Consider the following 49120-nt stretch of genomic DNA (forward strand, 5'->3'; position numbering starts at 1 on the left):
CGCCCGTGGCGAGCTCGGCCGTCCGGGGCTCAGCCTCACCCGTCCGCTGCTCGAGCAGGTGGTTCGGCAGCGGGTCGCCGCCCTGCCCGGTGTCAGCATCGAGGCGGGCGCCACCGTCGAGCGGGTCGAGGTGACAGGACGCCGTGTGACCGGCGTCGTCGTGGACGGCCACGTCCGCGCGACCGAGCTGGTGGTCGACGCTTCCGGGCGCAGCTCGGGGCTCGCCCACGAGCTCGCCCGCGACGGAGTGCTGGACCCGCCGGTCACGCACGTGGGCATCGACATCGGCTACGTCTCCTTCTTCCTGCGCCGGTCCCCAGGGGACTTCGAGGGAGACGTGGCCATCGTCATCGGCAACCCGGGCACCTTCCGCAGCGGGGCTGCGCTACCGGTGGAGGGCGACCGGTGGAACGTGATGCTCTCCGGCGTCCATGGCGACGCCCCGCCGTCGACCGCAGAAGGCGTCGCCGCCTTCGCCCGCAGCCTGTCCAGCCCGACCATCGCCCAGCTGATCGAGCACTGCACGCGCGTGTCGGACATCGAGAGCTACCGCTTCCCCTCGAGCCGGCGGCGGCACTACGAGCGCGTCACCGAGCTCCCCGGCGGGCTCGTGACCGTCGGGGACGCCGCCTGCAGCTTCGACCCGGTCTACGGGCAGGGCATGACCTCGGCCGCTCTGCAGGCAGCCGCTCTCGGGCGAGCCGTTGCCCGGGTGGGGCTCAGCGCACCCGACCTGCCCAAGCGCTTCCATCGCCACGCGGCCCGCATCATCGACGCCCCGTGGCGTATCGCCGTCGGCGGCGACTTCGGCCACCCGGAGACGGTGGGTCCCAGACCGCTGGGGACGACGCGGCTCAACGGCTACACGGCCCGCGTGATCCAGGCTGCGCATGCGTCGCTGCCCGTGGCCCGGGTGTTCAACCGGGTGCTCCAGCTCGAGGACCCACCCCTGGCGCTCTTTCGCCCCGACGTGGTCGCGCGCGTCCTGACGGCCTCACGACATTCACCCGCGGTGACCGGTGCGGCGGTGCAGCATCCTCGGGTCGGGCCGCTGCCCCCATGCCCGGATCTCCCGCACTGAGGCGCTGTGGGGCTGCAGGCGCAGCGGCTGCTGGACGGCGGCTGTCGCCCGGCCGATCCCGGTGACCGCGGGCAGGCGGCGGTCGCGTGGACCGAGCACGACGAGTGCTGTGGTCCACGCGACCGCTTGTCAGGCGTATCGGGGCTCGACCGGGCCCGACGGGGCTACGGCGTCACGCTGTAGATCCGGGTCGCCCAGTTGATGAGCGGAGCGCGGGTCCCGCCGCAGGTCATGTCCGTGCGGAACTGGGAGAACGTGCACCGGGACTGGATGTACTCCGTGGCCATGAAGACGTCGGAGCCGTTCGTGACGGCCGCGCTGTAGTCACCCCAGCGCGGGCGCAGCGTCTGTCCCGGGTCGAGGAAGGCCGTGTACTCGCTGAAGCCGTCCTGCGGTGCCCGCCCGAGTCCGCCGATCTGCACGTCGCCGGGCCCGTCGCTCCCGAACAGCGTGTAGGCGGCAGTGGGGTAGTAGTCGTGACCCACGAGCGTGAACGCCATCGCGCCCGTGCCGTCCGGCAGCACGGCGATGGCCGGGTAGTTCACGTTGTTCTCGGCGACGCCGACGTAGCCCTGCCGGGCGACATTGGAGGACCCTGCCGTCGTGCCCGGCTTCACGGCGAACCAGGCGATGCCCGCCTGGAGCGACCCGTCGACCCGCATGACGGTGTCGAGGGCGCCGTACAACCGGCCACCTGAGTAGTAGACCTGCTGCATGCGGCTGTCGTTGCTGTCCAGCTGCCCCTCCGACTCGTGCCGCGGGGGAGTGACGCCGACTCCGAGGACGTCGTTGCAGTTGACGAGGACGCAGTCCCGCAGGGGGACCGGGCCGGGCTTCTGCTCGGACAGCGGCGGGACGCCGTACACCTCGGAGTGCACCAGCCCGCGCTGCAGCTGCAGGTCGGGTCGACGGTCGGTGATGGTCTCGGTGTTCGTCACCGACCACACGCCGATCCGGTCGGCCATGCCGGTGAACCGGCGCGGCTGCGCCTCCTCGCCGGCGACCGAGCTCAGGAAGTACTCCGTGCCGCCCTGTGCCGTGGCGTAGTGCGAGTCGGGGACCTGCGCCGGCCACACGGTGAAGCCGGGCACCTTCGAGTCACCGGAGGGCAGGAACGTGTTCTGGAAGTGGACGACGTTGATGCGTGACGTCCCCGACACCAGCGCTGCCTTGTCGAGTGCGTAGATCTGGGCACCGTTGAAGTTGTTGCCGTAGAGGCCCGGGGCGTCGGTGAACGGGTACTCGTTGGTCGTCAGGAAGACGGCGTGGGCGTCGGACCCGATGTGCGGGTAGTCGCCGATGCACGGGCAGTCCGTGTGCTTCGGCGTGCCCCGCGTGCCGTCGTCCTGGACGGGAAGGCGGTAGATGTCCCACCGGCCGGTGGGATCGCTCGTGCGGCTGACGGCCAGGTCGAGGTGGTTGGGTCCCAGGAACGCGCCCGTCTCCGGGTCGACTTCGAGGGTCAGCACGACGAGGAAGAACCGGCCGCTTCCGTGGTCGTATACGCACGTCGGGTCGGTCAAAAAGGGACCGGTTAGGCCCGTGGTGCGGTCGATCTGCGCCGGGTAGCCGTAGAAGCTGTTGAGGTCACTGACCGCGGTCGCTGCCGACCCGTTGGTGCGATACACCCGCACGACGTCGTTGACTGCTTCGACGACGTAGCTGTTGCCGACGCAGAGGCCCTGGTCGGGCGGCTCGACCGAGAACTGGTTGCCGCCGTTGGCGTAGCGCTGGTCGAAGCCGTCGAGCCCCAGCCAGCTGCGGTTAAGACCTTCCGACCCGTCGACGGTGGTGGGAGCCACGACCGGTGGGCGGAGCATGTCCACCGAGCGGTTCTTGCCGCGTGGGCCCTTCGAGTGGCTTCGCATCGCGCTCGAGTCGCCCTCCGGGCCCTCGCCGGGGGGCAGCTCGTGAGCCTGCACCCCGCTCGGCTGGCCGGCGGCCCGTGACGCCGGGAACGAGACGCTGGCGTTCTTGGTGATGGTGCGCAGCAGACCCTGCGGCGCCGTCTGCGCGGCGTTCGCCGTCGTCGCAGCCGTGGCTGCCCGAGCCGCGTCCGAGGCCACGCTCGCGGCCGACTGACCACCGAGGACCATCGCCGCGACGGCGACACCCAGTGCCACCAACCGGCCCCGAGCTCGGGGCCGAGCCTTTCCGTGCATGATTCCCCCTCTGCAGAAAACAGGTTCGTGACGGCCGCTCCGGACCGACGACGCCGCCCTGCGCGGCTTTCTCAGTGTGCTCCTCGAATTCCCTCAGGAAGCCCAAAGCGCTTGTGCCGTTTGCGAATACGCGAGGACGTGGACGCCTGCTCGCAGGTCCGGACCTCTTGGTGCGCTGCGCCGTTTCACGGACCTTGGCGTGAAATGTCAGACAGCGCCTAGGCGAAATTCCCGACGTTCCGGACGGCGGATACCAGGACAGTCCGGTTCAAGCTCCGGCGTGTCTCGGTCGCACGAGCGGAGACCGCAAACCGCCTACGGAGACGTGCGGCTCCTGTTTCACTTCGTGCATGCTCGTGATGCTTGCTTGTGGGGCGCTGCTGCTCATCGCGGCCGCTGCTGCGTGGCGCTGGCGCGGCTACTCGCTGACGGTCCCGGCGTGGGCACGGGACGAGCAGGCCGGCCCCGCGGGTCGGGCGCAGGCACTGGTGTGGTTCGTGGCGGTGGCGCTGCTCTGCGGCCTGGCGGTCGGGGTGTTCGTCATCGGCCCCGCCGGTCGCCTGGCCATGCGACTGCTGGCAGCCACGTCGGCCGATGCGCAGGGCCGGATCACCGAGGCGGAGCAGGTGGTCGGTCAGATCTCACTGACCGGCACCATCGGGTTCATGCTCTTCGTGGGTGTGCCGTTCGGCCTGGCTGCGGGCCTCGCGTATGCGCTCGCCTCGTTCGTCGTGCCCCGCGGTCTGGTCGGGGGAGCGGTCTTCGGGGCAGCTGCCCTCGTGCTCGTCGGTGCCACCGTGGACCCCTTGCGCGGCGACAACCCAGACTTCGCGATCGTGGGGCCGGGCTGGCTGAGCGTCGTCATCTTCTTCCTGATGGCCGTCCTGACGGGAGCGATCACTGCTCCCGTGGCCGGGCGGATCGCGGCCGCGGTCGGCAGGCCGACCCGGTGGTGGTGGCTGTGGCTGCTACCGCTCACCCTGTTCGCGACCGCAGCGCTGACGGTGGTCTCGGTCGCTGCCGGGGTCGTCGTCGTCGGCTGTCTCGTGCTGCTCGCGGCTCTGGTGCTGCCGCGCTGGTCGGGAGCCGTGCGGCGCCGCGCCGCCCGCGCCGTACAGGGGATCGTCGCGGTCGCGGTGCTCGTGAGCGTCCCGGGGTTCGTCTCAGCCCTGGCGGCCATCGTCGACTGAGTCAACCCCGCGGCGGGACCGGCGAGCTCGCCGGAGCGATCACGCGACCGGGCTGGCCCCGAGGGTGACGGAGGCGTTGTGCTGGCTGCCGTCCTGGCTCGTCCAATCGATGGCGACACTGTCACCGGGGTTCGCTCCGACGAGCGCCGAGGACACGTCGTCCGGTGAGGTGACGGCTCGACCGTCGAGCCTGGTGATGACGTCGCCCGCCTGCAGGCCCGCCTCGGCTGCGGCCGCGCCGCTCAGGACACCACTGACCTGCGCGCCGGGCGTCGTGACGGGGCCGCCGTAGCCGTCGCCGCCGTATCCGACGGCGCTGCCGACCTCGACACCGAGGAACGCGGCCGGGCCGATGCGCACGGTGGTGGTCTCATGGCCGGACTGGATCTGGCGCGCGATGGTCAGAGCGCGCGCGATCGGGATGGCGTAGGCGTCGGGCCTCCCCCCGGAGGAACCAGCAGTGTCGATGCCGACCACTTCGCCCTGTGCGTCGAACAGCGGCCCGCCCGAGTCGCCGGCTTGCACGTCGGCGTTGGTCTCGAGCATGCCGTCCAGCGTCTCGGGTGAGGTGCCGTCCTCGGAGGTCGCGGTGACCGAGGCGTCGAGCCCGGTGATCTCCCCGTCCGCCGCGGTCAGCGTGCCGGTGCCGCCGGCGTTGCCGACCGCCGTGACCTCCGCACCCACGCCCACGCCGTCGGTGTCGGGCGTGATCGTCGTCAGCCCGGACGCGCCGGTGAGCTGGATGAGCGCGACGTCGTGCGCCTCGTCGGTTCCCACGACGGTCGCCTGGTAGGTCGTGCCGGTCGCTGCGACCGTGACCCGGATCGAGCCGGCGCCATGCACCACGTGGTAGTTCGTCAGCACCTGGCCGCTGGGGGTCAGCACCATGCCGGTGCCGGCGGCGCGGCCGTTCTGGTACGGCAGCACCGTGTCGATGAGGACGACGCCCTGGGACTCGGCGGAAGTCGCCTGCTGTGATGCCGCGCCCGCCCCCGGAGCGCCGAGGCCTCCGGAGCCGTATGCGGATCCCGACCCCCAGGACTGGCCGCCGGAGTCGGCCTGTGACGAGGACCACCCCTGCCAGTCCTGCACCATGGTGCTGTGCGCAGCACGGGAGGCGGCCAGAGCCGGTGAGGCCGCCAGCCCGAGGGACAGCGCGGCGATCGCGGCCAGCGTGCCACGTCGGAACCGCTTGCTGTGTGTGGAGGATCCGGGGGTGTTGTCAGGCGATTCCGTGGCCGAGCCCGTGTTGACCGAGGTGTCCATCTGCGCTTCCTTACGCTTCGTAGCTGTATGCCTGGGATCAGTGGACCGCCCGCGGTGATGAGCGTTCTCTGTGCCGGCCATGAGCCGGTTGTGAGTCCTGGGAGTGAATCTGGCGACACGCCAGCGCCACCCCCGCCTGGCCCGAAGCGCTGCGCCCGGGTGAGTGCCGCGAGTAGCGTCGATCGGCGGGGAGGTTGCGGACCAAGGAGGGTCTGATGGCCAGTCGAGAGGACGGCATGCTGCTCGTCCAGGTGGCCCAGTGGGGGTCCACGATGGGACTGGAGGAGGCTCAGCTGGCGGTGTGGGCGGATGACTTCGACCCAGAGGCGGCCTCACCCGACGACGTCTTCGTCTCCCGGATCCTCAGCTGGGGCGAGACGATCGGGACGCTGACCAAGAACGGCCTGCTGGACACCGACCTCGTCCTGGACTGGCTCTGGGTCGCCGGGATGTGGTCCCGGGTCGGGCCGGCCGCGGTGAAGCTTCGCGAGAAGTTCGGCGCGCCCGCTCTCTATGAGAACTTCGAGGCGCTGGCCGGCCGGCAGGAGTGACCAGACGCCCAGGTGAACATCGAGCGTCTGGTGGGCCATCTCCTCGGTTCGGCTGCGGCGTCGCCGGAGGAGGTGTAGAGCGGAGGAAGGGCCGTCGTCGACCGCGGCCCCCGGCCACCCCGTCGGGTGGCGTCACGACACGAGGCGGCGACCGGCCCGAAACCGAACAACGCTCGCGTTCAAGGCTTCTCGGGCTCACCGGCTGGCCGATCAGTCCGCATGTCGGGTGGTGTCGAGCACGGGCACCGCCGACCACGCGCAACCCCACGCATACACCAGCTCTTCAGGAGGACCCCGATGCTCACGAGTGCATCCGTCACCGCCAACATCCCCGCCACCGACCTCACCCGGGCCCGCTCGTTCTACGCCGACACCCTCGGGTTGAAGCCCGCCGCGGAGGTCCCCGAGGCCGGCCTGCTCATCTACCGCACGGACAGCGGTACGGCCTTCTCGATCTACCACACGGAGTTCGCCGGCCAGGCCGGTCACACCGTCGCCCAGATCCACGTCGACAACGTCGATGCCGAGGCGCGCGCCCTGCAGGCGAAGGGCGTCACGCTCGAGACCTACGACATGCCCGGCGTGGAGTGGGACGACGGCATCGCCAACATGGCCGAGATGGGCAAGGCGGCGTGGTTCAAGGACAGCGAGGGCAACATCCTGTGCATCGACTCGGGGTTCCCGGAGGGCTGACCCGACACATCGGCCCCGCTCAGGACCCGCGGGCGGCCCGGGGGAGGCGCCGGCTCAGTCGTCCATCGCCTCGATGCCGAGCTCGGCGAGCTCGACCATGCGCTCGCGCATGTGCCGGATCATCTCCGGGTCCGGCCGCTGCCAGCCGGTGATCTCCTCGACCACGCGCAGCGGCTCGGTCGTCCGGTAGGACCGGGTCGGGTTGCCGGGAAAGCGCTTGTCGGTCACGTTCGGGTCGTCCTCGATCGGACCGAGCGGCTCGACCCGGTAGACGCGCCCCGGTCCGTCGCCGTGGGCCAGCTCGGCCGCCAGCGGCGCCCCTTCGCGTGTGGCGGTCAGGTAGATGTGCCTGGCCTGGCGGCGGGAGCCGTAGTTCGAGCGCCACCCGGGTGTCAGCAGGTCGCCGGGGCGCACGTCGGCCCTGGTGCCGTGGAAGAACGGCCCCGGGTCGTCGACGACGCGCGGCGGGGGAGGGGGATCACGGAGCAGGCTGTCCAGTCGCTGCATGAGGACGGCGACCCGGGTGCGTCCCTCGGGAGCGCGCGGGTAGCGGCCCAGGACGTCGAGGACGACCGGGGTCGCGCGCTTGGCGGCGGCGGTCACGACGTACTCCGCGACCACCCGGTCGTCGCCCCGCGCCAGCTCGGCCGCCCGGGCGGCGTGGGCGGCCGACCCCAGGATGTGACCCAGCTGCGTCGCGTTCGCCAGAGGATGGAGGTATGCCGCCGCGGCCGCATCGCCTGCTGCCGTCGCCGCGTGCCGGGCGGGCTCGGTCGTCGCCTCCTTGGCCGCTCGGTGGGCGTCCGCAGCCGTGGCGCGTTGGAGACGTGAGCGCGGTGCCCCGGACGCGAAGTCGCGTCCGGCCTGCAGCGCGGCCGCGGGACGCGGGTCGTCGGGACGCTCCCGGTCGAAGAGGACGAGGGCAGGTTCGGCGCAGGCCACGGCATACCCCGTGACCGCCCGCAGCTCGTCGATCGTCAGCGCGAAGTCCCCGGCACCCGTCTGCATCCTTCGCAGTTTGCCCGATCTGCAGGTGGTGCACCCGCTGATAATGCGAACCATGGCCTACGACGAGCACGTTGCCGCGCGCATCCGTGAGCTGGTCGCCGGTGAGGAGGACATCATCGAGCAGCGGATGTTCGGCGGACTGGCGTTCCTCGTCAACGGCAACATGGCTGTCGCCGCGAGCGGCGGCGGAGGTCTGCTGGTCCGCGCCGACCCCGCGGGCGCCGAGGCGTGGATCGACGGGGAGGCGGTGACGCCGATGGTGATGCGCGGCCGCGAGATGCGCGGGTGGTTGCGCGTCGTCGGCGAGCTCCAGGGGAGTGACGTCGAGCTGTGGGTGTCCCGAGGGCTTGCGTATGCGCGGTCGCTCCCGCCCAAGGGAACGTGACGTCAGCGGGGCTGTCCCGTCACGTCGCCGCGTCGAGCGTCGCCCGCCCGCGCGACGAGCGCTCAGCCGTAGCCGCTCGACCCCGGCCAGCCGTTGGCGCCGATGTACCAGACGGCCGAGGTCAGCACCACGGCCACGATGAGCGTGAAGAGCAGGCCGCCGGCCAGGGGAAGGAACCACCCCGGCGCGCGCCGCGACCGCACGGCCACCACCTTGACCACCGCGGCACCGATGACCAGGCACCCGAGCAGTCCGTGCACGACCGTCCGCGTCGGCACGGGCGCTCCGGAGGCGAACGTCCCGACCTCGAGGCCCAGCCCCCAGAGGCAGTTGTAGGCGACGACCAGGATGAGCACGACGGTGACCATGCCCGAGACGCGATGGGCGGTGCCGGCCCACGACGGCGCCCTGACCCCGAGCCTGCCGTAGATCCAGAGGGCTCCGACGAGCTGCAGCACCGCGAGCACCCCGATCACCACGGAGAGCACGACCTTGAGGTCGATGACGGTGCGGAAGCCGAACGTCGTCGTGCCGGTGAGCGTCGGGTCGTGCACCCTGCCGAACACGCCGACGAGAAGGGCGACGACCGCTCCGGCGGCGAACCCGGCCAGGGGGACCGCCATGCTCCTCGGCGACGTGCTGTCTGCCACCTTGTCAGGATGCTCCTGCCGCGCCCCGGCCCACAGGGGAACGCCTCAACACCGTCCCGCAGGTGCCTCGTCGATCTCGGGGTGGGGGTGATCAGCGCGGTTGCCGCCCGCTGCGGGAGGGAGTGCTTCGACCTGTCGGGGACGTCGCTGTCGGTCCCGCTGGCCGTCACGTGGGCGGTCGAGACCCGAGAGCGTGAGTCGCTATGTCCTCGGGTCACGCCGACCATGAGCCAGGGGCACCTGCTCCTCGCGGCCGCGGCCGCGGCATGCATCGTCGTCGGGGCCCACCGCGACGGGGGCTGCGGGCGGCGTGCACGTCACGGCATACGGCAGGGCTGGGATGTCCGGGACCGGGAAGCGGGTACGGCACAGTCCTCAACGGACCACGCGCCGGTACACCGGCGCCACAGCACCAGGGACTCCGCATGACGGCATACAGCACCATCGTCCGCGCTACGCACCTGCTCACGAACGCGGCCTGGTTCGGCGGTTCCCTCGCGGGTGCCGCGGCGCTCAACCCGGCGTCGCGGCAGGGTGACGACGCGCGGGACCGGGCCGAGATCGCCGACGAGGGGTGGCGTCGGTGGGGTCCGGTGCAGGGCGCCTCGATCGGCCTGCACCTGCTCAGCGGTATCGCCATCCTCGCGGACAACCGCCGTCGCGTCGTCGAGCACCGTCCGACCGCGGCTGCCGTCATCCTCAAGACGGCTCTCACCGGCGCTGCCGTCATGGTGAGCGCCGAGGCGTACCGCTCCGGCGCCGAGCTCGGCGACGCGCTCGAAGAGGCGGAGACCGACCCGGAGGCCCAGAGGAAAGCGCGCACGCTGACCCAGCGGATGAGCCGGCTGCAGTGGGCCACCCCTGCCGCCACCGCCGGACTCCTGGTGCTCGACGCCTACCTGGGGGAGCAGCAGCGGGGCGTCGCAGGACTGCTCGACCCGCCGTCGAGGCTGCTGCCCTGGCGGAGGCGCCGGTCGTGACGCAGGAGTTCGAGTTCGCCTTCGAGGGGCGCTACCGGCTGCCCGCTCTCGCGTTCGGCGTCACGCCGGGCACCGCACGGGTGCTCGTGACGGACGACGAGCTCCTCGTCCGCTTCGGCCCCTGGCGGCTGCGCACGCCGGTCGCCAACGTCGCGGGCACCCAGGTGACGTCGGCGTATGCGTTCTACCGGACCGCGGGTCCCGCCCACCTCTCGCTCGCCGACCGTGGCGTCACGTTCGCGACGAACTCGCGGCAGGGGTTGTGCGTCTCGTTCGTCGAGTCGGTCCACGCGATCGAGCCGACGGGCGTGCTCCGTCACCCCGCGGCGACGGTGACGGTCGCCGAGGTGGAGGCGCTTGCTGCGGCCCTGCGTCGCTGACCACGCCACCGCCGGACGGCGGTGAGGATGCTACGGAGTCGTCCAGCTGAACCCGACTCCGTAGCACCGCCACGTCAGGTCACGGCATCACGTGCAGCAGGCCGAGAAGGCCGTGCGACTCGTGCTGCGGCCCCGCCGTGAAGAGCAGGTCACGGGTAGAGCCCTCGGTGCCGTAGCCCGGCAGCAGGGCCCAGAGTCCGTCGATCGCCACGGCCCCGCCGCCCGGGACCCGCAGGGCACCCGCAAAGTTCAGCGTGCGCGGGTCGAACGCGTTGATGCGCCCGTCACCGAAGTTCCCCACGAGCAGGTCCCCGGAGAAGGTGCCGAAGCCCGAAGGGGCGATGGTGAGACCCCACGGCGCGTTGAGGACACCGTGGCTCGACAGGCGACGGAGGAGGACACCGTCCGGGGTGAAGACATCCACCCGGCCGAGTCCGGCACCGGCGACCTCGTCGTGGCGCGCGCTGTCCTGCTTCGCGTACGAGACATATACCCTCCCGCCGGCGACCATGACGTTGAAGGGCGCATAACCTTGTGGCAGAAGCGCATCCATGAAGTTGCCGCCGGTGATGACGCGCTGGAAGCGACCGTTGTAGACGTCGACCACGCCTGCGGAGAAGTCGGCCACATACAGCCGCGGACCCGTCGGGGTCTGGGCCATGGCGATCCCCTTGTCGACCGCGCCGGGGGTGACCACGGCGTCGACGGCGTGGGTCGACGGGGGTGCCCCGGTGCCGCCAACGGCCGGGTTCCAGCCGCTCAGGTGGCCGGTCTCCCCGACGAACAGGAAGCGCGCCGCTGCCGAGTGCCCCGCGGCGTCACGCACCACGAAGGACGTCGTGGGGTTGGACACCTGGCCGGTGGGCGCGCCCCCGGGGATGCGCACGACGAGCGGCACGATGGTCTGCGGGGTGCCGCGGACCGCTCCGGAGTACAGCGTGGTGACGTCCGCGCCGTTGTCCGAGACCCAGAGGGGGCTGGAGCCCAGATGCGACGCACCCCAGGCGTTGACCAGGTGCGGGTCGGTGACCTGAGCCCTCCCGGGCACGTCCGAGACGAGGTTGACCTGTTTGTACGCAGAGATGGCGCTCTGGCGTGCAGCGAGGGCGTTGGCGCCGGCTGGGGCGCCGAGGGCCAGCGGCGCGACGGCCGCGCCGAGGCCGGCGCCGAGCGCCAGCAGCCATGACGAACGACGGATGATGTGTGTCATGGGTACCTCCCGTTCAGGAGCGCGAGCCCAACTGGACTGGCGCTCTACGGAAGACGACGTCGTCCGTGACGCGGTTCAGCAGTCCGCCGTATGGTCGGATGAGGTGCCTGCTCGTCGCTGGATACCGCCGTGCTTGCTCGTCGTGCCCTCGTTGCCCTCCTTGCGGCGACGGTGGGCTACGCCGTCCTCCACCGCGTGGGCTCGGAGCGGCTCGACCCTGCCCTGATGCGGCAGCTCGTGCCCGGCGACACCATCCCGGACGGTCCTCCCGGCACCGCCGAGTTCGTCGTCGAGCACGTCGCGGCCCCGAGTGTGCTCGTTCTGTGCTCCCAGACGCACCTACCCCCCGGATGGGCGGCACGGGCTGGACGCCCGCCTCGACTGGGTCTGGACCTTCGCGCGGTGAGCCTCGGATCGGCATCGAGTCGGAAGCGCGCAGGCCTGGGTGACCGACGAGTTCGAACGCGACGGGATCGGCGGCGGGCGGGTGCTGACGCACCTGCGCGGGCTGGTCCGCGACTGAGGAGGAGAACGACGGCGAGGGGCACCACCGCTCGTGCCACGCTGCTGAAGCCGGAGCGGTGGGCTGTGCATGGCGTACCCCGCGCGCCGGGCGTTACCCCGTAAGGGAGGCCGGAGCGGGCGTGAAGGCTCCGTCGGCCGCGGTCCCCACCGGCACGTCGGCAAGCCTCCCTCCAGACGGAGCCCGAGGCCTACGCCGAGAAGGGTCGGCCCACGGCGTCGGGACGAGCCGGCTCGTTTCGGTTGACGCCTCCGGGAGCGGGCGCGACATTGAGACGGTGACCCGGGCGCTGACGCTGCTGGCCGTGGCAGCGCTGCTGGTGATGCTGCTCGAAGCCTCTCCCAGCGGCCGGGTCGTGCCCGCGGGTGCCGCGGGCGTGGCGTTCGTGACGTGGTCGGTGGTCGGCTACCGATGGGCGCTGGCCCGCGCAGCCCCAGCCAGAGCGGCCTACCTGGCGGTCGCGATCGTCCTCGGGTTCCTCGTCTTCGACCTGGCCGGTGCCGGGGTCGGCAGCACGCTGCTGCTCGTCGTGGTCGTGGTCCAGGCGGTCATGCTCCTGCCACTCGGCTGGGCCGTGGTCGTCGCGCTCCTCGTCCCGTTCGTCCACGTCGGGATGCCGATGCCGGACGCCGTGCAGCAGGTCGTCAGCACGGCCCTCGCATGTGCGTTCGCATTCGTCCTCGCGGCCCTGCACCTTCGCGAGCAGCAGGCGCGGGCCGAGCTCGCGGAGGCCAACGCGCAGCTGCGCGAGCTCGGCGCCCAGGCGGAGGAGCTGGCGACCATGCGAGAACGTACGCGGGTGGCTCGCGACATCCACGACGGGCTCGGGCACCACCTCACCGTCGTCGGCATGCAGGTCCAGGCCGCCCGGGCCGTGCTCGCGAGCGACCCCGGCAGGGCGGACGCGCTGCTCGGTCAGGCCGAGGACCAGGCTCGTCAGGCCCTGACGTCGGTCCGCGAGTCGGTGGCGGCGCTGCGCGAGCCGCGGCCGGCCCGTTCGCTGGCGGAGCAGCTGGAGGACCTGGCCGGCGAGAGCTCCTCGACGGGGTTGCCCACCGCCGTCGAGGTGCACGGAAGTGAACGCCGGATCGACAGCGAGGTGCAGGTGGCCCTCTACCGGGCCGCCCAGGAGGGGCTGACCAACATCCACAAGCACGCCGGCGCCCACGCCGCGAGGCTGCAGCTGGCATACCTGCCCGGCTCCGTCGCCCTGGAGGTGCGCGACGACGGGTGCGGTCTGCGCCGGGACGGCGCAGGGTTCGGGCTCGTCGGGATCCGCGAACGGGCAGAGCGCCTGGGCGGCTCGCTCTCGGTCGAGTCGGCACCCGGGAGGGGCGTCACCCTGCGAGTCGAGCTGCCGGGATGAGCGCGAACCGGCCGGTCCGGGTGCTGGTCGTGGACGACCAGACCCTCTTCCGGGAGGCGTTGACGACGCTCCTGGAGGCCCGCCCGGAGGTCGAGGTCGTCGGCGCAGCCGCGGACGGCGCCGAGGCGCTCGAGCTCGTGGCCGCCCTCGCGCCCGAGGTCGTCCTCATGGACCTGCGGATGCCCGTCCTCGACGGGGTCGGCACGACGCGTCGGCTGCGTGCCGAGAGGCCCGAGGTACGCGTACTCGTCCTGACGACCTTCGACGGCGACGACGAGGTCTTCCCCGCGCTGCACGCCGGCGCCGTCGGCTACCTGCTCAAGGACGCCTCCGCCACCCACCTCGTCGAGGGCGTCCTGGCCGCGGCACGCGGCGAGTCCGTCCTGCAGCCCTCGGTCGCCGCCAAGGTGCTGGCGCGGGTGACCCAGCTGCCCGAGCAGCCGGACGGCCCACGCCCACAGCCGCTGGTCGACCCCCTCACGCCCCGCGAGCTCGAGGTCCTTCAGGCAGTAGCCGACGGCCTCAGCAACCGTGAGGCCGCGCAGCGGCTCTACCTCTCCGAAGGTACCGTCAAGAACCACGTCACCACGGTGCTGGCCAAGCTCGGCGTCCGCGACCGCACCCAGGCGGCGCTGCGCGCCCACGCCCTCGGCCTGCTGTGAGGGTCATGCCCACGGGGTGACCCGGGCCGTGACCTCCGGCACCTCCGCGGCACGGGCCGCCGGACCGACCATCGTCGGCATGACCACCTTCACCACCTCGTATGCGGACCGCGCGCCCCGCGCGACGGCCCGCCGGCTCCTCCGCTCGCGGCTCGGCCGCTTCCTCACGGCATACCTCGAGATGACGCTCTCGATGGTCGTCGGCATGCAGCTGCTCGGTGTCGTCTGGGACAGCAGCTGGCCCGGTCTCACCAGCCGGCCGGACGCGATGGCCCTGGCCATGGCCTTCGACATGACCCTCGGCATGGCGGCCTGGATGTGGGTGCGACGCCACGCCCCACGTCACATCGTCGACATGTCCGCCGTCATGGTCCTGCCCTTCCTCGTCCTGCTCGTGCCCTACCGGCTCGGCGTCCTCTCCGGCGAGGGGCTGCTCACCTGGGGCCACGTCGCGATGTTCGCCCTCATGGCGGCCTACCTGGCGTGGCGTCCGCACACCCCGGCCGCCGGCCCCAGCTCGGCCTCCAGTCGGACGTCCGCACCCTGCACCACGTCGCCCGTCCCCTCGAAAGGCGCGTCCACCATGTCCCGTCCTGCCCGTGCCGCCTCCGTCCTCCTCGTGCTCGGCGCCGCCCTCGCCGTCGTCGGCGGCCTCCTGCACCCGCACACCGAGCCACCCAACTCGCACGCGGCCGTCTTCGCTGAGTACGCCCGCAGCACCGACTGGGTGTGGGTGCACGACCTGCAGTTCCTCTCGGCTGCGCTCGTGGTGACCGGGTTCCTGTTCCTGGGCCGTGCACTGCAGCGGGCAGGCGCCGCCCCGGGCCTCGTGCGGCTCGGCGACGCGGCGGCCGCGACCACGCTGTCGCTCATCGCCGTCAACGTGGCGGTGGACGGCGTCGCCCTGGGCCGTGCCGTCGACGCGTGGGCGCACGCGGCGCCCGCCGACAAGAGCTCTCGGTTCGCCGCGGCGGAAGCCGTGCGCTGGATGGAGTGGGGCGTCAACTCCTTCTTCACCATCTCACTCGGCGTCACCCTGCTGCTCTTCGCCGCCGCCGTCCTGCGCCTGGCGCACCAGAGCACCCGGCTCCGGCTGGCCGGGGTCGCCGGGGCCCTGGCCGGAGGGATGCTCCTGCTCAACGGGATGGCGGTCGGCGCCCACGGCTTCGAACCGAGCGCGCTGCCCCTGGTCGCCACCGCCCTCTACGTCGTCATGGCGCTCGGCATCCCGGCCCTGGACCGGGCACGATCCGCGACTGCACCTCGGCTGCCCGACGTCGAGGAGCTCCCGACGGCCGGATGACCCCATCACGACGGACGAGCCAGGACCCGGTCCCCGGCTCGTCCGTGTCCGCGCTCTCTCGCGAGACCTCAGCCCATGGGGAGGGCGCCGCCGCCGACGGCCACGTCACGCTGCTTGCCGCAGTCGAGGCACTCCTGGTAGCGCGCACCGTACCCGTTGCTGTCCGGGTAGCGGTGGGTGCGCCAGCGGTGCCAGACGTGGAGGCGGCACCACCACCGGCCCCTGCGGCGCTGCTCCTGCCCTGGCTCCCGGTGCGCGGTCTCGTCCACGCCTTCCATGGTCCTCGCACGGCGCAGCCACGTCCCCGCTTCGCGCTAGCCCGGGAGAGGGTGTCGTCGTGCCGGCTTCAGCGAGCAGCCCCGAGCGCCGGCCGTCACCGGTGACCGGAACGAGCGAGCGTCACGAGGTCGCGCACGCCGGCCTCCGGCAGGTAGGCCCGGCTCAGGGCCAGGCCGATGCGCGGCAGCGCCGCCTCGTCGGGGAAGACCAGGTAGAGCGGCTCGTGCTGCGGCTGGAACTTGGACTTGAAGGCGTGCAGCGACCGGAAGCCGTAGTACGGCTCGAGCGACGCACCGAGGCGGTCGAGGAAGGCGTCGAGCGTGCCGCGGTCGAGGGAGGCGTCGTCGTCCCCGTCGTTGCTCCGGGCCAGCGGCGCCCCCGAGAGCGAGACGACGGAGCAGCCCTCGTCCCGGAACGCCAGGCACGCCGAGGCGATGAGGAACTCCATCGAGTACCTGAAGCCGCCGGGTAGGCGTCGCATCACGTCGAGCGTCCAGCCCGCCGGCTCGCCGCCACCGCTGGCGTGGAAGGGCATCCACGAGGTGACGCCGTGGACCGTCATGTCGGGATCCACGGCGAGGCCGACGCGGACCCGCGGGTCCAGGGCCTCGTCCACCCCGCCGAGGGTGAAGCCCATCTCGGGCAGGCCCTTGTCCTCCACCCAGTCCGACGAGATGGCCTTCACCTGCAGCTGCAGTCCGCGGGGCATGTCGGCCAGCGCCCCGAGCCGCAGGTGCACCCCGAGCCGAGCGGCCTGGTTCAGCGCGGTCCGGACGTCCTGCCACGCCTTCCCGACGAAGTCGAGCGTCGCCAGGCCGATGCACGCCTCCTCGGCCACCTGGAGCGAGTGCCAGCCCAGCGCCCGTGCGTGTTGTGACGCCTCCTGCGTCACGGTGAACAGGCACGGGACGAGGCCCTGGCCGTGGACGGCGTCGGCGAACTCGGCAAGAAGGGATGAGCGCTCGACCTCGGTGGCGGCCACCGGGTCGCACAGCCCGATCGCGACACCGGTGTGGACGCGGTAGGCGACGTAGCCGCGCTGCGTCGCCGGGACGAACCACCGGTTCTCGGGCCACGTCGTCATCCAGGCGAGCCGGTTCACCGTCCCGTGCTCCTCGAGCATGGCCGTGGCACGGGTCCGCTGGTCGTCGTCGGCGGGGGCGACGAGGCTGCCACTGGTGCGGCGGGCGCGCCGCGGCGACGGGTTGCGGAACGCGTGGCGCCCGACGAGGAGCACGGACAGCCCCACGCAGTTGCCGAAGATGTCCCAGCCGGCCGCCAGCAGCCCGGGCTCGCCCACGACGACCATCCACCCGTAGTTGGCGACCTGGACTGCGAGCACGGCGACGAGCAGCGCCACGGCCCAGCGCCAGGCCCGACGGCGTCCCTTGTAGAGCGAGCGGGCCAGCCACACCCAGAGCACGACCTGGACCAGACCGAAGACCAAGCCCGCGTCGGCCAGCTCCTTCGCGCGAGCCTGCGCGGACATCGTCACGGCGAAGGGCCCCTCGGCGTGCGTGAACGGATGCAGGATCACCTCGAAGGCGGCGACGACGAAGAAGGCGCAGGCGAGGAGACGGAAGTCGCGCCGAGTGAGCTGCCGGGTGGTGAACGACGGGGAGCGGCCGACAAGGTACGGCCCGAGCCACAGGCCGAACGCGACGCCCACCACGTGCTCGACGTCGGCGAGCGAACCCATGTGGATGACAAAGAGCACGACGTATGCCACGAGCAGAGTCCGCAGGCGACCGCGCCAGGGCGGTGACAGGGTCACCGACGCGGCGGCCGCGGCCCCGAGGAATGCCGCGGACGGACCGGCGTCGCGGACGCGGGCCAGACCGGTGGTCCACACGTAACCGTGGTGGCGTGTCAGCCAGAGCAGGCCTGCTGTGCCGAGCACTGCGACGACGTGGCAGGACAGGAGCGCGATGGCGGTGCGCCGGGTGCCGAGCCGCCACTCCGCGAACCCGCCGAAGGCCACGAGCCCCAGCAGGATCGGGACGTACTGGTAGGGCTTGACGGCGAAGAAGGCGCCGACGACCACGGTCCACCACGAGCCGTCCTCGAGGGCCGGCAGCCCATAGGTGACGGAAGCGTGGAGAGGGCGGCCGAGGAGTGGGTCCCACAGGGCCCTGCTGACGACCGAGAGCGTGAGGATGAGGACGACGAGGGCGCTCGTCAGCGGCAGGCGCCGCATCACCGTCCAGGGACGGGACATGTGTCAAGGGTCCCGCCCTCGACGGCGCGCGGCACCGGAATGCCGAAGGTCGTTCTCCCGCAGCGCTTTCCGCCGGCTGGCAAATCGTCCGTCAGCTCATCTCCCACAAACCCGCGAACGAGTTGTACCGTTGGTCGTGGTTTGACCCTTCTGGTTAGAGGGGCTACCACCGCATCTCAGGTACAGGGGCTGGAGGTGAGGCAGATGGCGGAGCGATCGTCGCGCCGACCCCATCCGCGCCTGCGCCCGGTGCTCCTGGCCTGCGCGGCGGCACTGGGTTGGGCCGTCGTCGCCTCCGGGTCCGCGCATGCGGATGATGCCGTCTCGAGGCTCACCTCGACGCTCACCGCCACGACCAGCACGCTGGTCGACGCTCCAGAGACGCGCCAGGCCCCCGCGGCGTTGGCGAAGACGACCGCCGTTGCACCGCCGCTGCTCCGCGGGCTCGCGCGAGCAGACGGTCACCCCGGCGTCGACAAGACGCCGAGCCCCGCGACGCAGCACCCAGCCGGAAAACCGGCCACGGAGAGGGCGCCCGCTGCGAAGCCGGTCATTCAGACCTCGCCGCCTGGCATGGACCACACGCGGACGCGAGAGCGGGTGCGGGTGCGGGTCGGGCAGGCTGCCGGCCCCGTGGAGACTCGCGTGAAGAGCACGGTGGTGCCCCGGCTGCTGCACGAGGCGATACCGCCGGTCCTCAGCCCCGTCACGTCGCCGGTGCTGACGCCGGTGCTGACGCCGGTGCTGACGCCGGTGCTGACGCCGGTGCTGACGCCGGTGCTGACGCCGGTGCTGACGCCGGTGCTGACGCCGGTGCTGACGCCGGTGCTGACGCCGGTGCCGCCTCCCCTCCTGCCCCTGCTGCCCTCCGTGCCGTCGTGGCCGCCAGTTCTCGCCCTGCCCAGCGGCCCGGTGCCGGCGTCGAGCGCCCCGGCCGTCGCCCCTGTCGCGCTGGTCGACGAGCAGATCACGCCGCTGCCGCGGCCCATGGCCGACCGACTGCTCCTGAGACAGGAGCCGCCTGCCGCCGCGGCCGTGGAGACTTCTGCGGAGGCGGCTCCGATTGCCCTGCAGGCGGATTCACACCGGTTCGGGCGGGATGCCCTCGTCGAGCCGGCTGTCCAGGTCCCCGCGGCAGCCGCCGGCGACTCCACGACCGTGCCGGCACCCTCGGCCCCTGTGCTGCCGCTGGCACTCGGGGGAGTGGCCGGCTCGACAGGGTCCCAGACGTCCTCTTCCCGCTTCGCGGGTGACGACCTCGTCGGTGGGCGGGAAGCCCGACTCTTCGCCCCGCCCCTTCCGAGCCGCCCAGCGGGCTCCGACCCGCGGACGGCCATGCCGACCGCACTCGCGTTGGCCCCCGGATTCTCGCCTGACTGACCAACGGCTGTCGTAGCCGCTCTGCGCCCGTCTGCGGCGCCCTACCACGACAGCCGCTCGCCGCCGTGGCGCGCGACTTCCCAACCTTTCGGTCAAGGAGAGATCCGTCATGCACGCATACGTTCGCAGGGGCCTGTACGGCACCCTGACTGCCGGGGGACTGCTGCTCCTCGGCGCAGTCGGCGCCAGCGCCGACACCACCACCGGCGACCACGGAGTCGCCTCCGGCACCCAGGTCGTGGCCCCGGTGCACGCTCCGGTGTCCGTGGACGGCAACGCCGTCGCGGTCCTCGGCCATTCGTCCACGACCCAAGCCCGCCCGGCATCCGGGACCGGCCACGGAGTGGCGTCCGGTGCCCGCGGCCCAAGGGCCGCAACCTCCGGCACGCGAGGCGTCGGCTCGGGCACTCAGGGCGTCGCGCCGGTGAGTGCCCCGGTCGCCGTCGAGGGCAATGCCGTCTCCGTCCTCGGGCGCTCGTCTTCGACGAAGAGCACGACGAATGGCTCGAGCAACGGCGGGCCGTCCGGGGCGCCGGCACCGCGAGCAACGACGTCCGGCGCTCGAGGCCTGGCCTCGGGCACCCAGCTGGCTGCGCCGGTCTCCGCACCCATCTCGGTCCGGGGCAACGCCGTCTCTGTCCTCGGACGCTCGTCGACGACGCAGCCGGGAGCCGACGGACACACCGCCGGCGGTTCGTCCACCGCCCAGCAGCCGGCGGCCACCTCGGGCCGCGGCGGCATCGCGTCCGGCACCCAGGCGGTGGCGCCCGTCAACGCGCCGGTCGTCCTGGGTGGTAACGCTGTGGCGGTTCTCGGCACGTCCTCCGTCACCGGCGACGGCACCGGAGCCGCCGCTCCCGGCCCGGGTGCGGGTGACGACCCCGCGTCGAGCTCGACGTCCGGCATCGGCGGACTGCTCTCCGGCACGCAGCTCGTCGTGCCGGTGAACGCCCCCGTCTCGGCGGAGGGCAACTCGGTCAGCGTGCTGGGTGACAGCCAGGCGGCTTCCGGGTCCGGTGCCTCACCTGGCGGAGACGTGCCGGCCGAGGAAGGCGGTCTGGGGTCCGCCGAGGGTGAGGACCAGCCGGGCGAGCCGGCGCCCGACACCCCGGAGTCGCCTGAGACTCCCGCATCGCCGGAACCCGCCGGTTCCGAGGTCGGTGGTGTCGGTGGCGTGGGACACCTCGACTGCTCGACAGTCGAGATGTCCGTCCCGGGTGCCGGAGCCGGGGCCGCGTGGTCCACCTCCGGCGGCCTCGCGCTTCGTGCGGGCGCGAGCACTGCCGTCGCGGGCGACTCGTGGGCCGAGCCGGACGCAACCGGACCCCAGGACACCGGGGCCGGCGCGCCGGTGTCGGGGACCGGGGGACTGGGCGGTGTCGACCAGCCGACGACTCCCGCCGACCCGTGTGCGGCGAACATCGCGCTCTCGAGCGCCGGCGGTCACGGCGTGACGACCGCTGGGATAGGCAGTGGGGACCTGGGTGCCACGGCCGTGTCCGCCCTCCTGCTGATGCTCCTGGCGGCTTCGCTCGCCGGCGTGATCCGTCGGAGGGGCACCGTCGCGAGGAGGTGACCGGCCCGGTCCTGAGTCACTGCACCCGGATCCGCTCCCTGACGCCGGTCGCTCCGGCGTCAGGGAGCAGGTCGGCCGACGCAGTGGCCCAGCAGGTCGAGACCCGACCGTGTCTGCGCTTGCCGGACGGAGCCATGGTCCGCATGCTCAGAGCATGGCCACGGACCAGCAGCGCCCTCGCGACCCGAGCGGAGGACACCATGAGTGGTGACGAGGGGGTACGCCTGGCGCGGGTCTACGACGCGCCGTCACCCGACGACGGCCGCCGGGTCCTGGTGGACCGTCTCTGGCCGCGCGGCGTTCGCAAGGACGACCCCCGCGTCGACGAGTGGTTGCGTGACGTCGCGCCCTCCAACGAGCTGCGCACGTGGTACGGGCACGAGCCGTCCCTCTTCGACGAGTTCGCTGGGCGCTACCAGGCCGAGCTGACGGAGCCCACCGGGGCGCGGGCCCTGGAGAGCCTGCGCCGGCTCGTCGAGGCCGGCCCGGTCACGCTGGTGACGGCGACCCGGGAGCCTGCCATCAGCCACCTCGCCGTGCTGGCCGGCCTCCTCACCGAGACAGAAGGATGACCTCCACGGACCGCCTCGGACACCGGCCCGACGTCCGCTGCGTGAGCCGGTCACTGAGGCATGGGTCACACGCGAGGCGTCGCTCGGCAGTCGTGCGAGGAAGTCTGTGCCACAGTGCCTCCCATGGCCTCATCGTCGACGCCTCCGATCACGCCCGCCTTCTTCCTCGCGGGCGGCACCGGCATCTCCGCTGAGACGCTCGGGAACATGATGCTGCAGCAGTTCCCGTCGGTGCACTTCAGCCGCCGCAAGATCCCCTTCATCACGACGGTGGAGCAGGCGCGCGCGGTCGTCACCCAGCTCGACGCCGCCATGACCGAGGACGTCACGCCCCTCGTCTTCTCGACGGTCTCCGACGAGGAGGTGCGAGCCGAGCTGCAGCTCACGAAGTGCGCGTTCATCGACCTCTTCGGCTCGCACCTGTCCACCGTCGAGCGCGTGCTCCACGTCAACGCCGTGCACCGCGTCGAGGCCCTGCACGGCGTCGGCGACGTGGGCCGCTACGAGGCCCGCATGCGCGCGGTCGAGTACGCGATGGAGCACGACGACGGCCAGAGCATGCGCAACCTCGAGCAGGCGCAGCTGATCCTCATCGCACCGTCCCGCTGCGGCAAGACACCGACGTCGATCTACCTCGCGCTCCAGCACGGCGTCCGCGTCGCGAACTACCCGCTCGTCGACGAGGACTTCCAGTCGAGCGAGCTCCCGCGTCCCGTCCGGCCGTATGCCGCCAAGTGCTTCGGCCTGTTGTCCACCGCCGCGCGGCTGGCGCAGGTGCGCGGGGAACGCCGGCCCGGGTCGCGCTACGCGACCCTCGCGCAGTGCAGCTACGAGCTGCGCCGCGCCGAGGCGATGTACCGAGCCCACGGCATACCCGTCGTCAACTCGTCCGCGATGTCCGTCGAGGAGATAGCGGCCGTCATCATGCACACTCGGCGCCTCAATGACGTCGGCTGACCTGGATGGCGGCCATCGCCGCACCCCGACCCCACCACCGCCACACCACCGATGGAAGGACCTGCAGTGACCGAGAACGTGATGAGGTTCGCCGACCTCGGCCTCGCCGACGTCGAGATCGTCGGCGGCAAGAACGCCTCGCTCGGGGAGATGGTGCAGCATCTGGCTGCCGCCGGGGTCTCGGTGCCGGACGGGTTCGCCACCACGGCCGACGCCTATCGCCGTTTCCTCGCCGAGAACGGCCTCGCCGACCGCATCAACGCGCTGTTGTCCGACCTCGACGTCGACGACACGCGCAAGCTCGCGCAGGTCGGTGCCGACATCCGCCGGGAGGTCGAGGAGCAGACGTTCCCTGCCGACCTCGAGCGCGACATCCGCGACGCGTACGAGCGGCTCGTCGGGGAGCACGAGGGCGGTGATGTCGCCGAGGTCAGCTTCGCCGTGCGCTCGAGCGCGACGGCCGAGGACCTGCCCGACGCATCGTTCGCCGGCCAGCAGGAGACCTTCCTCAACGTCCGCGGCATCGACAACGTGCTGCACGCGGTCAAGCTCGTCTTCGCCTCCTTGTACAACGACCGCGCCATCGCCTACCGGGTCCACAGCGACTTCGACCACTCCGTCGTCGCCCTCTCGGCCGGTGTCCAGCGGATGGTCCGCTCCGACGTCGGGGCCTCCGGGGTCATGTTCACGATGGACACCGAGTCCGGGTTCCGGGACGCCGTCTTCATCACGAGCAGCTACGGCCTCGGCGAGGCCGTCGTGCAGGGCGCCGTCAACCCCGACGAGTTCTACGTCTACAAGCCGGCCCTGCGCGCCGGCCGCCCGGCGATCCTCAAGCGCGGCGTCGGCGCCAAGGCCACGAAGATGGTCTACACCGGCGACGCGAGCGTCGGTCGCACCATCGAGTTCGTGCCGGTGCCCGAGGCCGACCGGCCGAAGCTCTCCATCACCGACGAGGACGTCACCGAGCTGGCCCAGCACGCCCTGCGCATCGAGGAGCACTACGGCCGCCCGATGGACATCGAGTGGGGCAAGGACGGCGTCGACGGCAAGCTCTACATCCTGCAGGCGCGCCCCGAGACGGTGCAGTCGCGCCAGGCTGCCGGCGTCATGCGGCGCTACCGGATGGACGAGCGCGGCCCCGTGGTCGTCGAGGGCCGCGCCATCGGCCAGAAGATCGGGGCGGGGGGTGTACGGGTGCTCTCCTCGATCGACTCGATGCACGACTTCCAGCCGGGTGAGGTCCTCGTCGCCGACATGACCGACCCCGACTGGGAGCCGATCATGAAGCGCGCCTCTGCCATCGTCACCAACCGTGGCGGCCGCACCTGCCACGCCGCGATCATCGCCCGCGAGCTGGGCATCCCGGCCGTCGTCGGCACCGGCTCGGCGACCTCGACGCTGACCGACGGGCAGGAGGTCACCGTCTCCTGCGCCGAGGGCGACACCGGTTTCGTCTACGAGGGCAAGCGCGAGTTCACCGTCACCGAGACGACCCTCGACGACATGCCCGAGGTGCCGGTCAAGATCATGATGAACGTCGGCACCCCGGAGCAGGCCTTCGAGTTCTCCCGCCTGCCCAACAAGGGCGTCGGACTCGCACGGCTCGAGTTCATCATCAACCGCCAGATCGGCATCCACCCCAAGGCCCTGCTCGAGCTCGACAGCCAGGAGCCCGCGGTCAGGGCCGAGATCGAGTCGCTCATCACCGCCTACCCGAGCCCACGGGACTTCTTCGTGCAGCGCGTCGCCGAGGGCGTCGCGACGATCGCGGCCGCCTTCGCGCCCGAGCCGGTCATCGTGCGCATGTCGGACTTCAAGAGCAACGAGTATGCCGGCCTGCTGGGCGGCGAGCGCTACGAGCCGCACGAGGAGAACCCGATGCTCGGCTACCGCGGCGCCGGGCGCTACCTGTCGGCCGACTTCGCCGAGTGCTTCGCGATGGAGTGCGAGGCGCTCAAGCACGTCCGTGACGACATGGGCCTGACGAACGTCAAGATCATGATCCCGTTCGTGCGCACCGTCGCCGAGGGCAAGGGCGTCATCGAGCTGCTCGCCTCGCACGGCCTGGTCCGCGGCGATAACGACCTGCAGGTCGTCATGATGTGCGAGATCCCGAGCAATGCCGTCAACGCCGACGAGTTCCTCGACCACTTCGACGGCTTCTCGATCGGCTCGAACGACATGACGCAGCTGACCCTCGGCGTCGACCGCGACTCCTCGCTCGTGGCCGGCTCCTTCGACGAGCGCGACCCCGCCGTCAAGAAGATGCTGGCGATGGCGATCACGGCCTGCCGGGAGCGCGGCAAGTACGTCGGCATCTGCGGGCAGGGCCCGTCGGACCACCCGGACCTCGCCGAGTGGCTGCTCGACCAGGGCATCGAGTCGATGTCGCTCAACCCCGACACCGTCGTCGAGACGTGGACCGCCCTGGCCAAGCACGGCGCCGAGACCGGAGCGGACGCGGGCGCAGCCCAGGCCTGATGCACCGCGCAGGTCCTCGACGCCCCACGCGGCCTCGAGGACCTGTCCGTTCCCAACCCCTCCCGAACCCGGGACGCCCGTGATGCCCTCGCATCAACGGAAGGAGCAGGAGAGCGTCACGGGAGGCCCGATGTCCGAGCCGGGGACGGGTTGCGCGGATCTTTCGAAAAGCCTGCAGCGAGGCACCGCGATCCGGACAATTCGGGTGAAGCCGTTCTTCCTGCCACCCGGAGCCACGCATGTCCCGCACGACGCACGCCGCCCGCTCGACCCACTCCTGGACCCGCCCCGTGTCCATCCGACGCGGCGCGCGAGCCCGGGGCAGGTGGTTGGCGCTCAGCACGGCCCTGCTCGCGCTGTGCCTGTCGGCGCTCGTGGCCGCGCCGGCGGCCGGGGCCGCGCCGCGATCAGGTGCCGGCAGTGAGACGGTGTCTTCCGTGACCCGGTCCCGAGCGATGTGGGTCTGGGACACCAGCACGCCGCAGGCGACGGTCGACCTGGCCGTCAGCAGCGGCATCGGCCAGCTCTTCGTCGCGGTCCCGCCGAACCTCGCCACCTCGAGCCGGCTCGCCGACCTCACCACCCTGAGCCAGCGCGCCCGAGCGGCCGGCATCCGCGTGGACGCCCTCGGAGGCGACCCCACCTGGGTCGACAATGCATCCTGGGTCGTCACCTCCTGGCTGAAGCCCGTCAAGAGCTCGGGACTGTTCACCGGCATCCACATCGACGTCGAGCCGTACTCGCTGCCGGCCTGGACGACCAAGCAGTCCACGGTCGTCGCGAGCTACCTCACCCTGCTCGACAAGCTCGGGGCCAACGCCGGCAGCTACCCGATCGAGGCCGACATCCCGTTCTGGTTCGGCACGGTGGCGGCGAGCTCGAGCACCGGTGCGGCCTCCACCCTGGACCGCGAGATCATGAAGCGCACCGCCGGCGTCAGCGTCATGGCCTATCGCAACACGGCCACGGGTCCGGACGGCACCCTCGACGTCGCGTCCACGGCGCTCGCCGCCGGCGCCTTCCTCGGCAGACCGGTGCGCCTCGGCCAGGAGACCACCTACCTCGGCGACACCGCGGTCGACCGGAAGCAGACGTTCTTCGGCTGGACCCGGACCGACATGGAGACGCAGCTGGCGCTCGTGGACTCGGGGGCTGCGGCATACGCGACCTATGCGGGCCTCGCCATCCACGATGCGAGCGGCTACGCGGCGATGGCGCCCTGAGGCGAGCACTGACGGAGCGGATGGCACGTTCGGCCACGCTCACAGGAACGTTGCCTTTGGCCCCGTTCGCGCCATCCGTGACCTGACGCGAACGCTACTGCGCGAGCTCGAGGTCGAGCCGGACGAGGAGGTGCTCCAGTGCCGCCTCGAACTCCTCCTCGGTGTGGTCCTCGGTGAGCTGGCCCCGGAGCCGCGTCAGGGCGGGGAAGTCGGTGAGGTCGAGGTCCTGGTCGCGGTTGGGCAGGTCGGCGTCGCCCTCGTCGAGCGGCTCCTCGGCCGGTGACAGCTCGGCGCCCTGCATGGCGGACTCGAGGAGCAGATGCCCGAGCAGGAAGCTGGTGAACGTGCGGTATGCCGCCACGGCCTGCTCGTCGCGGAAGCCGCGGGCCCGCAGACCCTCGAGGAAGGCCTCCACGACCCGGAGGCTGCGCAGTGGCGGACGCAGCCAGGGTGCGGCGGGGTGGCGCGTGGCGATGAGGGGGAAGGCGGCCGGATGCTCGAGGGCGAGCCGACGGACGTCGTGTGCGAGCCACTGCAAAAAGGCCTGCCACCCGTCGACCGGTTCGAGCTGGCCCGGGGCCGGAATCCGGATGCTGTCCACCAGCGCGTCGACGACCGCCTCCAGCAGGTCCTCGCGGCCGTTGACGTAGCGGTAGAGCGACATCGCCTCGACGTCGAGGGCGGCGCCCAGCCGGCGCATCGTGAGGGCCGCGACGCCTTCGGTGTCGATGAGGCGGATGGCCGCGTCGACGATGCGCTCGCGGCTCAAGGCCGAGCGCCCGGCGGGTGGCCGGGGCCTCGTGGGCGCACCCACCTCCGTCGTGGGAGAGGAGGTCGTGCCGCGAGCATCGATCGAAGCGTCGGAAGCGTCGGAGCTCGGGTCCATGGGGCTGGTCGGAGTCATGCGTTCTCCTTTCGCTCGGCTCCTGTCTACCGCATGCGCGGGTGGCAGTCGTCAGGTGCCCGCGCGCGCCGAGCCGACTCCCGCAGAAGAAGGGGGTAGGCGTGCACCATCCGGTCGCGGCCGGACCCCCTCGATCGTGGGGCCGGCGGCCGGGGCCGCGGCTCGATGCGGGAGGAGCGGTGTTCCTCGGCGTGGGGCGGTGGGTAGGAAGTCTGCATCCTGCTTACAACGTAAGGGGCGCTGGACAACGACAGTCGCTCCTGCGGTGGGCACCGATGACGACGAAGGAGAAGCACGTGATCAGCACCAATGAGCTCAGCACCCTTCCCGGCGCGACGGTTTTCGGCAGCGACGGCGAGAAGATCGGCCGTGCCGGTCAGGCGTATGTCGACGACCAGAACGGTGAGCCGGAGTGGGTGACCGTCAACACGGGCCTGTTCGGCACGAAGGAGACGTTCGTGCCGCTCCAGGGCGCGCAGCTGACCGGTGAGGGCCTGACGGTCCCGTACACGAAGGACCACGTGAAGGACGCGCCGAACGTCGACCCGGAGAACGGGCACCTCGACGAGAGCGAGGAGCAGCGGCTCTTCGCCCACTACGAGTCGGGCGGCGCAGGCTACGCCGCCGGTGGCTACGACCGCTCGAACGCCAGCGACGCCACGGACGCCGTGTCGGGCGGCGCCGGGTTCGCCGGCGCCGAGACCGGCACCGTCGGCCACGACACGTCGGGCCCGACGACCGACGACGCGATGACCCGGTCGGAGGAGCAGCTGCGCGTCGGGACCGAGTCGCGGGAGGCGGGCCGGGCCAGGTTGCGCAAGTACGTGGTGACCGAGCAGCAGAACGTGCAGGTCCCGGTCACCCGTGAGGAGGTCCGGATCGAGCGGGAGCCGATCACCGACGCGAACGTCGGGGAGGCGATGGACGGTCCGGCGATCTCGGAGGAGGAGCACGAGGTCGTGCTGCACGAGGAGCAGCCGGTCGTGGACAAGCAGGCCGTGCCCGTGGAGCGGGTCCGCCTCGGCAAGGAGCAGGTCACCGAGCAGGAGACCGTCTCGGAGGAGGTGCGCCAGGAGCGCATCGAGGCCGAGGGCCCGGGCGTCACGGACGGCCGCGGCTGACGGCATACGACAAGCGCCCCCGGGTGGTCCGACGACCGCCCGGGGGCGCTTGCGTGTCTGCGCCGGGAGGCTTCAGGTGAGAGGGTTCCCCCCGGTCACGCCGATGACCTCTCCCGTGACGTAGCTCGACTCCTGCGAGGCGAGGAACACGTAGGCGGGGGCGAGCTCCGCCGGCTGCCCGGCGCGGCCGAGCGGCGTCTGCTCGCCGAACCCCTCGACCTTGCCCTCGGGCATCGTCGCCGGGATGAGCGGCGTCCAGATGGGGCCCGGGGCGACGGCGTTGACCCGGATGCCGCGCTCGGCCACCGACTGCGCGAGGCCCTGGGTGAAGGCGACGATGCCCGCCTTCGTCGTCGCGTAGTCGAGCAGCTCGGGGGAGGGCTGGCGCGACTGGATGGACGAGGTGTTGATGATCGTGGCTCCCTTCCCGAGGTGCGGGAGCGCGCGCCGGGTGAGCCAGAACATGGCGTAGAGGTTCGTCTTCATGACCCGGTCGAGCTGCTCGGTCGTGATGTCCTCGAGGCCGCCCGGCTGGGCCATCTGGTATGCCGCGTTGTTGACGAGGATGTCCAGCCCGCCCAGCTGCTCGACGGCCTCGTCGACCACCCGGTTGCACTCCGCCTCCTGCGTGAGGTCCGTGAGACAGACGACGCCGCGCCGGCCGGCCTCCTCGACGAGGCGACGGGTCTCCTCGGCGTCCTCCTTCTCGTCGGGCAGGCACGCGATGAGCACGTCGGCGCCCTCGCGGGCGAAGGCGATGGCGACGGCGCGACCGATGCCGGAGTCGCCGCCGGTGATCACGGCCTTCTTGCCGGAGAGGCGGTTGGAGCCCTCGTAGGACTGCTCGCCGTGGTCCGGCTGGGTGTCCATGTCCTCGGTCAGCCCGGGGTGCGCGATGGTCTCGGCGTCCTCGGGCTGGGCGTACTGGTCGCTGGGGTCCTGCGGCGTGGTCTGGTCTGACACGGTCAGTCCTTCCTGTCTCCTGTTGGGTCTGGCAGTGGGGGCGGCGCTACGCGCGTCCGTGGGGGACCACGTCGACGGTGCCCGTGTCGATGACGTCGAGGGCCACGTCGTGCAGCTTCCGGTTGGTGTTCTGGCTCGCGATCCGCAGCAGGTCGAACGCCTGGTCGCGGGTGAGCTTGTGCTGGGCGATGAGGACACCGACGGCCGTGCCGATGTCCCGGTTGGACTGCAGCGCCCGCTCCAGGTTCTCGGCGCGGTCGCGCAGGTGGGCGGCGGCCACCACCTGCGCGGCATGGGTCGTCAGCAGCAGCCCTTCGGACAGGTCGTGTTCGTCGAAGGCGTCGGCCGCGTCCGCGTAGAAGTTGAGGCCTGCGATGACCCCGGAACCCTCGACCTTCATCCGGAAGGACAGCATGCTGTGGATCCCCAGCTCGGCCACGACGCGCCGGCCGAACTCCGGCCACCTCTCGTCGGCGGCAAGATCCTTCGGCTGGTAGAGGGTCTGCTCGACGATCGCGTCGAGGCACGGGCCCGATCCGAGCTCGTACTGGATGGCGTCCGCACGCCGTCCCAGATCGTTGCTGCAGCCCGCGGTGACGAAGTGGTCGTGCCGAACGGTCGTCACGCTGGCCGCTCGCGCGCTCGGCACACGCTGCACCGCGAGCCGGGTGACGGCCTCGAAGGGGTTGGCCTGTGGCGACGTGCTCAGCTGTTCGCCGAGTCCCTCGAAGTCCTCCGCGACGTGCCGCAGGTAGGCGGCGGGCCGGTCGTGGCGGGTGGTGTCGGAGTCCATCTCGGTGGCTCCCTCGCTGTTCGTGGGTCGACTCCGGGTTCCATACCCACGGGCGGCACGCATACCCCCGCCTCCGCGGTCGAGTGGTCGGGCGGTCGCGCGGCGCGCGCCTGGCGAGGTTTCAGTGCCGGCGGGCGGGGAAGGGGGGTAGGAACCGGGAGCGCGGGCCGACCGCCTGCGCGTGAGCCCGCGAGGAAGGGGTGGCAGATGCCCGCCGAACGAGATCCGAGCGCCACGACGAACCCTGTCCAGGTCGGCGGCCAGGGGCGCACCCAGGCGCTGGGTCAGGTGCCCGGCCCCGACGGGCAACCATGGACGACCGCGGCCCTGACCTTCATCGGGACCGCCACGACCGTCCTCGAGCTGGGCTCGTTCACGATCCTCACCGACCCCAACTTCCTGCACCGGGGCCAGCGGGCCTATCTCGGCAAGGGACTGTGGTCGCGGCGCCTGACCGACCCGGCCCTCGAGATCCAGGACCTGCCGAAGCTCGACGCCGTGGTCCTCTCGCACCTGCACGGAGACCACTTCGACCGCGTCGCCCGCCGCGGTCTGGACCGGCGGCCACCGGTCCTGACGACGCCCGAGGCAGCCCGGCGCCTCGACTCGTGGGGCTTCGACACGCAGCCCCTCACCGACTGGCAGCAGCACGTGCTCGGGGACGGTGGTGAGTCGCTCACGGTGACCGCCGTGCCCGGCATCCATGCCCGCGGGATGATGGGTGCGCTGCTGCCGCCGGTCATGGGTTCGGTCATCGAGCACCGGATCGGTGACCGGGTCCAGCACCGCGTCTACGTCAGCGGCGACACCCTGACGGGTGACCACCTCGACGCCGTACGCCGCCGGTTCCCCGACATCGACACCGCCGTCGTGCACCTGGGCGGCACTCGGGTGCTGTTCCACACGGTGACGATGGACGCCGACCAGGGCGTGGACTTCCTCGGCCGCATCCAGCCCGGCCAGACGGTCCCGGTGCACCACTCCGACTACGGCGTCTTCCGTTCTCCGCTGGACGATTTCGTCGCCAAGGCGCGCCAGGCCGGTCACTCCGGCATCCGGGTCGTCAAGCCCGGTGAGCGGGCCGAGCTGCGGCCGGCCACCGGCACCTGACAGGACCCATTTCCGAAGGGAGCCCCCGGTCCAGTCGGACCGGGGGCTCCTCGGCGAGTGGGCCGCAAGGAGGTCCTCAGGGCTTGAGGATCACCTTCTCGCAGCCGTCCTGCTTCTCCTTGAAGATCTCGTAGCCGTGCACGGCCTCCTCGAGCGGCAGGTGGTGCGTGATGATGCGCGTCGGGTCCAGGTCTCCTGACTCGATGCGCCGCAGCAGCGGCTCGAGGTAACGGTGCACGTGCGCCTGACCCGTGCGCAGCGTGATGGACCGGTTCATCCACGAGCCCACCGGGAACTTGTCGATGAAGCCGCCGTAGACGCCGACGACCGAGACGGTGCCGCCGCTGCGGCAGGCCACGATCGCCTGGCGCAGCGCGTGCGGCCGGTCGGTCTCGAGGCGCACGGCCTGCTTGGCGCGGTCGTACGCGTTGAGGTGGGTGGCGCCGTGCGTCGCCTCGAGCCCCACCGCGTCGATGCACTTGTCGGGTCCGCGCCCGGCGGTCAGGTCCATCAGGCGGTCCCGCACGTCGACCTCGTCGAAGTTGATCGTCGTGTGGCCGGCGGCGGCCGCCATCTCGAGGCGGTAGGGCTCGCGGTCGATGGCGATGACCTCGTGCGCGCCGAGCATGCGCGCGCTGTCCATGGCGAGCTGCCCGACCGGGCCGGCGCCCCACACCGCGACGACGTCCTTGGACTCGATCTCGCACATCTCGGCGCCCATGTAGCCGGTCGGCAGGATGTCGGTGAGGAAGAGCACCTGCTCGTCCGTCAGGTCGGACTCGATCTTGAGCGGTCCCACGTCGGCGAACGGGACGCGGACGTACTCGGCCTGCCCGCCGGCATAGCCTCCGGCGAGGTGCGAGTAGCCGAAGATTCCGGCGATCGGGTGGCCGTAGAGCTTCTCGGCGATGGCCGCGTTGGGGTTGCTGTTCTCACAGCAGGAGAAGAGCCCGGCCGCGCACGAGGCGCAGCCGCCGCAGGCGATCGGGAAGGGCACGACGACGCGGTCGCCGACCTTGAGGGTGTCGGGTGCGATGTCGGGGCCGACCTCGACGACCTCACCCATGAACTCGTGGCCGAGCACGTCGCCGTTCTCCATCGACGGGACGTAGCCGTCGACGAGGTGCAGGTCGGACCCGCAGATGGCCGTCGACGTGACGCGCACGATGGCGTCGCGCCCGCTGAGGATCGACGGTTCGGGGACGTCTCGGACCTCGACGGAGTTGCGACCCGTCCAGCACACCGCCCTCATGATGCGAGCACCTCCTCGCGCTCCTCGACGGAAAGGGGTTGCGCCGGCCGCTGTGGGAACTCCTCGCGCGCCCGCTTGCCGTAGGGCGCCCCGTCCGAACGGACGATGTCACCGGTCTCCATGACCTGCTTGAAGCGGCGCAGGTCGTCGTCGAGCTGCTGGTTCGGCTCCTCGCCGAAGTACGTCGCGGCCGCCTTGCCGATCGCGCCTGCGGGCAGGTCGTAGGCGATGAGCACGTGCACCTCGGTGCTCTCCCCGTCGGGGGCGGCGCCGAACCACACCTTGCCCTGGTTCGGCACGTGCGTCTTGCCGACGGACGACCAGGCGATCCGCTCGTTCGGCACGTCCTCGGTGATCTCCGCGTCCCACTCGACGCTCTGCCCGAACGGGGCCGACGCGGTCCAGTGCGACGTGCGCTCCCCGGTGACGGTGACCTTCTCCAGGTGCGCCATCACGCGGGCAAGGTTGGTGAAGTCGCGCCAGAAGCCGTAGACGCGCGCAGCATCCGCGCGGATGGTCGTGCTTGCCAGCAGTTCCATGCATCCTCCTTCGGGTGGTGGTTGGCGGCAGCGGTGCGCCGCCACTGCCGTGTCGCCTACCCAGCGGCAGCGCCCGTCAGTCGCCACCCTTCGTCGGCGGTTGACGCCCCGACCAGCGGGTAGAGGGGGCGTGACCCGGACAGGGAGAGACGAGGGAGGTTCCCATGTGGCTCGACCAGACGGTCGACCTGCTGCGAGACGGCTACGTGTTCACGGCGCGCGCCCGCCGCGAGCGCAGCTCCGCCGCGGCCGCGCAACGACCCAGGTATGCCGTCACCGTCCGCCTGCTCGGACGGCCGGCCACCGTGGTGGGCGGGGCCGACGGAGTCCGGCTGTTCTACGACTCGACCCGGATGCGCCGCGAGGGCGCCATGCCGCAGGCCATCGCCCGGCCGCTCTTCGGCCGGGGCGCCGTGCACGGCCTGGACGGGGAGGAACACCGGACCCGCAAGAGGATGTTCGTCGACGCGCTGATGGACCGGGAGCGGGTGGACGAGCTGCTCGAGCTGGCCGACGGCCTGATGGTGGAGGCACTGCAGGAGTGGCGCCGTCGGGGCGGCGGCGTCGTCTATCCGACAGCGACCGAGGTCTACGGGCGGGCCGTGATCCGCTGGGCGGGTATCGAGGTGCCGCCGGAGGTGGAGGCGCGCCGCGCCGACGACCTCGCCGTCATCGTCGACGGCTTCGCGACGCCGGTCATGCCGTACGTCGCGGCCTGGCGCCGGCGGGTGGTCTGCGACCGCTGGGCTGCCGCGCTGGTCCGCGAGACGAGGTCGGGCCGGCGCGCCGCGCCGGAGGGCTCGGTGCTCGCGCGCGTCGCGGCCCAGCGTGGGACGGACGGCGAGCTGCTCGACGTGCACACCGCGGGCGTCGAGCTGCTCAACGTGCTGCGCCCGACGGTGGCCGTGGCCCGCTTCGCCGCCTTCGGGGCCGTGGCGCTGGCCGAGGCCCCGGAGTGGCGCCGGCGCCTGGCCGACGAGGTGGCGGAGCGGGGGAGCGCCGTGGGTGGACCGCTCGCGACCGCCTTCGCCCACGAGGTGCGTCGGGTCTACCCGTTCGTCCCAGCCCTGGCAGCCGTCGCCACGAGGGACACCGAGTTCGAGCGGTGTCCCATCCCCGCCGGCCGCCGGGTGCTGCTCGACGTGATGGCCACCAACCACGACCCGCAGGAGTGGCCCGAGCCCAGCACCTTCGAGCCCGAGCGCTTCCTCGGGACCGGCGCGGAGTGGAGTGCCCCGTTCGTCCCGCAGGGAGGCGGACGCCCCGAGAGCGGCCACCGGTGTCCCGGGGAGCTCGTCGCAGTGGGACTCCTGGCGCTGACCTGCGCCCGCCTCGCGGAGCTGGACGGCCGGCTCGTCCGTGGTCAGGACCTCGGGTGGTCGTGGGGTCGCATCCCGGCCCTGCCGCGTTCGGGCGTCGTCATCGCGGTCGACGCGCAGCCGTCGGTCGGCTGACCTGCCGGTCGACCGACCGGGGGATCTGCTGGGGGCCCTTCTGGTCCAGCTGTCCGCGGAGCCGGCGGTTCTCGTCCTGCAGCTCGAGCAGCATACGGATGCCCGCCAGGTTGACCCCCTCGGCGATCAGGTCGGCGATGCGGCGCAGCCGCGTCAGGTCGTCGGCGCTGTAGCGTCGCGTCCCGCCGGACGTGCGGTCCGGCTTGAGCAGACCGCGCGACTCGTAGAGCCGCAGGCTCTGCACCTCCATGCCGACGAGCCCGGCGGCGACCGTGATGCCGTAGACCCCCTGGTCGGAGGGCGGCGCGGGCCTGCTGCTCATCGGTGGGTCCTTCCGTGGCTGCCCGAAGCTCCTCGGGCCGTTCCTCTTGCACCAGCTTGTCATCGGTGCTACAAGAAATCTATAGCGCATGCCACAGATCGCGGGGTGCGGTCGTGGCCACCAGGAGCATCCGTGAATGACATGGAGGTGACGACGATGCTGATGCGCACCGACCCTTTCCGTGACCCCTTCCGGGAGCTGGACCGAATGGCCCAGCTGGCGCTGGGAGCGACCGGCACCCTGGCCAGGCCTTCGGCCATGCCGCTGGACGCCTGGCGCGACGGGGACGAATTCCACGTCGAGCTGGACCTGCCCGGGGTCGACCCGGCGTCCATCGATCTCGACGTCGAGCGCAACGTCGTCACGGTGAGGGCCGAACGGCCGGCTCGCGCCAGCGACGCGGAGCTGATCGCGGCCGAGCGGCCGCGGGGCGTCTTCAGCCGGCAGCTCGTGCTCGGCGACAGCCTCGACACCGAGCAGATCCAGGCCACCTACGACGCCGGCGTGCTCTCGTTGTCGATCCCCGTCGCCGAGCGTGCGAAGTCCCGCAGGATCGAGATCGAGCACAAGCAGGACCGGCAGGCCATCACGGCCTGACCGGGGAGCAGCCGTGGTCAGGGCAGGACAGGACCCGGAGGGCCTTGTCGTCTCGGACGTCGACAGCGAGTTCCTCGCGCTCGTCTGCGCCGACCAGGAGCTGCTCGACGCCGAGTTCGAGGAGATCGTCGCGGGGCTCGGACCACCACCGGTCACGCCGTCGGCGGCCGGGAACCCGCACGGTGACCGCGCCGCCGGCGAGGCGCCCCCGAGGGGCTCGGGCCGGCGAGAGTCACCGACGCCGGGGGTGAGGCCGCAGGCGACCGGTCGGGAGCGGTCGCCTCCGCGACGACGAAGGCCGCCGTGGCGCCACGCCGTCCACTGACCGAAGAGGAGGTGCCCGTACAGGTCTCGTCACGAACAGTCCTCGCCTCGGCTCCTCGGGTGGGTTCGTGCCACCCGAGGAGCCCTCGCGTATGCCGTCGCCGGCCCTCGGACCCGCGAGCCACCCCCGGGTCAGGCGGCGGGAGCGGGGGTAAGCAGACGGTGGGACCGCTCCGGTCCGCACCGCGAGGTCTGAACCGACGAGGAGGACATCCGTGACCACCGACGAACGCAGTCCGCATGCCGCCCAGACGACCATCCGCACGGACCTCTTGGCATCACCCGCCGCGCGCGTGGTCGTGCGGCCCCTGGGCAATCCTCTGCCGCTGGGGTTCCTGGCCCTCATGGTCGCCACGACCGGGCTCGCGATGCTGCAGCTGCACGTGGTCGCTCCCGAGCAGGGTCGCGTCGTCGCGATCGGGGTGCTCGCCCTCACGGTGCCGCTCCAGCTCGTCGCCTGTGTGCTGGGGTTCCTGGCTCGGGACCCGGTGGCCGGCACCGGGATGGGCATCCTGGCCGGGACGTGGGCGGGTGTCGGCTTCGCGATGCTGACCTCACCGCCCGGCGCGACCTCGCCGGCCCTCGGAGTCTTCCTGTTGTGCTCGGCCGTTGCGATGTGCGTGCCCACCGTTGCAGCCACCGGGAAGCTCGCGGGGTTGCTCGTCATGGGCGTCAGCGCGCTGCGCTTCGCGGTGACGGGTGTAGGTCAGATGACCGGCTCGTCCGGCTGGCTGACCGCCGCCGGCTGGGTGGGCGTGGTCCTCGGCCTCATCGCGGCCTACGCGGGGCTGGCCTTCGAGGTGGAGGACGTCCGCCACCGCACGGTCCTGCCTGTCGGTCGACGCGGCGCGGGCGTCGACACGATGACGGGCGACCCCGAGGCCGAGCTGGCGTCGCTCGTGCACGAGGCCGGCGTCCGCAAACAGCTCTAGCCGCTGGGTCTCCCAACCTGCACGACCGAGCGCCCGCTCCCGGAGGAGGAGCGGGCGCTCGAGCGTTCCGGCGTCAGGCGCTGGCGGGAGTGAAGCGGTCCCAGACCCGGTGCAGTGTGAGCAGTTCGGTCACCTCACCGAGCAGGTCCGCCGGTGTGCTCGCGTCGGCCCCGGTGACCACTCCGGCGCCGGACTCCGGCACTCCGGCCGCGGTGAGGGCGTCGCGCCCGGTGTCGTCGAAGGCGCCGAGCGCCTTGCAGTGGCGCCACATCTCGGCCACCATCACCGCGATGCGGGGGTCGACTGGCGCCGCCCCCTGAGTCGGCTGCCCCGCCCGGGCGTCGAGTCCGGGCACGGCATCGGCGCCGGGCGCTGCGCCCAGGACCACGAGCGCGTCGAACTCGAAGGACCGAGCCGTCGCGTACGTGCGGGCGACGACCAGCTCGCCCACCGTGCCGCCGCTGGGGGCGATCACGAACGGCATGAGGCCGTATGCCGTGACGGCTGTGACGACGGCCGCCGCAGCCTCCGGGTCGGTGGAGTCGTCGACCACGATGCCCACCTTGCGACCGGTCGCGGGGTAGGGCGTGCCGACCTGCGACAGCGCGGGACTCGGCTCGACGTCCGCGACCTCGATCGTCGGAGAGGGGGCCGACATCCCCAGCGCGGCGGCCACGGAGACGCACAGGCCTTCGTCGATGTTGGCCAGGCACTGCAGCTGCCGCTCGCGGATGACCTGCTCGTAGCACTTGGCCAGCTCGAACGCGTACGCGCTCTTGATGTGGTCCTGCTCGACCGGGCTCATGGAGCGGTAGAAGAGCCGCGCCTGCGAGAAGTGGTCGTCGAACGAGCGGGCCTGGGCGCGCACCTTCGCGCTCTCCTGCACCACCGCCGGGACCTCGACGAAGGGCCGCTCGCTCGCCCCGGCGTGGAACGGGCAGCCACCGTCGAGGGAGTTCGGCTTGTAGGGAGCGACGCCGCTGGGCACGGCGTGCTGGTGGAAGCCGTCGCGGAGCATGTCGTTGACGGGCGCCTGCGGCCGGTTGATCGGGATCTGGTTGAAGTTGGGCCCGCCCAGGCGGGTCAACTGCGTGTCGACGTAGGAGAAGAGCCTCGCCTGCAGCAACGAGTCGTTGGTGACGTCGATACCCGGCACGAGGTTGCCCACGTGGAAGGCGACCTGCTCGGTCTCCGAGAAGAAGTTCGTCGGGTTGGCCGTCAGCGTCAGCAGGCCCACCGGCTGCACCGGCGCCAGCTCCTCGGGGACGAGCTTGGTCGGGTCGAGCAGGTCGATACCCTCGAACATCTGCTCGGGGGTGTCGGGGAAGGTCTGGATCCCGAGCTCCCACTGGGGGAGGTTGCCGGCCTCGATGGAGTCGGCGAGGTCGCGCCGGTGGAAGTCGGGATCTCCGCCGGCCGCCAGCTGCGCCTCCTCCCAGACCAGCGAGTGCACGCCGGCCTTGGGCTTCCAGTGGAACTTCACCAGCGTCGAGCCGCCCTCGGCGTCGACGAGCCGGAAGGTGTGGACGCCGAAGCCCTCCATCATCCGCAGCGAGGCCTGGATGCCGCGGTCGGACATGTTCCACATCGTGTGGTGCTGCGCCTCGGTGTGCAGCGAGACGAAGTCCCAGAAGGTGTCGTGCGCCGACTGCGCCTGGGGGATCTCGCGGTCCGGGTGCGGCTTCGCCGCGTGGACGACGTCGGGAAACTTGATGCCGTCCTGGATGAAGAAGACCGGCATGTTGTTGCCGACGAGGTCGAACGTGCCCTCGTCGGTGTAGAACTTCACCGCGAAGCCCCGGGTGTCACGCACGGTGTCGGCCGAACCGCGGGAGCCGAGCACCGTCGAGAACCGCACGAAGACCGGCGTCTCCACGCCGTCGGCGAGGAACCCGGCGACCGAGACCGACGAGGCCGTGCCGTAGCCGCGGAACACGCCGTGCGCCCCGGTGCCTCGGGCGTGGACCACACGCTCGGGGATGCGCTCGTGGTCGAAGTGCGTGATCTTCTCGCGCAGGTGGTGGTCCTGAAGCAGGGTCGGGCCGCGCTCGCCGGCCTTGAGCGAGTGGTCGGTGTCGCGCAGGCGCGCGCCCAGGCTCGTCGTGAGGTAGGCACCCGACTGGGCGCGGGCGGTGCTCGGGGCGCCGGTCGGCTTCCCGGTCGCGGTGACCGTCTCCGGCGCACCCTGGTCCGGCTGCGGAGGGTAGGGGTCGTGCGCTTCGGTCGGCTCGGTCAGGGACGGTGGCGTCCGCGGCTCTTCCACAGCGATCTCCTTCGGTGGGGTGCCGGACCTGTACCCGCCGGGAGGAGCCGCGAGACGACACACCGGGAACCTGGCCGGTGGACCGGCGCGGCGCGGCGACGTCCCTGTTCCTGGTCGCCGCCACCGCGTCAGAGCGCCCTCAGAGCGCCCTCAGAGGACCGTCAGGGCGATGCGTCAGAGGGCGTCGACGACCTGCGGGATGCCGGCCTCCTCGACGGGAGCCGTCGTGCCGATCTTCTCGCCGATGGCCAGGTGACCACCGAGGTACGCCGAGAGCCCGGACACCGCGAGGCCGGCCATCCCGAAGGCAACCCCCGCTCGGTGCCGCCGGGGTCGCAGGGCCCACGAGACGGCATACAGCCCGAGAGAGGCGCTGTTGAGGACGGCGTGCGTGGCAGCCACCCGCTTGGGACGCCTTCCCAGCGGGGCGTACTCGGCCAGCCCGGTCAGCGCGGCCCCCGGCGCCGAGAGCAGGCCGGCTCCCACGAGGCGGCGAGCCGCGCCCCGGGCGCCGAGCCCGCCGGCGAGGTCGAGAAGGGCAGCGGAGCTGAAGAAGCCGATGGGCAGGTCGGTCATCAGGGGGTGCGCGGCGTGGCCGAGGACCTCGCCGGTGACGATGCGGCGCCAGAGGCCGCGACCGCGCGCGACCTCGGCCGCGGGCTGCAGGCTCGCCGCCGGGGCGTCCAGGCTCTCGCGGCCCTCGACGAGGCGCTCGAGGAGTCGGGAGGCGGCGCTGGGCGGCGCGACGGACGTGGTGGGGTTCGGTTCCATGCCCCACAGGTACCCGGTCGCGCCGCCCTGATGCCGCCCACGGTCACACGGCGATCACTTGACGACGGCGTCGACGGCCTTCTTCATCGCGCTCGGCTGCTCGGGCCGGCGCGGGGCGCGCTTCTTCGCCTCGAGCAGCTCCTCTCCCAGCTCCTGGAGCTGCTTGCGGCCCAGGCCTTCACGGACCTTGGGGAACCACTCCTGCTCCTCCTCCTCCATGTGGTGCTCGACGTTCTCCATGAGCACCGTCACCTTGGCATCGAACCGCTCGTCCGTGGCGTCCATGGCGGCCAGCTCCATGCAGAGGACGTCGGCGACGTGGTGCTCCTCGTAGGACTCCAGCACGTCGTCCTCGAGGTCGGGCAGCAGGTCGCGGACCCGTGGGTACATGACCTCGTTCTCGATGTAGGTGTGGACGGTGAGCAGCTCGAGGATCGTGTCGACGATGCCCTGCTTCTGCACCGGCGTCTGGTCCTGCTTGCGGAAGGCACGGAACTGCTTGCGCACCTCCTGGTGGTCCTCCTTGAGCAGGACGATGGCGTCGTTCGACATGACACTCCTTCTCTCGATGTCTCAGAGCACGGCGTTGGCGACCGACCCCCGGTCGCCGGTCTGCTCGTACCCAGCGGCGCGGGCCCGGTCACCGAGCCGCTGGCCCGTTCGCTCCGGCGCCCCGTGGGTACGGGCGCAGTCCGGAGACGCACGAAGGGACCACCCATGAGCGAGACCATCCAGACCGACACGGACGGGGCCGAGGGGCCGACGTCTCCAGCGCCTCTCGCCGTGGTCACCGGCGCCTCCAGCGGGATCGGGCTGCAGCTGGCAGCCGAGCTCGCCCGTCGTGGCCACGACCTCGTGGTGTGCGCCGACGAGCCGGCGATCACCGACGCCGCCGACGCGCTGCGCGAGAGCGGGCGCGAGGTCGTGCCCGTGCGCGCCGACCTCGCCACGACCGCCGGCGTCGAGCAGCTGGTGACGAGTGTGGTGGCCCTGGGACGGCCGGTCGACGTGCTGGCCCTCAACGCCGGCGTCGGCGTGTCCGGGCCGTTCGTCGACACGCCGCTCGAGGACGACCTGCGGCTCGTGGAGCTCAACGTCACCTCCGTCGTGCACGCCGCCAAGTTCCTGCTGCCCGCGATGGTGCGGCGGGGCCGGGGTGCGGTGCTCGTGACGTCCTCGGTCGCTGCCACCATGCCGGGGCCGTGGTACGCCACGTATGCCGCCTCCAAGGCCTTCCTGCTCTCGTTCGCCGAGGCGATCCGCTACGAGCTCGACGGCACCGGGGTCACCGTGACCGCGCTCATGCCCGGTCCGACCGACACCGAGTTCTTCCAGCGAGCAGGGGCGCAGAGGACGGTTGTCGACGACATGCCCAAGGACGACCCGGCCGACGTGGCCCGTGACGGCGTCGACGCCCTCCTCCGGGGGGACGACCACGTGGTGGCCCACGCCTGGCGCAACAAGGTGCAGGCCGGCCTGCTCAAGGGCCTGCCCGAGACCGCCAAGGCCGCTGTCCACGCCAGACTCTCCAAGGTCAAGGGCACCGACCCCGACGACGGCGGGCAGCAGCGCGGGTGATCGCGCCGACGGGGACGGCCAAGCCGTCCCGAAGGGGTAGGTGAGGCCCGTGTCGGAGATGAACAGCGTGCGGCTGCAGCGCGCCGCCAAGGAGACGTTCGGCTGGGACGAGCTGCACGCGCACCAGCTCGAGGCGATGGAGCACGTGCTCGAGGGGCACGACGTCCTGGCCGTGCTACCCACGGGCGCAGGCAAGTCCGCCATCTACCAGGTACCGGCGCTGCTGCTCGACGGCCCCGCGCTCGTGGTGTCACCACTGCTCGCCCTGCAGAACGACCAGGTCGAGGCCCTCACGCAGGCCGGCGCGCCTCCGGCCGTTGTCGTCAACTCCACGCAGTCGGCGGCCGAGCGCACGCAGGCCTGGGATGCGGTCGAGGCAGGCGAAGCCCGCTACGTCTTCCTGGCGCCCGAGCAGCTCGCCCACGAGGAGGTCGTCGAGCGGCTGCGTTCCGCCGGCGTCGCTCTCTTCGTCATCGACGAAGCGCACTGCGTGTCGTCCTGGGGCCATGACTTCAGGCCCGACTACCTGCGTATGCGCCCTGTGCTCGAACGCCTGGGGCACCCTCCTGTGGTGGCACTCACTGCCACGGCGGCGCCGCCGGTGCGCGACGACATCGTGGCGCGGCTGGGCCTGCGTGACGTCAAGGAGACCGTGACCAGCTTCGACCGGCCCAACCTGCGGCTGGCCGTGGTGCGGTGCACCGACGCCGACGAGCGGCGCGAGGCCGTCGTGTCGCGCGCCACCGAGCTGGTCACCGCCCCGGGCTTCGAGGGCGGGGGCCTGGTCTACACCGCCAGCCGTGCCGAGAGCGAGCGGCTGGCGACCGAGCTGGGGGAGCGGGGAGTGTCGGCCATGGCGTACCACGCCGGGCTGCGCGCCGACCGGCGCGAGGAGGTGCACCGGGCCTTCCGTGACGGCGACGTGGACGTGGTGGTGGCGACGTCGGCCTTCGGCATGGGGATCGACAAGCCGGACATCCGCTTCGTGCTCCACGCGGCTGTGCCCGAGTCGCTCGACTCCTACTATCAGCAGATCGGGCGTGCCGGCCGCGACGGGGAACCGGCGGCGACCGAGCTCTTCCACCGCGGTGAGGACCTGCACCTGCAGACCTTCCTCACGGCGGTGCGGGCACCCGAGCAGGTGCTGCGGGACGTCTCGCGCGCCCTGCGCGACGCGGCCGGACCCGTCCGGCTGACCGAGCTCGCCCGGTCGCTCGACGCCTCACGGGCCAGCTGCACCCGCGCCGTCAACCTCCTCGAGCAGGTCGGGGCCGTGTCGGCCGCGGGACGCGGGCGCATCGTGCACCGTCGCGACGTCAGCACCCAGCAGGCGGTCGATGACGCCGTCGCGCTCTCCGAGGCCCACCAGGAGCTGATCCGCTCGCGCGTGGCCATGATGGGCGGCTACGCCGACACGACCGGCTGCCGCCGTCAGTTCCTGCTCGGCTACTTCGGAGAGCACCTCGCCGAGCCTTGCGGCAACTGCGACACGTGCGAGGCCGGCACCGCGGAAGCACGCCCCCGTCGCAGCGGTCGCTTCACCGTCCAGGCACCGGTCACCCACCAGGAGTGGGGGCCCGGCGTGGTCATGGCAGTCGAGGACGACCGCCTCACGGTGCTGTTCGAGGAGGTCGGCTACCGCACCCTCTCGGTGGAGGCCGTCGAGGACAACGACCTGCTCACGCTCGTGTCGTAGGAGCGGGGCCGGTGGTGACCCCGCTCCAGGGGCGTGCGTCGGAGGCGCCCGTCAGGGACGTCCGTCAGGGACGTCCCTCAAGGGACGCCCCTCAAGGGACGCCCGTCAGAGCTGGCGCCAGCTCGGGTCCGCGTCGTCGTGGCCGTGGGCGCTCATCAGCATGAGGCCACCGTCGACGGCGTAGGAGCAGCCCGTGACGTAGGTGGCTCGCGGGGAGGCGAGGAAGCCGATCACGGAGGCCACCTCGTTGACGTGGCCGGGACGGCCGAGCGGGTTGCCCGGTCGCGAGGTGTGCCAGGCGTCCTCCTCGTCCTGGCCGGTCATCTCGGTGGCGATCTCGCCGGGCGCGACCGCGTTGACGGTGATGCCGTGCTCGCCGAGCTCCAGGGCGAGCACCTTGGTCAGCATCCCGAGCCCGGCCTTGGCCGCGCAGTAGGCCGCCGAGCCGAGTCGCGGCACGTGCTCGTGGACGCTCGTGACGTTGATGATGCGACCGCCCCGTCCCTGGGCGACCATCCGACGCGCGGCGTGGCGGGCGGACAGGAACGGCCCGGTGAGATCGGTGGCGAGCACGTGGTTCCAGTCGGCGAGATCCAGCTCGAGGGCGGCGGTGGAGTGCCCGGTCCCCGCCACGTTGACGAGGACACCGATGCCGCCCAGCTGGTCGGCGAGGCGGTCGACGGTCTCCCCAGCGGACGAGGACGACGCCTCGAACCGCTCGACGGCACAGCGCTGCCCGCGCTCCTCGACGTCTGCGGCGGTTCGAGTGGCGCCCTCCTCGTCCTCGTGCACGGTCAGGCCGATGTCGAAGCCCTCGGCGGCCAGCAGCAGGGCGGTCGCGCGGCCGATGCCCGAGTCGGCTCCGGTCACGACGGCGATGCGGGGGAGCGTTCCGCTCATGGTCGATCTCCTTCGTCGGTGTCTGTGACCGGCCCCTACCCGTTCGCTCGCTCACCGATGCCGTATGCCGTGGCCCGTGGCCCGTGGCCCGTGGCCCGTGGCCCGTGGCCCGTATGCCGTGTGCCGTGTGGCGGCGCGGGTGCCAGCCGCCCGCGGTGCGGAGGGGTCGCCGCCGCCGGATCGGGTAATCGCCGTGCAGGAGCGAACCGGAGGTGGACATGAGGATCGTCGTGACGGGAGCGACGGGCAACATCGGCAGCGCCGTGCTGCGCGCACTCGACGGTCGGGGCCACGACGTCCACGGGGTCGCGCGTCGGCCGCCCGGGGGCTCGGGCGCCGTCACGTGGACCAGCCTCGACTTGTCGGAGGAGGGGTGCGCTCCGGAGCTGGAAGCCCTGGTGGGGTGGGCTGATGCGGTCGTCAACCTCGCCTGGGCCTTCCAGCCGATGCGCCGGCGAGGCTATCTGCATCGAGCGTCGGTCGGCATCGTGGAGCGCGTCGCCCACGCTGTGCTGGGCACGCCGCACACGCGCCTGGTCCACCTGTCGTCGGTGGCGGTCTACTCCCCTCGGCGGTCGCCCAGCTTCGTCCGTGAGGACTGGGCACGTGAGGGCATCCCGGGAGCGACCTACAGCCAGCTGAAGGTCCGGGCGGAGCGTGCCCTGACCGACGCGGCGGTGACGGCAGGCGCCCGCGACCGGGTGGCCGTCGTGCGGCCCGCCCTCGTGGGGCAGCGGGCGGCGGGCGGGATGATGCTGCGGTGCGGCGCCCCCGCGGTCTTGCCGGCGTGGGCCCTGCGCGGTGTGCCGGTGGTCCCGGTAGACGAGCGCTTCGGCATCCAGATGATCCACGCCGGCGACGTAGCCGACGTCGTGGTGCGCATCCTCGAGCAGGAGGCAGCCGGCGCCTTCAACGTCGCCTCCGATCCGGTGCTGTCGTCCTGGGACATCGCAGCCGCGTTGAGGGCCAGACCCGTCCGCGTCCGCCAGGAGGTCGTGCGCGCCGCCGCGGCTGTCGCCTGGCGAGGGCACCTGAGCCCGCTCGACCCCGGATGGGTCGACATGGCCCTACAGGCGCCGTGGGTCGACAGCAGCCGGGCACGCGACCTCCTCGGGTGGCGTCCTCGGTCCGGGGCAGACCAGGTGCTGGCGGAGGTCGTCAGGGGGATGACGGAGGGGGCGGGCGAGGGCAGCACCACCGCCCTGCGGTCGCGGCACGTCCTGGACGGCCTGCGCCGGGCGGTGGCGCAGGGGAGTGTGGCGCGTCGCCGGTTCACCTGAACGGCAATGGTCCCCAGCCTCGATCACCTTGCTCGAACTCGTGTTTCGCGCGCGGCCCGCCCGGGAACGTGGGCGGCGTGACGACAGCCGACCTGCGCCCCGGACGCATCGACGCGACCGTCGTGGTCCCCCTCAAGTGGTCCGGTGGCGCCGGAGAGAGCTACCGGGTGGAGGAGATGGGCCGCTACCTCGACGGGCTGCGGCACGCGGTCGAGGAGATCGTCGTGGTCGACGGGAGCGCGGCAGCCGTACGCCAGGAGCACGAGGAGGCCTGGGGCACCTTCGCCCGACTCCTGGAACCGGACGACGCCGTGATCGCCGCGGGAGACGGCACGGTCTCCGGACCGGCCGCGGGTGGCGGCGCGGACCGGTGGCTCAACGGCAAGGTCGTCGGCGCCCTGACCGGCATCCACGCGGCGCGCAACGAGTGCATCGTTCTGGCAGACGACGACGTCCGGCACACGCCCAGCTCCATCACTCGGCTCGTCGACACGCTGCGGGAGGCCGACCTCGTCAGACCGGTGAACGTCTTCGACGCCTGGCCGTGGCACGCCCGGTGGGACTGCGCGCGGACGTTGCTCAACATCGCGCTGGCGTCCGACTGGCCGGGGACCTTCGCGCTTCGGCGCTCGACCGTCCTGGAGGTGGGCGGCTGGAGCGCCGACGTCCTCTTCGAGAACCTCGAGCTGTGGCGCACCGTCGAGGCAGCCGGAGGCCGGGCGGTCTCGCGCGCCGACGTGACGGTGTGGCGAAAGCCCCCGAGCGCCAGGCAGTTCTGGTCCCAGCGGGTCCGTCAGGCCTATGACGACCTGGCGCAGCCGGAGCGACTCCTGGTCGAGCTCGCCATCCTGCCCACGCTGCTCCTGGCAGCCAGGCGGGGTCCACGCCCTGTGGGCGTTCTGGCGACGGCGGCGGTGCTTCTGGCCGCGCACGGTCGTCGCCGCATCGGGCCGCAGCACGTGCCGCCCTCGGTGCCCCTCTGGGCCCCGGTCTGGGTGCTCGAGCGGGGTGTCTGCATCTGGCTCGCCCTGGGCCATCGGGCGGGCGGGGGAGTGCCCTACCACGGGCGACGACTGCGCATCGCCGCCCACTCGGCCCGCGAGCTGAGGCGGCGGCTGGCCAGGAGGTGAGCGCCAGGCCGCGCCCGGTCGCCACACGGGCGCAACGGTGGACAGAACCAAGCCACGTACCCGTTCCGAAGCACTTTTTCCCATTGTCAGGAAACTGCTTGCGCTCGCGTCCCGGTGGGTACCCGAGATGCAGCAACACGAGCTCGACCGGGCAGCTCGAGCAAGGGGCAGCGCCCGGACTAGCCACCATGGAAGGAACCAAGACCCATGACCGAACGACCGTATGAGACGACCGTGCCGGACGACCTGACGGTCGGCACGACCTCGCCCACAGCCGCCTCCGGCGACTACACCGCGGGTTCGACGTCCCAGTCCCAGGGGACGGCCGGCGGCAAGGTTTCCGGCGTGGCCGGCCAGGCCACGTCCGAGGCGAAGTCGGTGGCCTCCGACGCGAAGGACAGCGGGCAGCAGGTTGCCCAGACGGCCGCCTCCGGCGCCAAGGACGTCGCGGCCGAGGCCTCGAACCAGGTCCGCCAGCTCTACACGCAGCTGCGCGCCGAGTTCGACGACCAGGCCTCCTCGCAGGGGCAGCGCGCCGCCCAGGGCGTGCGCTCGCTCGCCGACGAGCTGCGCCAGATGGGGTCCAGCTCCGAGCAGCAGGGCATCGCGGGACAGGCCGTCAACCAGGTGGCCGACCGCGCGCACTCGGTGGCCGACTGGATCGAGAACCGGCAGCCGGGCGAGATGCTCGAGGAGCTGCGCTCGCTCGCGAGGCGCCGGCCCGGTGCATTCCTGCTCGGTGCGGCCGTGCTTGGTGTCGTCGGCGGGCGTCTGACCCGCGGACTCACCAGCGACGGCAGCTCCAGCAGCAACGGCAGCGCCCAGACCGGCGCCGCCTACACGGGCACCGCCGGCTACTCCAGCACCGGCGGGGCGGGTGGCACCTACGGCACCATGGCGACCGAGACCTCCGCAGCGGGCGCCATCCCGCCGTCGGAGTCGCCGGTCCGGAGCGAGCCGTACACGGTGGGAGTCCGCGACAGCGACACGCACGCCGTCACCTCGATGACCGGTGGCGTGACGGCAGACCCGCTCGATGACCCGATCGACCCGATCGACCCGATCGACGAGGCCTTCCCCGAAGGCCGGGGCGGGGTGCGCTGATGAGCACCTGGCCGCAGGGCGGAACCGGACCGGAACCCGTTGGAGGCATGGGAAACCCGGCCACGTCGGGTGTCGCTCCCGCCACCGACCCGTATGCCGACGCCTACGCCGCGGGAGACCCCTCCGTCTCCTCGCAGCAGGCCGGCTTCCCGCAGGCCGGCTACGCGCAGGCCGACGGCGGCGCGCATGTCGTGGGCGACACGGCATACGGCGCCTCCACGACCGGCGCGACGACCGGCTACGAGAGCTCGCACGAGAAGGCGCAGCACGCCTCCCTCGGCGACCTCGTGGGCGACATCAGCCGCGACTTCAGCACGCTGATCCGCCAAGAGGTGGAGCTGGCCAAGGCCGAGGCGAAGCAGTCCGCGACCCGTGCCAGCAAGGCCGGCGGGATGTTCGGCGGAGCCGCACTCGCCGGCTGGATGACGCTGCTCTTCCTGTCGATCGCGGTGTGGGAGTTCCTCTCCAGCGCGCTGGACAGCCGGGGCTGGGCAGCCGTGATCGTGATGGTGGTCTGGGCCATCGTCGCGGCCGTGCTCGCCGCGCGAGGACGACGACTCACCAAGGAGATTCAGGGACTGCCGCGCACCACGGAGACCGTCAAGAAGGTCCCTGACGCGCTGAAGGGAAACGAGGAGATTCGATGACTGCGAACTACCCCACGACGACCAGCACGAACGACCCGGAGGCGATCCGCGCCGACATCGAGCGGACGCGCGAGGAGCTCAGCCGGGACGTCAACGCCCTCGGCGAGTCGGTCAGCCCGAGCCAGGTGGCCCACCGGCAGGCGCAGAAGGTCAAGGGCCGCTTCTCCGCGGCACGTGACCGCGTCATGGGTTCGGCCTCCGATGCCGGTGGCAAGACCTCCGACCTCGCGCACGGCGCCGCGGGCACGACGAGCGACATGGCGCACAGCGTCGGGGACAAGACCTCCGACGTCGCCCACACCGTGAGCGGCGCTGCGTCACAGGCCGGCCAGACCGTGCAGGCCAAGGCCAAGGGCAACCCTCTGGCCGCAGGCCTGATCGCCCTGGGCGCCGGCTGGATCATCGGGTCGCTGCTGCCCGCCTCCGAGAAGGAGCGCCAGCTCGCGCAGACCGCCAAGGAGAAGGCCCAGCCGGTTGTCGAGCAGGCCCAGGGCGTCGTGAAGGACGTCGCCGGCGAGACGGCCGACCACCTCAAGCAGCCCGCGCAGGACGCGGTCCAGAGCGTCAAGGAGACGGCCCAGTCCGCCGCCCAGGACGTCAAGCAGGAGGGCCAGCAGGCGGCCAGCGACGTGCGCGACAGCGCCACCGACTCGGCGCAGACCGTCAAGGAGCAGGCACAGGGCTGACCCGCCACCTCGGCGAGCCAGCACCAGCGAAGGGTCGGGCGACGACGTTGCCCGGCCCTTCGCCGCACCGGCCCAGCCGGCGCACACCCCACACAGGAAGGCACTCACATGGACGGTTCCACCTCGACAGGGCACACCGGAGCCACGACACGCACTGCGGTGCAGAAGGCCGCGATGGCCGTCGGCATCGTGTTCCTTGTCGTCGGCATCGCCGGCTTCATCCCCGGGATCACCTCGAACTACAGCGACCTCAGCTTCGCCGGGCACCACTCGAACGCCAAGCTGCTCGGCATCTTCGAGGTCTCGATCCTGCACAACATCGTGCACCTGCTCTTCGGCATCGCGGGCGTCGCCGCGGCTCGCACGTGGAGCGCGGCGCGCGGCTACCTCATCGGCGGCGGCGCGATCTACCTCGTGCTGTGGCTCTACGGGCTCGTCATCGACAAGGAGTCGGCAGCGAACTTCGTCCCGGTCAACTCGGCCGACGACTGGCTGCACTTCCTCCTCGGTGTCGGCATGATCGCCCTGGGGGCGCTGCTCGGTCGTCGCCACGTCGATGGTGTGACGGGGCACGACGCCACCGTCGCGCGCAGCGGCCGGGGGACCGGCACGCACTGACCATCGGCTGCCGCGTCCCGGCGAGGGGCGGCAGCAG

47 protein-coding genes and 1 pseudogene (1 of these 48 only partly in view) are annotated in these 49120 nt (G+C 72.0%); 30 read left to right on the forward strand and 18 right to left on the reverse strand.

Going from position 1 to position 49120, the window contains the following annotated elements; genetic code table 11:
• Positions 1–1081, forward strand: partial view of an FAD-dependent oxidoreductase gene (locus ABD194_RS16245; protein WP_343993220.1) — the 3' portion only. The gene continues 299 nt to the left of window position 1, outside the view; only the last 1081 of its 1380 coding nucleotides appear in the window; its start codon lies beyond the left edge, outside the window; the stop codon is at positions 1079–1081.
• A 164-nt stretch (positions 1082–1245) separates the two neighbouring features.
• On the opposite strand, the gene ABD194_RS16250 is transcribed toward ABD194_RS16245, so the two are convergent.
• Entirely contained in the window at positions 1246–3204 is a 1959-nt protein-coding gene (locus ABD194_RS16250; protein WP_343993222.1) for a hypothetical protein, read from the reverse strand.
• Positions 3205–3593: 389 nt separating this feature from the next.
• On the opposite strand from ABD194_RS16250, the gene ABD194_RS16255 reads away from it, so the two are divergent.
• Entirely contained in the window at positions 3594–4433 is an 840-nt protein-coding gene (locus ABD194_RS16255) for a hypothetical protein (protein WP_343993224.1), read from the forward strand.
• Between the two features lie 39 nt (positions 4434–4472).
• On the opposite strand, the gene ABD194_RS16260 is transcribed toward ABD194_RS16255, so the two are convergent.
• Entirely contained in the window at positions 4473–5699 is a 1227-nt protein-coding gene (locus ABD194_RS16260; RefSeq protein ID WP_343993226.1) for a S1C family serine protease, read from the reverse strand.
• 215 nt (positions 5700–5914) lie between these two features.
• Between ABD194_RS16260 and ABD194_RS16265 the strand changes: the two genes are divergently transcribed.
• Both ABD194_RS16265 and ABD194_RS16270 read left to right on the forward strand, forming a co-directional pair.
• Positions 5915–6250 (forward strand): DUF4760 domain-containing protein, encoded by a 336-nt coding sequence (locus ABD194_RS16265; protein WP_343993228.1) that lies wholly within the window; start codon positions 5915–5917, stop codon positions 6248–6250.
• 297 nt (positions 6251–6547) lie between these two features.
• Positions 6548–6943, forward strand: coding sequence for a VOC family protein (locus tag ABD194_RS16270; RefSeq protein ID WP_343993230.1), 396 nt, complete (start codon positions 6548–6550; stop codon positions 6941–6943).
• Between the two features lie 54 nt (positions 6944–6997).
• On the opposite strand, the gene arr is transcribed toward ABD194_RS16270, so the two are convergent.
• Positions 6998–7450, reverse strand: coding sequence for an NAD(+)--rifampin ADP-ribosyltransferase (gene arr, locus ABD194_RS21640; protein WP_425580021.1), 453 nt, complete (start codon positions 7448–7450; stop codon positions 6998–7000).
• Between the two features lie 114 nt (positions 7451–7564).
• Positions 7565–8005: pseudogene (locus tag ABD194_RS21645) on the reverse strand (putative immunity protein); the annotation flags it as partial.
• On the opposite strand from ABD194_RS21645, the gene ABD194_RS16280 reads away from it, so the two are divergent.
• The gene (locus ABD194_RS16280; protein ID WP_343993235.1) at positions 8004–8336 is read left to right on the forward strand and encodes a TfoX/Sxy family protein; all 333 of its coding nucleotides are present in this window, start codon (positions 8004–8006) and stop codon (positions 8334–8336) included. The pseudogene ABD194_RS21645 and the gene ABD194_RS16280 sit on opposite strands and share 2 nt — an antisense overlap.
• A gap of 62 nt (positions 8337–8398) precedes the next feature.
• On the opposite strand, the gene ABD194_RS16285 is transcribed toward ABD194_RS16280, so the two are convergent.
• Complete coding sequence (locus ABD194_RS16285) at positions 8399–8986, reverse strand: DUF6529 family protein (protein WP_343993237.1); 588 nt, start codon at positions 8984–8986, stop codon at positions 8399–8401.
• A 425-nt stretch (positions 8987–9411) separates the two neighbouring features.
• Between ABD194_RS16285 and ABD194_RS16290 the strand changes: the two genes are divergently transcribed.
• Both ABD194_RS16290 and ABD194_RS16295 read left to right on the forward strand, forming a co-directional pair.
• Entirely contained in the window at positions 9412–9966 is a 555-nt protein-coding gene (locus tag ABD194_RS16290; RefSeq protein ID WP_343993239.1) for a hypothetical protein, read from the forward strand.
• The gene (locus tag ABD194_RS16295) at positions 9963–10346 is read left to right on the forward strand and encodes a hypothetical protein (RefSeq protein ID WP_343993241.1); all 384 of its coding nucleotides are present in this window, start codon (positions 9963–9965) and stop codon (positions 10344–10346) included. The genes ABD194_RS16290 and ABD194_RS16295 overlap by 4 nt, the downstream gene beginning before the upstream one ends.
• A 79-nt stretch (positions 10347–10425) precedes the next feature.
• Here ABD194_RS16295 and ABD194_RS16300 read toward each other — a convergent pair whose 3' ends face one another.
• Positions 10426–11556, reverse strand: a complete 1131-nt coding sequence (locus ABD194_RS16300) for a TIGR03118 family protein (RefSeq protein WP_343993243.1) — start codon at positions 11554–11556, stop codon at positions 10426–10428.
• Between the two features lie 800 nt (positions 11557–12356).
• Between ABD194_RS16300 and ABD194_RS16305 the strand changes: the two genes are divergently transcribed.
• The 3 genes from ABD194_RS16305 to ABD194_RS16315 all read left to right on the forward strand — a co-directional run bounded on the left by ABD194_RS16305 (position 12357) and on the right by ABD194_RS16315 (position 15410).
• Positions 12357–13445, forward strand: coding sequence for a sensor histidine kinase (locus tag ABD194_RS16305; protein WP_343993245.1), 1089 nt, complete (start codon positions 12357–12359; stop codon positions 13443–13445).
• Positions 13442–14107 carry a response regulator gene (locus ABD194_RS16310; RefSeq protein ID WP_343993247.1) on the forward strand — a complete coding sequence of 222 codons (666 nt, stop codon included), beginning with the start codon at positions 13442–13444 and terminating at the stop codon, positions 14105–14107. The genes ABD194_RS16305 and ABD194_RS16310 overlap by 4 nt, the downstream gene beginning before the upstream one ends.
• A gap of 79 nt (positions 14108–14186) precedes the next feature.
• The gene (locus tag ABD194_RS16315) at positions 14187–15410 is read left to right on the forward strand and encodes a hypothetical protein (RefSeq protein ID WP_343993250.1); all 1224 of its coding nucleotides are present in this window, start codon (positions 14187–14189) and stop codon (positions 15408–15410) included.
• 68 nt (positions 15411–15478) lie between these two features.
• Here the strand turns inward: ABD194_RS16315 and ABD194_RS16320 are convergent, their stop codons facing one another.
• Complete coding sequence (locus tag ABD194_RS16320; protein WP_343993252.1) at positions 15479–15679, reverse strand: hypothetical protein; 201 nt, start codon at positions 15677–15679, stop codon at positions 15479–15481.
• A gap of 104 nt (positions 15680–15783) precedes the next feature.
• A complete protein-coding gene (locus ABD194_RS16325) occupies positions 15784–17907 on the reverse strand; it encodes a bifunctional lysylphosphatidylglycerol flippase/synthetase MprF (protein WP_343993254.1) in 2124 nt (707 codons plus the stop codon).
• A gap of 645 nt (positions 17908–18552) precedes the next feature.
• On the opposite strand from ABD194_RS16325, the gene ABD194_RS16330 reads away from it, so the two are divergent.
• The 6 genes from ABD194_RS16330 to ABD194_RS16355 all read left to right on the forward strand — a co-directional run bounded on the left by ABD194_RS16330 (position 18553) and on the right by ABD194_RS16355 (position 26099).
• Positions 18553–19287, forward strand: coding sequence for a hypothetical protein (locus tag ABD194_RS16330; RefSeq protein WP_343993256.1), 735 nt, complete (start codon positions 18553–18555; stop codon positions 19285–19287).
• Positions 19288–19396: 109 nt separating this feature from the next.
• Entirely contained in the window at positions 19397–20863 is a 1467-nt protein-coding gene (locus ABD194_RS16335) for a chaplin family protein (protein WP_343993258.1), read from the forward strand.
• A gap of 200 nt (positions 20864–21063) precedes the next feature.
• Positions 21064–21435, forward strand: coding sequence for a DUF488 domain-containing protein (locus ABD194_RS16340; RefSeq protein ID WP_343993260.1), 372 nt, complete (start codon positions 21064–21066; stop codon positions 21433–21435).
• A gap of 123 nt (positions 21436–21558) precedes the next feature.
• The gene (locus ABD194_RS16345) at positions 21559–22392 is read left to right on the forward strand and encodes a pyruvate, water dikinase regulatory protein (RefSeq protein ID WP_343993262.1); all 834 of its coding nucleotides are present in this window, start codon (positions 21559–21561) and stop codon (positions 22390–22392) included.
• A 51-nt stretch (positions 22393–22443) separates the two neighbouring features.
• Positions 22444–24876 (forward strand): phosphoenolpyruvate synthase, encoded by a 2433-nt coding sequence (gene ppsA, locus ABD194_RS16350; RefSeq protein WP_425579996.1) that lies wholly within the window; start codon positions 22444–22446, stop codon positions 24874–24876.
• 437 nt (positions 24877–25313) lie between these two features.
• The gene (locus tag ABD194_RS16355) at positions 25314–26099 is read left to right on the forward strand and encodes a hypothetical protein (protein WP_343993266.1); all 786 of its coding nucleotides are present in this window, start codon (positions 25314–25316) and stop codon (positions 26097–26099) included.
• A 94-nt stretch (positions 26100–26193) separates the two neighbouring features.
• Here ABD194_RS16355 and ABD194_RS16360 read toward each other — a convergent pair whose 3' ends face one another.
• The gene (locus ABD194_RS16360; RefSeq protein ID WP_343993268.1) at positions 26194–27003 is read right to left on the reverse strand and encodes a TetR/AcrR family transcriptional regulator; all 810 of its coding nucleotides are present in this window, start codon (positions 27001–27003) and stop codon (positions 26194–26196) included.
• 296 nt (positions 27004–27299) lie between these two features.
• Between ABD194_RS16360 and ABD194_RS16365 the strand changes: the two genes are divergently transcribed.
• Positions 27300–28124, forward strand: a complete 825-nt coding sequence (locus ABD194_RS16365; RefSeq protein WP_343993270.1) for a DUF2382 domain-containing protein — start codon at positions 27300–27302, stop codon at positions 28122–28124.
• A gap of 72 nt (positions 28125–28196) precedes the next feature.
• Here the strand turns inward: ABD194_RS16365 and ABD194_RS16370 are convergent, their stop codons facing one another.
• Positions 28197–29087: an SDR family oxidoreductase gene (locus ABD194_RS16370; RefSeq protein WP_343993272.1), complete on the reverse strand. Its 891-nt coding sequence runs from the start codon at positions 29085–29087 to the stop codon at positions 28197–28199.
• A gap of 46 nt (positions 29088–29133) precedes the next feature.
• On the reverse strand, positions 29134–29880 hold the full coding sequence (locus ABD194_RS16375; protein ID WP_343993274.1) for a GAF and ANTAR domain-containing protein: 747 nt from the start codon (positions 29878–29880) through the stop codon (positions 29134–29136).
• Positions 29881–30087: 207 nt separating this feature from the next.
• Between ABD194_RS16375 and ABD194_RS16380 the strand changes: the two genes are divergently transcribed.
• A complete protein-coding gene (locus tag ABD194_RS16380) occupies positions 30088–30990 on the forward strand; it encodes an MBL fold metallo-hydrolase (RefSeq protein ID WP_343993276.1) in 903 nt (300 codons plus the stop codon).
• 76 nt (positions 30991–31066) lie between these two features.
• Here ABD194_RS16380 and ABD194_RS16385 read toward each other — a convergent pair whose 3' ends face one another.
• The gene (locus tag ABD194_RS16385; RefSeq protein ID WP_343993278.1) at positions 31067–32242 is read right to left on the reverse strand and encodes a zinc-dependent alcohol dehydrogenase; all 1176 of its coding nucleotides are present in this window, start codon (positions 32240–32242) and stop codon (positions 31067–31069) included.
• Complete coding sequence (locus ABD194_RS16390; protein ID WP_343993281.1) at positions 32239–32781, reverse strand: SRPBCC family protein; 543 nt, start codon at positions 32779–32781, stop codon at positions 32239–32241. The genes ABD194_RS16385 and ABD194_RS16390 overlap by 4 nt, the downstream gene beginning before the upstream one ends.
• Before the next feature lie 164 nt (positions 32782–32945).
• Between ABD194_RS16390 and ABD194_RS16395 the strand changes: the two genes are divergently transcribed.
• Positions 32946–34235: a cytochrome P450 gene (locus tag ABD194_RS16395; protein WP_343993283.1), complete on the forward strand. Its 1290-nt coding sequence runs from the start codon at positions 32946–32948 to the stop codon at positions 34233–34235.
• On the opposite strand, the gene ABD194_RS16400 is transcribed toward ABD194_RS16395, so the two are convergent.
• Complete coding sequence (locus ABD194_RS16400) at positions 34201–34557, reverse strand: MerR family transcriptional regulator (protein ID WP_343993285.1); 357 nt, start codon at positions 34555–34557, stop codon at positions 34201–34203. The two genes, ABD194_RS16395 and ABD194_RS16400, sit on opposite strands and share 35 nt — an antisense overlap.
• Before the next feature lie 156 nt (positions 34558–34713).
• On the opposite strand from ABD194_RS16400, the gene ABD194_RS16405 reads away from it, so the two are divergent.
• The 3 genes from ABD194_RS16405 to ABD194_RS16415 all read left to right on the forward strand — a co-directional run bounded on the left by ABD194_RS16405 (position 34714) and on the right by ABD194_RS16415 (position 36410).
• On the forward strand, positions 34714–35154 hold the full coding sequence (locus tag ABD194_RS16405) for an Hsp20/alpha crystallin family protein (protein WP_343994187.1): 441 nt from the start codon (positions 34714–34716) through the stop codon (positions 35152–35154).
• Between the two features lie 13 nt (positions 35155–35167).
• Positions 35168–35479, forward strand: coding sequence for a hypothetical protein (locus ABD194_RS16410; RefSeq protein WP_343993287.1), 312 nt, complete (start codon positions 35168–35170; stop codon positions 35477–35479).
• Between the two features lie 214 nt (positions 35480–35693).
• Positions 35694–36410: a GPR1/FUN34/YaaH family transporter gene (locus ABD194_RS16415; RefSeq protein ID WP_343993289.1), complete on the forward strand. Its 717-nt coding sequence runs from the start codon at positions 35694–35696 to the stop codon at positions 36408–36410.
• 73 nt (positions 36411–36483) lie between these two features.
• Here the strand turns inward: ABD194_RS16415 and ABD194_RS16420 are convergent, their stop codons facing one another.
• The 3 genes from ABD194_RS16420 to ABD194_RS16430 all read right to left on the reverse strand — a co-directional run bounded on the left by ABD194_RS16420 (position 36484) and on the right by ABD194_RS16430 (position 39996).
• Positions 36484–38673, reverse strand: coding sequence for a catalase (locus ABD194_RS16420; RefSeq protein WP_343993291.1), 2190 nt, complete (start codon positions 38671–38673; stop codon positions 36484–36486).
• Positions 38674–38847: 174 nt separating this feature from the next.
• Entirely contained in the window at positions 38848–39444 is a 597-nt protein-coding gene (locus tag ABD194_RS16425) for a DUF2231 domain-containing protein (protein ID WP_343993293.1), read from the reverse strand.
• A 54-nt stretch (positions 39445–39498) separates the two neighbouring features.
• A complete protein-coding gene (locus tag ABD194_RS16430) occupies positions 39499–39996 on the reverse strand; it encodes a hemerythrin domain-containing protein (RefSeq protein WP_343993295.1) in 498 nt (165 codons plus the stop codon).
• A gap of 165 nt (positions 39997–40161) precedes the next feature.
• Here ABD194_RS16430 and ABD194_RS16435 point away from each other — a divergent pair, with 165 nt between their 5' ends.
• Together ABD194_RS16435 and ABD194_RS16440 are read left to right on the forward strand one after the other, a co-directional pair.
• The gene (locus tag ABD194_RS16435) at positions 40162–41022 is read left to right on the forward strand and encodes an SDR family NAD(P)-dependent oxidoreductase (protein WP_343993297.1); all 861 of its coding nucleotides are present in this window, start codon (positions 40162–40164) and stop codon (positions 41020–41022) included.
• Between the two features lie 58 nt (positions 41023–41080).
• Positions 41081–42718: a RecQ family ATP-dependent DNA helicase gene (locus ABD194_RS16440; protein ID WP_343994189.1), complete on the forward strand. Its 1638-nt coding sequence runs from the start codon at positions 41081–41083 to the stop codon at positions 42716–42718.
• 105 nt (positions 42719–42823) lie between these two features.
• Here ABD194_RS16440 and ABD194_RS16445 read toward each other — a convergent pair whose 3' ends face one another.
• A complete protein-coding gene (locus ABD194_RS16445; protein WP_343993299.1) occupies positions 42824–43618 on the reverse strand; it encodes an SDR family oxidoreductase in 795 nt (264 codons plus the stop codon).
• Between the two features lie 218 nt (positions 43619–43836).
• On the opposite strand from ABD194_RS16445, the gene ABD194_RS16450 reads away from it, so the two are divergent.
• The 6 genes from ABD194_RS16450 (at position 43837) to ABD194_RS16475 (ending at position 49083) form a co-directional block, all read left to right on the forward strand.
• On the forward strand, positions 43837–44898 hold the full coding sequence (locus ABD194_RS16450) for an NAD-dependent epimerase/dehydratase family protein (protein WP_343993301.1): 1062 nt from the start codon (positions 43837–43839) through the stop codon (positions 44896–44898).
• 77 nt (positions 44899–44975) lie between these two features.
• Positions 44976–46028: a glycosyltransferase family 2 protein gene (locus ABD194_RS16455; RefSeq protein WP_343993303.1), complete on the forward strand. Its 1053-nt coding sequence runs from the start codon at positions 44976–44978 to the stop codon at positions 46026–46028.
• Between the two features lie 207 nt (positions 46029–46235).
• The gene (locus ABD194_RS16460; RefSeq protein WP_343993305.1) at positions 46236–47132 is read left to right on the forward strand and encodes a hypothetical protein; all 897 of its coding nucleotides are present in this window, start codon (positions 46236–46238) and stop codon (positions 47130–47132) included.
• Between the two features lie 47 nt (positions 47133–47179).
• Entirely contained in the window at positions 47180–47779 is a 600-nt protein-coding gene (locus ABD194_RS16465; RefSeq protein ID WP_425579997.1) for a phage holin family protein, read from the forward strand.
• On the forward strand, positions 47776–48465 hold the full coding sequence (locus tag ABD194_RS16470) for a DUF3618 domain-containing protein (protein ID WP_343993307.1): 690 nt from the start codon (positions 47776–47778) through the stop codon (positions 48463–48465). The genes ABD194_RS16465 and ABD194_RS16470 overlap by 4 nt, the downstream gene beginning before the upstream one ends.
• 108 nt (positions 48466–48573) lie before the next feature.
• Positions 48574–49083: a DUF4383 domain-containing protein gene (locus ABD194_RS16475; RefSeq protein WP_343993309.1), complete on the forward strand. Its 510-nt coding sequence runs from the start codon at positions 48574–48576 to the stop codon at positions 49081–49083.
• Positions 49084–49120: the final 37 nt, after the last annotated feature.

The organism is Terrabacter terrae, assembly GCF_039529575.1.
Lineage (GTDB): Bacteria > Actinomycetota > Actinomycetes > Actinomycetales > Dermatophilaceae > Terrabacter > Terrabacter terrae.

Coding starts and splice junctions, on each gene's coding strand:
- ABD194_RS16425 (WP_343993293.1), bottom strand. CDS start 39,444: ATGGAACCGAACCCCACCACGTCCGTCGCGCCGCCCAGCGCCGCCTCC.
- ABD194_RS16360 (WP_343993268.1), bottom strand. CDS start 27,003: ATGACTCCGACCAGCCCCATGGACCCGAGCTCCGACGCTTCCGACGCT.
- ABD194_RS16395 (WP_343993283.1), top strand. CDS start 32,946: ATGTGGCTCGACCAGACGGTCGACCTGCTGCGAGACGGCTACGTGTTC.
- ABD194_RS16260 (WP_343993226.1), bottom strand. CDS start 5,699: ATGGACACCTCGGTCAACACGGGCTCGGCCACGGAATCGCCTGACAAC.
- ABD194_RS16335 (WP_343993258.1), top strand. CDS start 19,397: ATGCACGCATACGTTCGCAGGGGCCTGTACGGCACCCTGACTGCCGGG.
- ABD194_RS16380 (WP_343993276.1), top strand. CDS start 30,088: ATGCCCGCCGAACGAGATCCGAGCGCCACGACGAACCCTGTCCAGGTC.
- ABD194_RS16405 (WP_343994187.1), top strand. CDS start 34,714: ATGCTGATGCGCACCGACCCTTTCCGTGACCCCTTCCGGGAGCTGGAC.
- ABD194_RS16315 (WP_343993250.1), top strand. CDS start 14,187: ATGACCACCTTCACCACCTCGTATGCGGACCGCGCGCCCCGCGCGACG.
- ABD194_RS16265 (WP_343993228.1), top strand. CDS start 5,915: ATGGCCAGTCGAGAGGACGGCATGCTGCTCGTCCAGGTGGCCCAGTGG.
- ABD194_RS16435 (WP_343993297.1), top strand. CDS start 40,162: ATGAGCGAGACCATCCAGACCGACACGGACGGGGCCGAGGGGCCGACG.
- ABD194_RS16300 (WP_343993243.1), bottom strand. CDS start 11,556: ATGACACACATCATCCGTCGTTCGTCATGGCTGCTGGCGCTCGGCGCC.
- ppsA (WP_425579996.1), top strand. CDS start 22,444: ATGGAAGGACCTGCAGTGACCGAGAACGTGATGAGGTTCGCCGACCTC.
- ABD194_RS16385 (WP_343993278.1), bottom strand. CDS start 32,242: ATGAGGGCGGTGTGCTGGACGGGTCGCAACTCCGTCGAGGTCCGAGAC.
- ABD194_RS16465 (WP_425579997.1), top strand. CDS start 47,180: ATGGGAAACCCGGCCACGTCGGGTGTCGCTCCCGCCACCGACCCGTAT.
- ABD194_RS16470 (WP_343993307.1), top strand. CDS start 47,776: ATGACTGCGAACTACCCCACGACGACCAGCACGAACGACCCGGAGGCG.
- ABD194_RS16340 (WP_343993260.1), top strand. CDS start 21,064: ATGAGTGGTGACGAGGGGGTACGCCTGGCGCGGGTCTACGACGCGCCG.
- ABD194_RS16290 (WP_343993239.1), top strand. CDS start 9,412: ATGACGGCATACAGCACCATCGTCCGCGCTACGCACCTGCTCACGAAC.
- ABD194_RS16400 (WP_343993285.1), bottom strand. CDS start 34,557: ATGAGCAGCAGGCCCGCGCCGCCCTCCGACCAGGGGGTCTACGGCATC.
- ABD194_RS16390 (WP_343993281.1), bottom strand. CDS start 32,781: ATGGAACTGCTGGCAAGCACGACCATCCGCGCGGATGCTGCGCGCGTC.
- ABD194_RS16460 (WP_343993305.1), top strand. CDS start 46,236: ATGACCGAACGACCGTATGAGACGACCGTGCCGGACGACCTGACGGTC.
- ABD194_RS16440 (WP_343994189.1), top strand. CDS start 41,081: ATGAACAGCGTGCGGCTGCAGCGCGCCGCCAAGGAGACGTTCGGCTGG.
- ABD194_RS16375 (WP_343993274.1), bottom strand. CDS start 29,880: ATGGACTCCGACACCACCCGCCACGACCGGCCCGCCGCCTACCTGCGG.
- ABD194_RS16310 (WP_343993247.1), top strand. CDS start 13,442: ATGAGCGCGAACCGGCCGGTCCGGGTGCTGGTCGTGGACGACCAGACC.
- ABD194_RS16430 (WP_343993295.1), bottom strand. CDS start 39,996: ATGTCGAACGACGCCATCGTCCTGCTCAAGGAGGACCACCAGGAGGTG.
- arr (WP_425580021.1), bottom strand. CDS start 7,450: ATGCAGCGACTGGACAGCCTGCTCCGTGATCCCCCTCCCCCGCCGCGC.
- ABD194_RS16255 (WP_343993224.1), top strand. CDS start 3,594: ATGCTCGTGATGCTTGCTTGTGGGGCGCTGCTGCTCATCGCGGCCGCT.
- ABD194_RS16445 (WP_343993299.1), bottom strand. CDS start 43,618: ATGAGCGGAACGCTCCCCCGCATCGCCGTCGTGACCGGAGCCGACTCG.
- ABD194_RS16325 (WP_343993254.1), bottom strand. CDS start 17,907: ATGTCCCGTCCCTGGACGGTGATGCGGCGCCTGCCGCTGACGAGCGCC.
- ABD194_RS16475 (WP_343993309.1), top strand. CDS start 48,574: ATGGACGGTTCCACCTCGACAGGGCACACCGGAGCCACGACACGCACT.
- ABD194_RS16345 (WP_343993262.1), top strand. CDS start 21,559: ATGGCCTCATCGTCGACGCCTCCGATCACGCCCGCCTTCTTCCTCGCG.
- ABD194_RS16280 (WP_343993235.1), top strand. CDS start 8,004: ATGGCCTACGACGAGCACGTTGCCGCGCGCATCCGTGAGCTGGTCGCC.
- ABD194_RS16270 (WP_343993230.1), top strand. CDS start 6,548: ATGCTCACGAGTGCATCCGTCACCGCCAACATCCCCGCCACCGACCTC.
- ABD194_RS16450 (WP_343993301.1), top strand. CDS start 43,837: ATGAGGATCGTCGTGACGGGAGCGACGGGCAACATCGGCAGCGCCGTG.